Annotated in this window: 29 protein-coding genes and 1 pseudogene (1 of these 30 only partly in view); 2 read left to right on the forward strand and 28 right to left on the reverse strand. The window is 43.3% G+C overall.

What is annotated here, in order from left to right:
* Nucleotides 1-598: the end of a pitrilysin family protein gene (locus DWY79_RS13655; RefSeq protein ID WP_122369509.1), read on the forward strand. The gene continues 2225 nt to the left of window position 1, outside the view; only the last 598 of its 2823 coding nucleotides appear in the window; the start codon falls outside the window, past its left edge; its stop codon occupies nucleotides 596-598.
* Nucleotides 599-637: 39 nt separating this feature from the next.
* Here the strand turns inward: DWY79_RS13655 and DWY79_RS13660 are convergent, their stop codons facing one another.
* The 22 genes and pseudogenes from DWY79_RS13660 to DWY79_RS13780 all read right to left on the reverse strand — a co-directional run bounded on the left by DWY79_RS13660 (nucleotide 638) and on the right by DWY79_RS13780 (nucleotide 32295).
* Nucleotides 638-1540, reverse strand: a complete 903-nt coding sequence (locus DWY79_RS13660; RefSeq protein ID WP_005863632.1) for a YitT family protein — start codon at nucleotides 1538-1540, stop codon at nucleotides 638-640.
* A 699-nt stretch (nucleotides 1541-2239) separates the two neighbouring features.
* On the reverse strand, nucleotides 2240-2695 hold the full coding sequence (locus tag DWY79_RS13665) for a hypothetical protein (protein ID WP_048926970.1): 456 nt from the start codon (nucleotides 2693-2695) through the stop codon (nucleotides 2240-2242).
* Between the two features lie 293 nt (nucleotides 2696-2988).
* Nucleotides 2989-3786, reverse strand: coding sequence for a prolyl oligopeptidase family serine peptidase (locus DWY79_RS13670; protein ID WP_122369510.1), 798 nt, complete (start codon nucleotides 3784-3786; stop codon nucleotides 2989-2991).
* Nucleotides 3787-4057: 271 nt separating this feature from the next.
* Nucleotides 4058-5851 carry a family 43 glycosylhydrolase gene (locus DWY79_RS13680; RefSeq protein ID WP_122369511.1) on the reverse strand — a complete coding sequence of 598 codons (1794 nt, stop codon included), beginning with the start codon at nucleotides 5849-5851 and terminating at the stop codon, nucleotides 4058-4060.
* A gap of 18 nt (nucleotides 5852-5869) precedes the next feature.
* Nucleotides 5870-8146 carry a beta-glucosidase BglX gene (gene bglX, locus DWY79_RS13685; protein WP_122369512.1) on the reverse strand — a complete coding sequence of 759 codons (2277 nt, stop codon included), beginning with the start codon at nucleotides 8144-8146 and terminating at the stop codon, nucleotides 5870-5872.
* 20 nt (nucleotides 8147-8166) lie between these two features.
* Nucleotides 8167-10422, reverse strand: coding sequence for a beta-glucosidase BglX (bglX, locus tag DWY79_RS13690; RefSeq protein ID WP_122369513.1), 2256 nt, complete (start codon nucleotides 10420-10422; stop codon nucleotides 8167-8169).
* A gap of 12 nt (nucleotides 10423-10434) precedes the next feature.
* On the reverse strand, nucleotides 10435-11829 hold the full coding sequence (locus DWY79_RS13695; protein ID WP_122369514.1) for a glucoamylase family protein: 1395 nt from the start codon (nucleotides 11827-11829) through the stop codon (nucleotides 10435-10437).
* Nucleotides 11830-11838: 9 nt separating this feature from the next.
* Nucleotides 11839-13995, reverse strand: a complete 2157-nt coding sequence (locus DWY79_RS13700) for a family 43 glycosylhydrolase (protein WP_005860287.1) — start codon at nucleotides 13993-13995, stop codon at nucleotides 11839-11841.
* A gap of 140 nt (nucleotides 13996-14135) precedes the next feature.
* Complete coding sequence (locus tag DWY79_RS13705) at nucleotides 14136-16301, reverse strand: glucoamylase family protein (RefSeq protein WP_122369515.1); 2166 nt, start codon at nucleotides 16299-16301, stop codon at nucleotides 14136-14138.
* Nucleotides 16302-16415: 114 nt separating this feature from the next.
* Nucleotides 16416-17912, reverse strand: a complete 1497-nt coding sequence (locus DWY79_RS13710; protein WP_005860289.1) for a RagB/SusD family nutrient uptake outer membrane protein — start codon at nucleotides 17910-17912, stop codon at nucleotides 16416-16418.
* A gap of 24 nt (nucleotides 17913-17936) precedes the next feature.
* Nucleotides 17937-20978 (reverse strand): annotated as a pseudogene (locus DWY79_RS13715) (SusC/RagA family TonB-linked outer membrane protein).
* Nucleotides 20979-21312: 334 nt separating this feature from the next.
* Complete coding sequence (locus tag DWY79_RS13720) at nucleotides 21313-24171, reverse strand: triple tyrosine motif-containing protein (protein WP_039848528.1); 2859 nt, start codon at nucleotides 24169-24171, stop codon at nucleotides 21313-21315.
* 91 nt (nucleotides 24172-24262) lie between these two features.
* Nucleotides 24263-25093: a family 16 glycosylhydrolase gene (locus DWY79_RS13725; RefSeq protein ID WP_009275446.1), complete on the reverse strand. Its 831-nt coding sequence runs from the start codon at nucleotides 25091-25093 to the stop codon at nucleotides 24263-24265.
* Between the two features lie 413 nt (nucleotides 25094-25506).
* Nucleotides 25507-26799 (reverse strand): tyrosine--tRNA ligase, encoded by a 1293-nt coding sequence (tyrS, locus tag DWY79_RS13740; RefSeq protein WP_008778966.1) that lies wholly within the window; start codon nucleotides 26797-26799, stop codon nucleotides 25507-25509.
* 103 nt (nucleotides 26800-26902) lie between these two features.
* A complete protein-coding gene (locus tag DWY79_RS13745) occupies nucleotides 26903-27574 on the reverse strand; it encodes a TatD family hydrolase (RefSeq protein ID WP_122114989.1) in 672 nt (223 codons plus the stop codon).
* A complete protein-coding gene (gene yidD / locus DWY79_RS13750; RefSeq protein WP_005863660.1) occupies nucleotides 27558-27779 on the reverse strand; it encodes a membrane protein insertion efficiency factor YidD in 222 nt (73 codons plus the stop codon). Before yidD ends, DWY79_RS13745 begins: the two co-directional genes overlap by 17 nt.
* Entirely contained in the window at nucleotides 27779-28165 is a 387-nt protein-coding gene (gene rnpA / locus DWY79_RS13755; RefSeq protein WP_036630613.1) for a ribonuclease P protein component, read from the reverse strand. The genes yidD and rnpA overlap by 1 nt, the downstream gene beginning before the upstream one ends.
* On the reverse strand, nucleotides 28165-28920 hold the full coding sequence (locus DWY79_RS13760) for a uroporphyrinogen-III synthase (protein ID WP_029257164.1): 756 nt from the start codon (nucleotides 28918-28920) through the stop codon (nucleotides 28165-28167). Before DWY79_RS13760 ends, rnpA begins: the two co-directional genes overlap by 1 nt.
* Nucleotides 28917-29642, reverse strand: a complete 726-nt coding sequence (locus DWY79_RS13765; protein WP_008773164.1) for a DUF4271 domain-containing protein — start codon at nucleotides 29640-29642, stop codon at nucleotides 28917-28919. Before DWY79_RS13765 ends, DWY79_RS13760 begins: the two co-directional genes overlap by 4 nt.
* Nucleotides 29643-29678: 36 nt before the next feature.
* Nucleotides 29679-31025, reverse strand: a complete 1347-nt coding sequence (gene lpdA / locus DWY79_RS13770) for a dihydrolipoyl dehydrogenase (protein WP_122114988.1) — start codon at nucleotides 31023-31025, stop codon at nucleotides 29679-29681.
* A gap of 10 nt (nucleotides 31026-31035) precedes the next feature.
* On the reverse strand, nucleotides 31036-31440 hold the full coding sequence (locus DWY79_RS13775; RefSeq protein WP_057326764.1) for a PH domain-containing protein: 405 nt from the start codon (nucleotides 31438-31440) through the stop codon (nucleotides 31036-31038).
* A 150-nt stretch (nucleotides 31441-31590) separates the two neighbouring features.
* Entirely contained in the window at nucleotides 31591-32295 is a 705-nt protein-coding gene (locus tag DWY79_RS13780; protein WP_005860303.1) for a hypothetical protein, read from the reverse strand.
* Nucleotides 32296-32532: 237 nt separating this feature from the next.
* On the opposite strand from DWY79_RS13780, the gene DWY79_RS13785 reads away from it, so the two are divergent.
* A complete protein-coding gene (locus DWY79_RS13785; protein WP_008778963.1) occupies nucleotides 32533-33732 on the forward strand; it encodes a hypothetical protein in 1200 nt (399 codons plus the stop codon).
* 49 nt (nucleotides 33733-33781) lie between these two features.
* Here DWY79_RS13785 and DWY79_RS13790 read toward each other — a convergent pair whose 3' ends face one another.
* From DWY79_RS13790 to DWY79_RS13815, 6 genes are all read right to left on the reverse strand, one after another.
* Complete coding sequence (locus tag DWY79_RS13790; protein ID WP_233524016.1) at nucleotides 33782-35290, reverse strand: PQQ-binding-like beta-propeller repeat protein; 1509 nt, start codon at nucleotides 35288-35290, stop codon at nucleotides 33782-33784.
* A gap of 566 nt (nucleotides 35291-35856) precedes the next feature.
* Complete coding sequence (locus DWY79_RS13795; RefSeq protein ID WP_022193033.1) at nucleotides 35857-36372, reverse strand: hypothetical protein; 516 nt, start codon at nucleotides 36370-36372, stop codon at nucleotides 35857-35859.
* Between the two features lie 46 nt (nucleotides 36373-36418).
* Nucleotides 36419-42574 (reverse strand): RHS repeat-associated core domain-containing protein, encoded by a 6156-nt coding sequence (locus DWY79_RS13800; protein ID WP_121962021.1) that lies wholly within the window; start codon nucleotides 42572-42574, stop codon nucleotides 36419-36421.
* 28 nt (nucleotides 42575-42602) lie between these two features.
* Nucleotides 42603-42989 (reverse strand): hypothetical protein, encoded by a 387-nt coding sequence (locus DWY79_RS13805; protein ID WP_008778959.1) that lies wholly within the window; start codon nucleotides 42987-42989, stop codon nucleotides 42603-42605.
* A gap of 47 nt (nucleotides 42990-43036) precedes the next feature.
* Complete coding sequence (locus tag DWY79_RS13810; RefSeq protein ID WP_224201869.1) at nucleotides 43037-44074, reverse strand: tail fiber domain-containing protein; 1038 nt, start codon at nucleotides 44072-44074, stop codon at nucleotides 43037-43039.
* A gap of 177 nt (nucleotides 44075-44251) precedes the next feature.
* A partial coding sequence (locus tag DWY79_RS13815) for a glycosyltransferase family 2 protein (protein ID WP_305036508.1) occupies nucleotides 44252-44747 on the reverse strand: 496 nt, incomplete at its 5' end.

Raw genomic sequence — 44747 nt, forward strand, 5'->3', positions numbered from 1 at the left:
AAAAATTGAGAAGGGAAATCCGGCGGAGGTTCCATCGACGCGTAAGGGAGACTATATGAATCGATTCAACCGCTCCATGGAAATCCCGAAAGTAACGGTAGCCAACCTCTATACCGGACAGATGGAGTACAATCTGGAGAATATCATCACCGCTACCGCATTGAAACAAGTTATGGACTTGGTATATTACGAGAAGGTACGCGAGAAAGAAGGAGGAACGTATGGCGTCGGTGTATCCGCTAGAATCTCACCTTTCCCGGAAGGAAGAACGACATTACAGATATTCTTCGATACGGACCCGGCTAAGTGGGAGCAGATGAACACGATTGTCCGCAATGAGTTGAAACGGCTTTCCGAGGTAGGCCCTCGTCAAGAAGATTTCAAGAAAACACAGGATAACCTGCTGAAACGTCATGCGGAAGTCTTGCAGGAGAACAGCTATTGGTTGAACGTATTGGATGATTATTATTATAAAGGATTTGATACCGATACGGATTATGAGTCGATTGTTAAGGCGCTGACTCCCGAGAAGATAAAGGCATTCGCCCAAAAGCTTTTGGGACAGGGTAACCGGGTAGAAGTTATCATGCAACCCTAGTTACTATTTTGAGGGGATGAGACGGGGCACGCCCCGTCTCTACTTTGATTTCTTTAGTTTAAAATGATCGAATCCTTCCCCATAAACCCCGATTACGGCGCTTTGGGATACAAAGGCGGTCGGATCAATATCATTAATGATACGGAAAATCGTAGTGGATTGCCGTTTTTTAGCGAGCACGAACATCATCTTCTGTTCTTGCCCCGTATATAACCCGGTAGCATCGATCACCGTAACCCCTCGGTGCAACGCATTAATCTCCTTACCAATCTCTTGATACTTCTTCGAGATGATAAAGAATTGCACGGACTGGCGGGCACTGTTCACGATCTGATCCAGCACGAAACTACAAACATATAACGTTACGAAACCATATACCACTTTCTCCCAATCCTTTAGCACGAAATAACTGGAGGTGATAATAATCATATCGCAGATCATCATGACCCGTCCCAGCGTTATATCCCGGTATTTATTGATGATAGCGGCAATAATATCCGTTCCACCCGTACTACCGTTCGAGGAGAAAGCGATACCGATACCACTTCCGCAGAAAGAGGCTCCCAGCACACATGCCATAAACGGTTGGTCTTGTAATAAATGCATATCGGCCGTCAACTTCTGGATCAGCGACAGGAAGAAAGTAAGCGTAAACACGGCGAAGATCGTCTTGATACTGAACTTAAAACCTAATATTTTCAAGGCAAGCATCAGCAAGACGGCATTAATGAGGAAGTAAGTGTACTGAACAGGAAATCCCGTAGCCCAGAAAACAATGGAAGCGATACCCGGCACTCCACCTGTCGTAATGTCATTCGGCAAAAGGAAAACGGTCCATCCGATACCGTAAAGGATCATCCCAAGAGCGATCATTAAATAGTCCCGTGTCTCCCGAAGCAGGACTTGTCTGGATAAGGAAGAAATTGATAAAGTAGATTTCATCTCATTTGTTTATTTTTAGCGGGCGCAAAGGTAATGAAAGTTATTGATAGGAAATGCTTCACCTTATATTTAGCCGGAAATATAATGGTTCACTTTCCCCTATTTACAGAGACGTAAGCAAAAGCCAAGGAATGTTAACTATTTATTAGTAATAACCCCTTTTATATAACATCACCTTTATTTAGAAAAGCTCTATAAACGAGAACATGAAGGAGAAAGCAGGCATTTATACGCCTTTTCCACGCAAAAAGACCCGTTTTTTGATAAGAATACCCTCGTTAGATTACACATATAGTCCCGTTCACCCACGCCTGTACAGGCGTAACCCCACACATATAGTCACGATAGGCTACACATATGGGCATAATGGGCGACATGACTACCTTATAATGGGCATTGTTGCCCCCTAACGACTGGACCATAAGGCACATAAGATATGAGATAGGATGAATTAATTTCGCTAGAATAAAAGGCCGTTTTTCAACAAGTCACTAGCGGATAGACGATTGCTGTTTTTTTCTTTCGTTTTTAGGAGGCGAGACGTACTTTGGCCCGAAATAATCGATTCTCAAGGACTTCAGTTTACAAATTGTCACATTGATATTCTAACCGGAACACGCATAAGCCCTTTCATCCAATTGTAGAGACGGGGCACGCCCCGTCTCTACAACCAAGTATGTATGAGCTGCAAATATAGACTTACAATCTCACATTCTCCATTTCCTCACACTTCTCTTCCCGCAAGCGTTGAATATCCTTAAGCTGGCGGTCGAAAAACATGAGCAAATCATTGATGAGCCGTCCGTTCTGGGATAAAAGCAAAACCCCATCCATCAATTGCGTTGACAGGTAGCGAACTTTCATATTACTTACATGTTGATCGGGACGCTGCAGATAAACGGCCATACATCTGTACAAAATTGGTGCTATTTGTATCCACGGCAGTTTTAGACCTACCAATAGATTTTTCACGCTTTGCAACTGATGGTTCAGATAATCAAGGTCATCCGCATCTCTCTCAAAACAGAAAGCTTCTTTCAAGCGTCGTGCCTCTTCCTTAAAAAATACATCACTCAACATTTCCATGTTCGAAACCGGAGCTTCTTGCTCTGAACCGACAGGTTCAGTTACGGGATAAATGTTTTCCACTTCCATAATATATTAGCATTAAGCAGGCGGAAAAAAGAACGGTCCCGCCTGACCCGTTGCTAAACACTTTACCAGAAAGCTGGAGGCACATTAATGCACTCCACGGGGGTACGGAACCGTCATATCGGATCGGTTACAGGCAAAAAAATGCCTGCAACCGAATAGAAGCAGGTATTCTACTCTGCTTTCTGGTTTTAAAATGTTTAGCATTGCAAATATACTTCTTTTTCCGGATATCCAACCTATAAAGGATAAATAATGTCTAGTAAGTAAAAAATCTGGAGATGATACCTCTGTTTTTACAAGCTATGCTGGAACATCCAAGCCAGATAATCCGGTTCCGCGAAAGCGTTATCCCAACTGTTATGGTCTACACCGGGAAATTCCTTATAACGGACATCAGCTCCTGCTTTCTTCAATGCTTCATTAGCGTCACGGGAGAATTGTACATCGACTACGCTGTCGGAGCCGCCGTGATAAATACTGAAAGCCGTCTTGCCCTTAAAGTTCGCCAGACGTTGCAAGTTCGCTCCACCACAGATCGGGGCGGCAGCGGCAAACAGGTTCGGGTAACGCATCACGATATCGAACGTGCCCATACCTCCCATTGATAGGCCGGTTACGTAAATGCGTTTCGTATCGACCTTACCTTCCGCTATATAACTATCCAATAATTCCTTGACGGCGGCCATCGATTGTGTGGCCGGAGCATTCAACGGATAGAAACGCTTTCCTTCTTTTCCGGCGTTCAATCCCTTATATTCAGACCAAGTCTTCTCGGCCGGGCATTGAGGCGCTATAATGATAGCCGGATATTTGGTTTGATTCTCGAAAGAAGCGAACATATCGCCACCATGTATTAATTGGGCCTCATTATCCGACCCTCGTTCGCCCGCTCCGTGCAGGAACAGGATTACCGGGTATTTCTGCGCCGGATTATAATCTCGGGGATACAGAACCCGATAATTCAATTGATAACCATCACGAGCCGTAAACTGCTTTTTCAAAAAACTAGCCTTATCACCAGCATATCCAGCAACGGAGAGAAGAAGGCAAAGAGACAGAAAAAAAATACTTCTAAGTGTTTTCATAATCATATATTCAAATGTAAATACTATCTACTTAGATCGATAACTTCCGCAAATATAATTAAATAGTCTGTTAAGGCGTTGTATAATATCAAGATTAAACCAACTATTAGGACGTGAGCGGATTCGTTGGGATGCTTTAGATGTAGATTTGAGTTTGTCTATCATAGCAAATCCAGATAAATACCCGTTAGTAAGTAAATAATCGAATATTGTATGTATTTTGTAGAGACAGATTGTCTTATCTCTACAAAATACATTTGAAAATGATACCGAAAGATTATTGGGCTTCCTGTATTTTTGTCGCTTCTGATACACCGTTCTCGTTGAATGCCTCGATGGTGAAATAATAAGGCTGGTCGGTGGACAGACTCTTTAATAGTAATTCATTCTTTCCGTATAGGAGCCATGAATTGTATAGTTTATCGGGAGCGATACCCCAACGGATGTTGTAGCCTTGGCTGTTCTTGGCTGCGTCCCAAGTAATCATCGCGTCACGGCGGTCCGCTTGGCGAACGACCTTGAAGTTCTTCACCGTCGCAGGCTTCTTGCCCTCACCGATACCGAACACACGCAAGTCCGAGATCGCCAGATGAGGCGTCGGGACCTCTATATTCTTATAACGGACATAACGGACACGAGCCGGATTATCCACTTGTACGTAATCATTCGGGACATCCTTATAATTATTCCGGCGATCCACCAACGTTACCCAATCCTGCCCGTCCAAAGAGCCTTCCACCGCACAACGGTGGCGTAAACCGGGAATACGTCCATACATATTCGATTGATGATCGTGATAATTCACTTGCACGGCATATACCATAGCGGGAGCCTCCAGATCGATCTCTACCCATTCGGTATCTCCATTCGTGCGAGCCATCCAGAATGTCTTACATTCCTCATCCGTCAAGTTGGCCGGAAGGAAATTGGCGGAGGTCTTGGGACGGTTCGATTCCGTGAATCCTTGCGCGGCGGGAGCGGAACCCTCCGCATACGAGGAAGCTTTCACCGGCTTTTTATAAGAAAGCAACATCCACCCCGTAAACTCTCCTTTCTTTCCCGGCTCGGCGGGAGCGTAATGCGGATAATCACCGAAGTTATTATCACAATACATAATGCCCTCCTTATCGAAGAAAGTAGGATACATGCAGAGGCGACGCTCCCAATTCACCGTAGCCGAGAGAGACATAGAGGCGAAATGCCAATAATTACCTCCCGGCCCCACCAAGGTACTTCCGTGTCCGGCACCATTCATGAAACCACCGGGCTTATAGCTTACCGGGTTATGCGATTGATACTTATACGGACCTAATGGGGAGTCCGCCACATAAACACCATCGGCATATACGTTGAATTCCGTACCGGGGGCGGCATACTGCATATAATATTTACCGTCGTGCTTGGTCAGCCAAGCCCCTTCCATATAGCCTCCCAATACCGTATCGGTATGGTTCTCGCCAAAACGTTCCCAGCCATGCTTCGGCATATCCAAGCCGAAAAGCTCGACCGTCTCACCCTCGATCAAGAAACGGTCATCCTTATTCAGTTTCTTGCCCCGAAGCGGATAAACATTGGAAGAACCCCAGAATAAATAAGCTTGCCCGTCATCATCGATGAATAAATCCGGGTCTTGTAGGTCGTGGAGTATAGCAGGAGTAGCGTTCCAATTACCCGATTTCGGATCATCGGTATAAAGAACGCTCATGGAGTCGGACGGATCACCCATCACATAAAGCACGGAATCCTTATAATTATGAGCGGCGGGAGCGTTGGAACCCTGAGGATACCAGTTTTTACCGGGAGTGATAAAATCCCAGTTCAACAAATCTTTCGAATGCCAATAGCCATGCGAACGGGTTACGAACATATAATACTCGCCCCGGAATTCTACGACAGCGGGGTCCGCGCCCGAACGGTAAGACAGGTTGTTCGATGAGTTATAAATCATATACGTATAATCCACATTAAGCGGATTACAATACGTATTCGCCCGCATGGATTGAGCGGTGGCGGAACCTCCGGAAGCAGCCAAGAATAGAGCGGAAAAGATATATTTTGATAATAGTTTCATGTTGATATGTATTAATTTTTACCGCAGAGAGAAAGAAGACTGATTCGCCTCGTCGGTAGAATTCAAGCCTACCCAAACCGTGAAATCACCCGGCTCGGCTTTCTTCTGCATATCGATACCATAGAAAGCCAGCAAAGCTTCGTCAATCGTGAAAGAGACTTGCTTCTTCTCGCCCGCTTTCAAAGCCACCTTCTCGAAACCTTTCAGCTCTTTAACCGGACGGGTCACGCTACCCGCCAAGTCGCGGATATACATCTGGACGACCGTCTCGCCATCCACCTTACCCGTATTCTCTACCTCAGCCGTTACCGTGATCTTGCCCCCTTTCGTGAAAGAGTTCTGATCCAGCTTCATAGAGTTCACGGCGAAAGTCGTATAGCTCAAGCCATAACCGAACGGATACAACGGTGTGTTAGGCACATCCATATATCTGGATTTATAATCCGTATCCGGAGCTTCCGGAGGAACCGGGCGGCCTGTCGGTTTCTGATTGTAATACAGAGGCAATTGACCTACCGTACGAGGGAAAGACATCGTCAGGCGAGCGGACGGATTATAATCGCCACTGATCACATCGGCCATACCATGACCTGCCATCGTACCCAGATACCAAGCCTCCAAGATACCGTCGACATGCTGATCCTCCCAAGAAAGATCCAAAGGACGTCCGTTCACCAAGATCAAACCAAGAGGTTTACCCGTCTTTTTCAATTCTTTCAACAAGGCTTGTTGAGCGCCCGGCAATTTCAAGTCCGTACGGCAAGCCGCCTCACCACTCCAGTTGAAATCCTCGCCCATAGCCGCCAATACGATATCCGCACGGCGAGCCGTAGCGATCGCCTCAGCGAATTTAGATGAATCATCAGTCAAGAGATCACATCCCTCGGCATAAATGAACTTCACGTTCGTACCGGCATATTTCTCGGTCAGACCCTCGAACAAAGAGATACTCTCCTCACGCTCACCCCGGCCAGCCCACTCGCCATTCTGGTTGATCTTATCTTTTACCATCGGGCCGATCAAGGCTACCGTAATATTCTTATCCTTCGAGATCGGGAAGAAGTTATTATCATTCTTCAAAAGGACGATCGAGCGAGCGGAAGTCTCACGAGCCTCTTGCAAAAACTCCGGCTTCATGATCGTATTCTTCTCACGCTCATTGTCCAAGTAACGATATGGATCATCGAACAAGCCCAAGAGGAACTTCATCTCCAAGATGCTCGCCACGGCACGGTCGATATTCTCTTCCGAGACCTTGCCCTCTTTCACGGATTGTACAAGATATTGGCTGTAGATGCCACCTGTCATATCCATATCGATACCGGCGTTCGCGGCCAGTTCTCCCGCCTCCTTATCATTTCGCACGATACTATGGGCTACCATCTCATTGATACCGGTATAATCGGTAACCACGAAACCATTGAAGCCCCAGTCCTTACGTAACAAATCGGTCATCAACCATTTATTACCCGTGCTGGGCACTCCGTTGATCTCATTGAAGGAGGCCATGAACGTAGCGACTCCCGCTTCCTTAGCCGCTAAATAAGGCGGCATATAATAATTCATCAATGTATTTTGCGACAACTCAGACGTATTATAATCACGTCCGGCCTCAGCGGCCCCATAAGCGGCAAAGTGCTTACAACAAGCCAAGACCGTATTTACGTCGGCCAACGAACGCCAATCGTTTCCTCCTTGGAAACCCTCGACACGGGCCTTCGCAATCAGACTTCCCAAATACGGGTCCTCACCGGCACCTTCCATTACACGTCCCCAACGGGCATCCCGGGAGATATCCACCATCGGGGCGAACGTCCAAGCGATACCGGAAGCGCTCGCCTCATCCGCCGCGATCGCCGCACTTTTACGCATCCGCTCCAAATCCCAAGAGCAGGATTCCGCCAACGGCATCGGGAAAATCGTACGATAGCCGTGCACGACATCATAACCAAACAATACGGGTATCTTCAAACGGCTCTCGGACAGAGCCATCTCTTGCATTTTACGTACGCCATCTACCGTATATACATTAAACAAGCTTCCTACAAGACCTTGTTTCAGCAAAGTCTCATAATCCCCCGTCATAACCGGGCCGGTCACATCCCAGTTACAGGAGTATTGGGCCATCTGCCCCACCTTTTCCTCCAAGGTCATCAAAGAGAGCACAGAATCTACACGGCGTTCAATATTTTTGTCGCCGCTGAAGCTTTTCCAACCGCTTACAGCGGGCTGCTGGCATCCCCCCAAGGTAGCGGCAACGGCCGCACCAGCGATAAAAGTCGTTAACCTTTTCATTATTCGTATTCGTATATGTATTATTTGTTCCAAGTTACCTGCGCCGATTTCACGTCCCGGGAGTTCGTACCTACGTAGATATTGAATAAGCCCGGTTCCCAGATGTATTCCAACGCGCTGTTATAAAATTTCAAGTCTTCCGGCGTAATCGTAAAAGAGACTTTTCGGCTCTCACCCGGTTTCAAGGATATCTTCTGGAAGTTCTTCAACTCTTTCATCGGACGGGAGATGCTGGCAGCCGGATCGCCGATATATAACTGTACGACTTCCTCGCCCTCTAGCTTGCCCGTATTCGTCACCTGTACGCTGGCGGTCAATACACCGTTCTCTCCTTGCACACTCGTCTTATCCAGCTGAAGATCACCGTAAGAGAAAGTCGTATAACTCAAGCCATAGCCAAACGGATACAAAGGATCGTTCGTGATATCCAGATATTTAGAAGTGAAATGATCATCCGGATTCATTGGGCGGCCTGTTTTCTTAGCATTGTAATACAAAGGAATCTGGCCTACGCTACGAGGGAATGTAGTCGTCAATTTACCGGAAGGATTCACGTCGCCGAACAATACGTCCACCAATCCGCGAGCCGCGGCGGAACCTCCATGCCAAGCCTCAACGATCGCGGAGAATTGGCTATCCTCCCACTCCAAGGTCAACGGACGGCCATTCGCCAAGACCAACACCACCGGTTTACCGGTCTCCAACAAAGCTCTCAACAGCTCTTTCTGGCTCTCCGGCAAACTAATATCCGCACGGCTGCAAGCCTCTCCGGACCAGTTATTCGGCTCACCCATTACGGCGATGATACGATCCGCATCTTTCACTTGCTCAACCGCTTCCTTCACCAAACGGGTATTCTCCACCGGATCAACCTTCAAGCCACTGGCTTTCGCCAACATCGGCTCGTTCGTCAAATTACATCCCTTGGCGAAGATCACACGGGCCTTATTGCCAACCATTTCCTTCACAGCCTGCACTACGGAAGCCGACTTCGCCGTATCGATACCACACCATGTCCCGAACAACTCAACCTTCTTATCCGCCAACGGGCCTACCACGGCGATCGTCCCTGTCTTTCGCAAAGGCAACAAACCCTTGTCATTCTTCAACAAGACAATGGATTTACCGGCGATATGGCGAGCCGTATTCATATGCTCATCCGTGAACGTATTCTTTTTCGCACGATCCGCGTCCAAGTAGCGATAAGGGTCCTCGAACAAGCCTAATTTATATTTCGCCTCCAATACACGGCGGCAAGCCTGATCAATATCCGCTTGAGACACACGGCCCTCTTCCAACGACCTCTTCAAGGTCGTGATATAACCATTTGTCATCATATCCATATCCAAGCCGGCATGCAAAGCCAAGGCCGATACGGTCTGCGTATCACCCAAACCATGATTGGTCATCTCGCCGATCGAATTATAATCGGAAACGACAAACCCATTGAATCCCCATTGATCACGAAGCAAATCGGTCAATAACCAACGGTTACCCGTAGCCGGAATCGCCTCCACCAAATTAAAGGAAGACATGGCCGTGGCACAACCAGCCTCTACAGCCGCTTTATAAGGAGGGAAATACTCATTAAACATCTTGATACGGCTCATATCCACCGTATTATAATCACGACCGGCCTCGGAAGCGCCATACAAGGCAAAGTGCTTCAAGCAAGACAAGATCGTGTTCTCTTTCGTCAAGTCATCTCCTTGATAACCTCTCACCATGGCGGCGGCGATCTTTCCACCCCACCAAGGGTCCTCTCCACTACCCTCGGCGATACGTCCCCAACGAGCGTCACGGGCGATATCCACCATCGGGGAATACGTCCATGTCACACCGTTTGAGCTGGCCTCGATAGCGGCGATACGGGCACTTTGCTCGATCAACGTCGTATCCCAGCTACAAGACAAAGCCAATGGGATCGGGAAGATCGTATGATATCCATGAATTACATCCAGTCCGAACAAAAGCGGAATTCCTAAGCGAGATTCCTTAACCGCTATCTCCTGCAATTTACGGAACGTCTCCAGCTCCGAGCCTCCCGTAGCACCCAGCCAGCCCCGACGAATCGTCTCGTCCGCACCTTCCGAGCCACTCAAGATGCCGGGAACACCACCACCGGACAAGTTCAGCTGTCCGATCTTCTCATCTAAAGTCATTTTACCCATCAACTGATCGATAAACGTATCCATCGCTCTCGTATCTTGAACGGGCTTTTGTCCGTATGCCGCAAGTGCCAAACAAGCGGCGAATGATAATATAATCTTTCTCATGTTATTTAAATATTAAGATTCTCTCGCATTATGGATCGTGAAACCCAATTTCTTCAAACCGTCCTGGATTTCCGGACAGCTCATAAACAAACGCCACAGAAGGCCCGTACGGTAATTCTCGATCATCGGGGTGATCGTACATTGGTCTATCGCCAGATAACGATGCGGATACCAATTCTCGCCTTCACTGAAAGCGTCGTAAAAACCATACTTACCCCAGATGCTATCTCCCAGATTGAAATAGAAATGCTTCAATGCCTTCGAGGATTCCTCCGGTGTATACGGATAACTGCTCAAGGCGGCTGTCGGCGTAATTACCCCATGATCGTTGGAGGGCATATGCGCGTTATAGCCTTTCACGGAATAGCTGGCGGTCAATCCCCAGCAAGCGTCGCTATATCCCTTGAAGCCCTTCGGATTCTCCGCGCAATAACGGTAATCGATCAATACGTGATTCCGGTTCAAGTCCCAGTAGTTAGCGTATCGATCCGATAAGCCGACCGGACATAGGCCGATATAAGAATAATGTGCCCAGAACAACGGACCGCCGTACTCCTCGGCATAATTATGTTTCAAGATCAAAGGTAAATCGTAAGCGACCGCATCGCTCTTGATCCCTCCTTTACGAGCCCATCCGTTATGATAAGCGGAAGCCGGGATCGGATACGTAGGCGAAGACGCCGCCAAAATATAAGTAATCAGACATTCATTGTAACCTTCCAAAGGAAAATTCATCTCCCATGCGTAATTCGGGCTCCAATGCCAATACAATACATCCTGCCCGTTCAAATACCATGTCCATTCCATCTCACGCCATAGCTGGTCAATCTTCGCGGCCAACGCTTTCTCGCTCGCATTACCGTCCTTGAAATATTGGCGTACGCATAAGAGACCTTGCATTAAGAAAGCGCTCTCTACCAAATCGCCTCCGTCATCCTTCTGGCCGAAAGGCTTTACCTTACCCGTAGGTCCATGCATCCAGTGAGGCCAGACCCCATGGAAACGATCGGCCTTCGCCAAGTAATCAGCGATTTGATGAAAACGGGCCACACCTTCCTCACGGGTGATAAAACCACGCTCAATACCTACCAACAGCCCGGCGATGCCAAAACCACTACCTCCGGTGGTCACGATATCAGCGTCGTTCTCAGGATACACGCCATCCATATGGATACGCTCACAGGCCAGTCCGGAGGTAGGCTCCGCACCTTCCCACATATAATTAAAGTGAGCCTTTTGTATATAGGTCAAGAATTCATCATCCGACTGAAAATCCAACTTACGCTCACTGGCCGTAGACTCTGCGGATGTGTCACTTTTCTTGGCCTCATGACAAGCGGTCAACGAAAAGCCAAGCAACAGGGTAACAACGCCTGTACGGAAATAGGTATTCATAGATATATACATTTAAAATAGTTATCGTCTCAATACTTTACTCATCGGTGAACGACCGCTCTCTCCCAATGCCTCGATCGAGAAATAATAGTCCGTATCCTTATCCAAGCCCCTGAAATCGTACATCGTATCTCCCAGTACCGTGATACTGTTGTACAATTTATCCGGCGCTATACCATAATAGATATTGTAAGCGTACGCCTCTTTTACCGGCTCCCAAGTGATCATCGCATTCCGCTTATCCGCTTTTGAGCGTTCCACCTTTAAGTTCTTAACGGCGGCGGGAGCTTCTCCCAAACCATTTCCAAAAATACGAAATCCGGACATAGCGAAGTTGCCCGAAGGCACATGTTCGTTCACTATTTTCAAATAACGGGTTTTCAAAGGCTCACGCAACTCGATATAGTCGTGCGGAACGTCCTTGTCGTTATCGCTCTTATCGACTACCAATTCCCAATTTTGTCCATCTATAGAATGATAAATACGATATTGATGATACAAGTCCATCGCCTTATTATGCTGTACGGCTCTATGCTCGTAATAGTTCAACTGGATCGCACGTACCTCTTTCAATCCCTCTAAAGAGATCTGGAGCCATTCACCCGGTTCTCCCGAGCGGGCGGACCAGAAAGTACGCATGCTCTCATCCGTTACATTCTCTGGTACTAACGTACTATCCATGGAAGAGGCCATCACCGGTTTTCCATACGATAGCAACATCCAGCCGGAAAACGTATTCGCGATATCATCTACCTTCCCTTTCGGCGTAAGCAAAGGATAGTCCCCGAAAGCGGTGTTCGAATACATCACGCCATCCTTATCGAATGCCGTAGGGTACAAACCAATACGACGCTCAAACTTATATTTCAAAGAAAGCATGCAAGTAGCCACATGCCAGTAATTGCCATACGCATCCTCGAAAGTACCACCATGACCGGCACCTTGTACGAAACCTCCCGGCTTATAGCTCATCGGGTTATGTTTCTGGTAGGTGAACGGGCCCATCGGCTTGTCGGATACATAGACACCATCCGCATAGACCTTGAACTCCGTTCCCGGCGCACCGTATTGGAAATAATATTTACCGTTATGCTTGGTCACGAAAGCTCCTTCCGTAAAAGGCGCTAAAGTCGTACTATCGTCATTGTTCATCCCGAAACGTTCCCATCCGTGTTCTTCCGGGCGCAGCATCATGATCTCTTGGATCTTGCTGATCGGGTGGAAATCACGGCGATCCAATTCCACTCCCTTCAAAGCAAACTCATTACTTGAACCATAGTACATATACAAACGTCCGTCATCATCCAGCAAAAATGCCGGGTCCCAGCTAGGAAGAGCCGTTTTCTCCACATACCGCTTGAACTTTCCGCTTTTCGGGTTCGTACTATACCAAATAGGCAATCCCGCATAGGTAGAACCGGTATAGAACAAGGTATCTCCACTTACGAAAGCGGCCGGAGCGCACAAGTCGTCATCTTCCGGATAACGTTGGAAACCGGCGAATACAAACTCCCAATTGCTCAAATCCTTGGAATAATAGAATCCGGCTTGGTTCGTGGCGAAAAGGAAATATTCCCCTTTATACATGACCATCATCGGATCGGCCGTAGAGCGGAAAGAGCCATTCTTTACCAAATCCGGCAGATTCGCCCGGAAGCAGTAGCTCAAATTCATCGGGTTGCAATAGGTAGAGGGATGATCGGCCGTAGCGTCGAACCAGCGGGTGGCTTGCTGAGGAGCTTTTACCCGTACATCACGAGGATCCGCTTCCATCCGGATATCTATTTTCGTATCGTTATCGCCAAACGTGCGATAAGCGTACTTCATCCCCGGATAATACACGAATAACTCATGATCGTAGCGGCTTGCTTGTATCTTATAATAGCCTGTCGCATCGGTGGTATAATGAACCGGGCTAGCCGTGAACATCACTGTAGCGCCTTCCAAGGGCTTGCCGTCCGGTCCGGTAATCGTACCTTCCAGAAAATGCTCTGGGGATACGGTAATATAGTAATCGCTTACCTGCCCTTTGATCACGATCACGGAATCTCCCCGCTCGTTTACTTGAGCGTTTACGGTAGAGACCGCAAAGAAAGAGGCAAGGAGTGATACGAGCATACACTTATTGTAGGCTTTTAAGGAAGCGCTAGAAACTCCTACGTCTTTCCGGAAAAACATGTACGTGTTTTCCGAAAAAGACGTACATGTTTCCGAGAAAACACGTACATGTTTTTTCCAAGAAGCGATAGCCCTATTTATTCTATTACATGCCAGCATATTATGTTCAAGATAAGTTATTGTTGTTTTTTGTCGCATTATTATTTTATGGATTGAATCTTTTGGATACCTTTCTGGACATCCGGATGGCTCATGAAAAGGTTCCACAACAGATTCGTACGGTAATTCTCGATCATAACCGTTACAGGCGCTTGATTCAATCCCATAAATAAGGGAGACACCCAATTTACAGTCAAGTTGAAAGCATCCCGGAAACCGTACTCACCCCATAAGAAGCTGCCATGGTTACGATAATAATTCCGCAAGGCTTTCATGGAAGCGTCCGGCGTATAAGGGAAAGAAGCCAGAGCGCCCGTAGGTGCCATCGTTCCGTTATCCCTGTGCGGCATCGGCTCCTGAGCTTGATAGTTCCAAGCGAAATCGCTGGCGGTCAATCCCCAACAATCTTCTCCATAACCTACATACCCCCCTTGGTTCTCGATACAATACCGTTGATTGATCTTTGCCATTTTCTGGTTGTTCTCGAAATAATTCGTGTACTTATCCGTGAACTTATGTGGGTCCAGCCCGAGATAGGAGTAATGGATAAAGAAAAGAGGACCTCCATTAGAGACACCTACTTTCAAGTTCTCCCCATAATAAGTATTGCCATTCGTATACATCTTACCATCTTCTACACGCCCCCAATCGGCACGGTATTCTTGCGCATACTCCTCTTGGCTGGCCCAGCCGCTATAATACATCTCCGGAGAGATTCCGTATTTCGGCCCCATGATAGCCAACATATAGGTAATCATGGTCTCATTCCAGCCGATCAATTTATGATTGATCACCCACGCCTGATCTGGAGACCAGTGCCAATATAGATATGGGCTGTCCTTAAATTGCTTATACCAGCTCCATTCCACGTTCTTCCACAGAGAATCGATGCTCTTACGGATTTGTTTCTCCTTGTCATTCTCTTGGTTGAAATATTGACGAGCCGTTAACAGCCCTTGGAATAAGAAAGAGGTCTCCACCAAATCACCTCCATTATCTTTCGGGCCGAAGAAAGCGACCGTCTTCCCGGTTGTCCCATCAATAAAGTGAGAGACCGCCCCATGGAATTTATCCGCTTTCTCCAAGAAAGAAGTGATTTTCAAGAAACGCTGTACGCCCTCTTCCCGGGTGATAAATCCCCGTTCGATACCCGCCACGATCGCCATGATACCGAAGCCGGAAGCCCCGGTAGCGATCATATCATTCCGTCCGGGAATATTCTCACGGGCAAGACCGCTATTTGGCTCCGCTCCCTCCCAATAGTAACGGAAGTTCGCTTCCTGTACCATATCCAGCAATTGCTCGTCCGTCATTGGATAGGTAGTGGCCGAGACTGTCTGGGAATCATTGGATTCATTCAGCGCATAATCCACGACCGTCACCTTATAATAAGCCTTTTTACCAACCTCTCCCAAGAAATCGGTATAACGATTCATCCAAGGGCGGCGGACAGCGACCGGCTGGTAAGTGATCCCGTCGAAAGAACGGTAAATGCGATAGTATTTTATATCCTCCTTTGATTGAGGAACCCATTTAATATCGATATGACGCTCATAAGCCTTAGCTTCCTGCAAGACCGGAGCGTTTAAGGTACTTACCGACGGGAGGGAAGCCGGCAAAAGCTCTATATCGTCCAGATAAATCGTATATTCGTTTCCATCGGCCGTACCGGGACGAAGGGCTACAGCCGCTAATTTCTTGATGTTCGTATCGTTCACGGCGTTTAATCCGAAATCCTTCAAAGGAATGGATACGGAATGCCATACGCCGGGACGTGTATCTTTCAGATAATTTCTCAGGTTTAGGTATTGGGTATACGTGCTGTCCGCATAACGAATAGCGATATTGGGAAGAGCGGCAGCATTCATGCTCTCTCTCAACTGCACTTGCATAGAGAGCGTAGAAGGCTCACGAAAGAAGTCATTGCCACGGACCGGGCAATATTGTATCTCGCTATACCAATCTCCACCGGGAGCGGATACATAGGTAAGCTCCAAGGAATTGCCGGGCGTAAAAGCGACAGAGCCGGCAACCGGAAGATGATGTCTCGCATTTTTAATCCAAGAAGGTGAGGTATATTTCGCTTGAGAATAAAAGTAATCCCCTTTCATCAAGCTATTCTCGAAGAAAACATAGTCGTAAGGTTTCTCCACCGCTTGCAAGCTGGCGGATAATAAGAGAGTAGTTAGTAATGCGATGTGTTTCATGATGCTGATATTTATATAAATAAAGATATGATTTGAGATAAAATAGGCGGTGCCAAACGGGTTGACACCGCCTTGCCAAACTACAAAGGTCTAGTAAATAATGAGAATCTTATATTACTCTGTTACTTCCGGCTCAAAAGGCACAGGCTCAGCTTCTAAGTTAGGATTCAAGTCAATTTGATCCTGTGGTATCGGATAATATTCGCTTTCTCCTTTCACAAAACCCGGAAGTTCTTGAGTGGCTCTGTCCGTACGGACTAAATCGAAGAAACGTTCGCCCCATTCCAATGCCAACTCAACTTGACGCTCTTCCAGAATTTGATCCAAAGTCGCATTTGCAATCGGAGCTAAACCAGCACGTTCGCGAACCAAGTTTAATGGAGCGTCTCCATTTTGTCCCTTACGAACTTTAGCCTCAGCGTTCATTAACAACACATCAGCATAACGGAATACACGGATATTATTATTATCGCCATATCCAGTACGTCCCGGAGTCATTTGATTAGCCGGTGTATAAGCCTTTCCATTATAAGCAGTCGGTTCACCCGGTTGAGCGACAGGAATATAATCACCGTCACGAGTAGTGGCATCCGTCATGAGGAACGTTGTTTCCGCACGAACCGCTTCACCACGTTTAGAGAATAAATTACGGATTTTCTCAGTCGGCTCAATAAATGCCCATCCAGAGATAGGAGCCTCTCCACGAGGACCTTGGAACGCAAACCAGTTGTCAGAAGAAACGATATCACCACTTCCATTTCCAAAGTCAGTAAATTGATACTCTAGCAAAGACTCATTACACAATTTTCCCGGAATCTTAAACAACTCATAGAAATCATTATACAACTCAAACTTTCCGCTATTGACGATATCCTCGGTCAAGGCCAATACCTCATCCCATTCATTATCATACATCTTCTGTTTCGCTTTCAACATCTCAGCGGTATATTTTGTAACCGCTCCCGGATGCTCAGACTCATTCGGACGAATAGCCGGTAAGTTTGCTATACAATAATCCAACTCGTCATAAATGTACTTCTTTACATCCTCTTTCGTATTCTTGAATACATTCAGTTCTTGATTGTCTAACAAAAGAGGCACATCGCCAAATAAATTTACCAACTGGAAATAAGCATATGCTCGGAAAAAGCGAACTTCAGCAGCATATTGAGCGTTTAATTGCTTGTCTGACTCACTCGTCAAATGTTTAGCATAATTCTCTAAAGACTCCAATGCTGAATTAGAAGTAGAGACAACATAATAGCAGTTTCCCCAAAGGCCACTTAATGCCCAGAAAGTAGTCAAACGATCATACTGGAATTTACTAGCATACTCATACTCAATCTGGTCCGTAGGAGATCCTCCTTTATTCACATCGTCACCGCGAACTATGATACATCCATACGAGGACCAAGACCCCAGATAACCACGAGCGGTCGCATATACACCGGAAACAGGCATATACATATTCGATTTATTCGTATAATCAATACCCTCTACCTCTACAGTATTCTCTGGAAGCTTATCCAAGTAATCACTACAACTGGATGTCAGCAATGAAAAGGCTAAAGGGATAGCCCATAAAATCTGTTTTTTTAATATATTTTTCATATACTTCTGATTAGCATTTAAAGATTAATAAATAATACGAAGACCTAACGTATAAGAAGATGCTAAAGGATATACACGCTCATCAAATCCATAAGAAGAAGATGCTATCTCACCTTTCTCGTTCTTACTACCCAACTCTGGGCTGAAGCTGTTTGCCTTGAAAACAGTCAAAGGACGATCAGCAGTCAAGCTCAAACGAATGCTCGGCATCTTGAATTTTCCAAAGTCTTTCTTCGGGAATGTATAAGCAACTTGTACATTCTGAATACGGAAATAAGAACCATCTTCTACATAGAATGAGTTAAAGTTAGAGATATTCCAAGGTTTTACAGAACCTTTCGCAGACATATATTCGTTAGTAGAGCCCTCACCTGTCCAACGATTCTCGAACTGATCTAAGTCATAGTTCAATTCAGAGTGCCAACGGCGGTCACCACGTTTACGGTTTACGATCTGGTTTCCAGCTACACCTTGCATAACCATAGAGAAATCGAAATTCTTGTAAGAGAATCCTAAGTTGATACCGTAATTGAAGTTCGGGATATAAGAACCCAATGTTACACGGTCTTTATTATCAATCTTACCATCCTTATTTTGGTCAACATACTTGAAATCTCCGGGCTCCAAACCATTTGCTACAGCAATCGGATCAGCAGCGACCTCTGCGGCATTCTGATAAACACCCTCAATATCATATCCATAGTAAGCATTCAACTCACCACCAACTTGAGAAATCGTACGGAACTCCGCAGAACCACCATATAAATAAGATAAACCATTCAAATCTTTTACCTCATTGTGCAAGGTTGTCAAGTTTGCTCCAATGTAGTAAGAGAAATCTTTACCGATCTTATCAGCCCAGTTAAAAGACAACTCAACACCTGTATTCAAAATCTCACCTCTGTTACCTAATAAGTTACCGGCACCCATTGGCAGAGGAGCATCGATCACGGCATTTTGAGTCAAACGATAATACCAGTCTGCCTCTATTGTCAAACGGCTATTCAACGTACGAAAATCTAAACCGACGTTCGTCTCATTCACGACTTCCCAACCTAACCAACTAAAATAAACCAAGTTCGTATAACCAGGAACAGCGCTTCCTCCAAATATACCAGAGGTACCCATATCTTGCGTAATGGAAGCGAAACCATCACTAGCCGCAACCTTATCGTTACCTAACTTACCCCAGCTCGCACGTAATTTCAGATAATCAACCCATTTCTGATCTTTCATGAATCCTTCTTCTGAAATATTCCAAGCAGCACCTACAGAAGGGAAATAACCCCATTTCTCTTGGTATTTGGAAGAACCATCGGCACGCATTGTAGCAGACAATAAATATTTGCCTTTATAATCATAAGATACACGACCGAACCAAGAAACACCACGATAAGTCGTACCGTCATCGCCAGTTTTACGTCCATCCGCATTACCTTGATTCAAATAGTAATATTCCTCGTGTCCGCCCGGAACACCTGTAGCTTCTCCCCATAGGTTACGCCAGTTCTCTTCACGTACGGATTGACCCAACATCGCGGTTAAACCATGATCACCGAACGTATCTGTATAGGTCAATGTATTATCTAAAATCCAACTGTGATAAATATCATTCTTCTTATTCAAAAGGGGAGTCGAATTCAACTGAGTTCCACCAACCAAATATTCAGGAGTATAAGCTCTTGTCTGAATAACATTGATATCTTGGCTATAAGCCGTTTTAAAGAATAACTTATTCTCCGGCAAGAAGTCGAATTGCGCATAGAAAGAAGGCATTACGCGCAACATTGAATTTTTAGAATCATAATACTCCGCTTGAGCGACCGGATTGTAGTAATACTCACTCAAACCGATTTGGGCAGGAGAACCATATTTCGTAGGATACGGATTCAAGGAGCTATTTTCATCATATACAGGAATAATACCCGGTGTACGGAAAGCTGCTAACCAAACCTCGCCGTTTGGCAAGTTTTGCGTAGAGTTGCTCAAAACAACGTTAGCTCCTACTTTCAACCAATCAAAAGCCTTATAATCCGCTTTCGTACGCAAATTGAAACGAGAGTAATCATTTTTAGAATCCAAGATACCATCTTGATACAAATAAGAGGTACCCACAGAATAAGTAGCTTTTTCAGTACCTCCAGAAATGTCTAAAGAATGGTTGTGAGTTAAAGCTGTATGTAAGATCTCATCATACCAGTTTGTATTCGGAAGTGTTCCCCAAACATTTTTAGCGTTATTTACAACAGCCTGTAAGGTTTCATTACCCATCTCACTGATCATAGTCGCATATTGCTCACTATTAGCCATTTTCAATACATTCGTAGCCTTTTGAAAGCCAACATAACCATCATAAGTAACCGTAGCAGGACGATTCAACGCACCTTTCTTTGTCGTAACCAAGACTACGCCATTCGCCGCACGTACACCATAAATAGAAGCGGCAGAAGCATCTTTCAAAATAGACAAATCTTGAATATCACTATTATTCAAGAAATCAATATTATCAAAGAACATTCCATCTACAACATACAAAGGTTGGCTATCCGTATTCATAGAACCGATACCACGAATACGTACGGAAGGACCGGAACCTGGCTGGCCACTATTCGTAATCTACACACCCGGCACTTTTCCTTGCAAAGCACTCATCGGAGATGATGTCGCATGTTTCGTAATCTCATCAGCCTTGATCACGGCAATTGGAGCTGTCAAATCCTTAGCCTTACTCGTACCATAACCGATAACGACAACCTCTTCCAAGTTTTGCGTATCCTCACTCATAAGAACATTTACTACAGTCTGTCCGTTAACCGGAACTTCTTGTGTAGTCATACCTACATAACTAAATACTAAAGTCGCATTCTTGGGAACATTACTCAAAGTATAGTCTCCATCCATAGAGGTTATGGTACCGTTAGTCGTACCCTTAACCAAAACACTCACCCCGATAGCCGGGTATCCTGTGGCCTTTTCAGTTACCACACCAGTAACTGTCAGATTCTGCGCAAACATTGTTGTCGCGGCAAGTAACAGGCATAAACAAAGCATTAATTTAGCTTTCATTCATTCTAGTTTTAAAGTTGAACATTTGTTTTTACACTCATTATTAAATTTGAAGCAAATGAACACCCAAACCTAAAAAAGGGCAAATTTTTGTATACTTCAACACTACTGCAAGCCTTGCGCAAGCAGAAAATTACTACTTTTATACTACTGCAATACATATTAATTATCTTATTTTCAGTTATAATACATTTGTTAATTCAAAAGGAGAACATTATATGTTATTAAACACATCTCACTAAATATGGGAACACAAAAATGACAAGGAAAACTCATAGTTATGATTTTCTTATTTCATAGTTATGATATTTTTCATTCATAACTATGAAATTTCTTAGTGGAACTGGATCATGAAATCTACCAAGCTTTGCCCCTCCGGTAGATTTAGTTTTTTACGCAATCGATAGCGCGCCGCCTCGATACCACGTACGGAAAGATTTTGCATACGAGCCATATCCTTAGTTGGCATATTCAAACGTAATAAAGCGCATAATCGTAAATCGCCCGGAGTCAAATCGGGATACCGCTCTTTTAGATTCGTAAAGAACTTTTCGTGGATACGATCGAAATTAGTCTGGAAAATGGCCCATTCATCCTCGCCTGATATATTCTCTTCGATCATGCGGATGAGCTTATCGAAGAATCGTTTCGTATAACTTCCTGATAATTGTTGAGCTTGTATTTCCTTTTTTAGACCTTCAAGGAAATCATTATGAGAGATAACAGACAAAGTAGCACTGGCTAATTCCTTACTCTTATAAGTAAGGTCATTTTCTAATTTTTCATTCTCTAGCTTGACAATTAATTGCTCTTGCGCCCTCAATTGCTCTTCTTGCAATCTCTTTTGCTCCTCGTTAACTTTTTTCTCACGCATGACAATCCACATCGTATACATTCTCACTAATACGACCAGTATACATAAAAACAAAGCAAAATAGATGATCAGCGCCCACCAAGAGCTATAAAATGGACGTTCGATCTTGAATGGATAAGACAGAGAAGATAGCTCTTTTCCTCGATCGTCTTTCACAACCGCATGTAACACAAAATTACCATAGGGTAAATTAGAATAAGTCCGTTGAAAATTACTGGTGCCTTCTATCCATTCATTATCAAATCCGTCCAATTTATAATAGATCAGGAAACGGCGCCCCGTAAAATCCGGATACGAAAACTTGAAAAGGATTGTATTATAACTATAACTCAATGCGGACGCACCAGCTTCCGGTGCGTCCGCTCCCTTGCAAGGGAGCGGAGCGAACTCATTTTCGTGCCGATTATAAGCTCTTACTTGCGACAAACTCAATGGAACTCGAGTCGTATCCACATAATTCCGGTATCTGTCATAACGAGCGATCCCCCCGTTTAGACAAAAATAAGACGTCCCGTCGGAAGCCACATAAATATTTCCCCTATCCTCTATGGTCGGATTATCAAACAAAGTAAAAGGAATACGCTGTTTTAACTGGAATCGCCCGGACTCATATCCTAACAATACATATTCCGAATTCCGGATAAACCAATATAAATCATTATTCAAGGAAACAACCCGATAGGTATCGCTTAACTCGGGAAAATCCTCATTCAACAAATCATAAGGAACGATCTTTCCAGTCAAATCCTCATAAGTATAAAACTTACTCCCATCCGAGAAAACAATACGTCCGCGTAATTTCATTACATTAATCGTACCACTCTCATTACCTTCCTCCAGTTTTCCGATATACTCCATCTCTTTCACACTCCTCAAATCCTCATTCAAGCGAAGACGATAGATACCTTTATACATATGGCTAGCCCATATATTGCCGGTAGGGTCAACCTCAAACGATTTGATCAAATTAGAGAATCCTTCTACATTATGGCTAAATTTCCAACGATTAGTAACCATATCCCGGGTGAAAACACTGAGTGGACGGTAAGACATCTGGAGTAAAACTTCCTTTCCATGGATAATTGTCTTACGTAATGCGGTACCCCCTCCATTGGGCCCCGGTATCTGAGTAGCTTTTCGGCCCTCTAGCTGTAAGGTACCTGTATTATGTCCGGCAATCAGTTGATTTCCGACATCGGAGATATACCATGTCTGTTCTTGAGTACCGGGAATCAAGGTTGGATAACTATCATTCTCAGATAACGCATAAAGACCTTGGTTCGTAGCTAAATAAACAATACCCTTCTCTATCACCATATCATGCACCATACCAATCTGGGCCTCAAGCGGTTCATAAAAATAGATCGGAGAATTCACATGTATCTGCGCGATACCATTATCCAATGTAACCCATAAATTATCCGAATTATCAGCAAATACTCTCAATACCGTATTATTAATCAAGCCATTCTCCCGGTTGATATGCCACAAAGTTTCCCCCTGCTTATTAATCGCTACAACCCCATTAGAAATCGTACCCACAATAAAAGTAGAATCTTTCATCATGACTCCCCGGTTTGCGATCCCTTCCTTTAATATCTCATTGGCTGGTGTATTCCACACAGACAATTTTTTACGCACCTCATCATAGATAAAACATCCACTACGAGCCGAGACCAATAATAGCTGATGATCAAATGGCAAGACCGAAACCACATCATCCTCCAAAACCTTTTTCGAGAGTAACTCTGTAAACTGGCCGTCATCCATTCGACAAAAGCTTCCTCCCTCCATGAACTGAACGTATAGATGATCGTCCAATGTGAAAATATACAATGGGGACAGGTCAGATACACCTTTTCTTACTTTTTCCCCGTCATAAATAAAAAAGCTCCGGAATGATTGAAAATAAATCTCACCCTTATACTCATTAATCGTCCAGAACTCATCATTATTAAGATAGACGTTCATCTCAGACGAACTGAGTGAATGATAAATCAGATCATTCTCATCATCCATCTCAAAATACCCGAACTCCTCGAAAGAGCCGACATAAATACGTCCGTCCTTCGATATATACAAAGCACGGACACCTAGATTATTCGGTAATTTCACAAGATCCCAGTGAATACCGTCAAAAACCAAAAGCCCCCGGTTATTACCAATATACATCTTTCCTCCCGGGCCTTGGGAGACGGCCCAATTCTGGTTTCCCGCTTTGTAATCGCTTACGGAATAATTGATGATTTTAGGAATATAGGGTACCTTCGCATTCCCCGTTATACAAAATAACAAGGCAATAACGCAACAAATCAACATACGAACCAACGTCCTCTTAAGTATCTCCTTCACTATATAGTACAGAATGTTATGTACCACAAAAGTAAATAAAAAAACATCACGTTACACCCTACTTCTTATAAACTCTTACATAATCAATCTCGAACACATGTGGAAAAAGAGAATCATCAATACCCTTTTGGCCTCCCCAATTCCCACCGATCGCCAGATTCAGCAAGATATGAAAGCGTTTATCGTAAGGCCAAACCTCATAGCCTGTCCCCTCGTTCTTAAATGTAAAGTATAATTGATCATCTACATAAAGCCGGTACTCATCTTCCTCCCATTCCAAGGCGTACACGTGAAACGCTTTATAACAATCCGGACACGCAATTTTAGCATTTTTTTGAGTTCCGATCGCATGATTATATTTTTCCGTATGCGAAGAACCTACGATCGTGTCGGGATCATAGCCCACATTTTCCATAATATCTATTTCCCCGCTTTTTGGCCAATCCCCGTATTCCCAATCCGTTGGAAGCATCCAGATGGCCGGCCATGTCCCTCGTCCAGTCGGGAGTTTCGCCCGAATCTCAAAACGTCCGTACAACCAATCCCCTTTTCCTTTCGTAATCAGGCGAGCCGATGTATATGAACGACCTTCCATCGGTTCTTTCAAGGCCGTAATCCTCAACACCCCATCCGAGACCCAAGCGTTCTCCTTTCTGCCGGATGTATAATATTGAGCCTCGTTATTTCCCCATTGATATACATTACCTTCCGTATCATAAGACCATTTCGTAGAATCAGGAAATCCCGTATAGTCAAACTCCTCACTCCATATCAATTTCCACCCGCCTTTATCCATGGGTGCAGACAAATCGATATCACTAGCATTCGCCAGACTGCTCAAGAAAACACTATATAGGATAAAACCAAACAAAAGAAATGAACGTGACATAACAATATAGATTTAAATCAGAATTTCCACAAATATATGAAAAATAAATAAAAGTGTAGATGAAAAACACATCGCAAGGTTATCCCCACAATTATACTGCGAATACCACAGGAGATATACTTCAAGTGGCAGAGAAGATATACTTCATGGCCAAAGTAAGTACTACCCCATTTTCCCTAGGGATTTATCGGATAAGCTATCTATACGAGAAAATGTCACAAAATAAAAAAGGGATGCCACAATTGACATCCCTCTCTCTGGATTGTTGAGTTGTCTCACGAGGATTCGAACCTCGACAGACAGAACCAAAAACTGTAGTGCTACCATTACACCATGAGACAATCCGATTGCTTTACTAAAGCGATGCAAAGGTAAGAATAAAATCTTACCTTGCAAATTTTTTGATTATTTTTTTACTTTGCGATCAACAAATAATAATTTTTCTTACCTCTTTGAACCAATAAATACTTATCGTCAAGCAGTGAAGAACAGTCGATTACAGTATCAACCTCCGCTAATTTCTCTTTGTTAAAACTTACGCCACCACTTTGTACCAATTTACGCATCTCACCTTTTGAAGGGAAGATAGCGGCTTTTTCAGTACACAAATCAACAGCCTTGATTCCTGCGGCCAATTCATCACGGGAGATATCGAAATGAGGAACACCCTCGAATACGGCTAGTAATGTGTCCTCATCCAATTTCAACAAAGCCTCGTGCGTGGAGTTACCAAACAAGATATTGGAAGCCTCGACAGCGGCCTCATAATCTTCCAAAGAGTGAACCATAACAGTCACTTCTTTCGCCAAACGTTTCTGCAACGGACGCAAATGAGGAGCGGCCTCTTGCTCCGCCTCCAAAGCGGCGATCTCTTCTTGGCTCAAGTCCGTGAAGATCTTGATATACTTGGCGGCGTCAGCGTCGCTTACGTTCAACCAGAATTGATAGAATTTATACGGAGAAGTATAGCGACGATCCAACCAGATATTACCGGATTCCGTCTTTCCGAACTTACCACCGTCAGCCTTCGTGATTAACGGGCAAGTCAAGGCATAAGCCTCCCCTCCCAACGTACGGCGGATCAATTCCGTACCAGTCGTGATATTACCCCATTGATCAGTACCACCCATCTGTAGGCGGCAACCCTCATGCTCATACAAATACAAATAATCGTAGCCTTGTAGCAATTGATAAGAAAACTCGGTGAAAGACATACCTACACTGGATTCGCGGCTCAAACGTTTCTTCACTGAATCCTTAGCCATCATGTAGTTCACGGTAATATGCTTACCGATATCACGGATAAAATTCAAGAAAGAATAACCCTTCATCCAGTCATAGTTGTTCACCAACTTAGCGGCATTAGGAGCGTCGGAGTCAAAATCAAGGAACTTAGCCAATTGTTTCTTGATGCAATCCTGATTGTGACGAAGAGTAGCCTCGTCCAGCAAATTACGCTCGGCAGACTTCATAGACGGGTCACCGATCATACCGGTAGCGCCACCCACTAAAGCGATAGGACGATGACCGGCACGTTGGAAATGCTTCAGCATCATCACACTTACTAAGTGTCCGATATGCAAAGAGTCTGCCGTTGGGTCGATCCCCACATAGGCCGATGTCAACTCTTTCTGCAATTGCTCTTCCGTCCCGGGCATCATATCAGCGATCATGCCCCTCCATCTTAATTCTTCTACAAAATTCATCGTATTAATTTATATCGTATTACATTAATATATTTGTCACTTTATCTCATACGAGGCAAAGGTACGACTTTTTAATTGAGAATCGAAAATTGATAATTGATAATTATCCGTTTAGGTGGAAGATAGAAACGTTTTTAGCGATTTGAATCCGCAGCTTTTCTTCCGGAATATCCAACGCTTCCGCTACATTTTGGTAGACCCTGCGGATATCAATCGATTTATCATCGGTCTCCAAGAAAAGGAAATCAGGCCATGCGGCACGCAAAGCCGATGGATTAAAACGATCTCCAAAAGAGAGATAAAACCCCAAGCGAACCAATTGGGAGGCAAGTTCACCATTACCTCGAAAGCCATGGATAATCCAAGGCATCTCCGGTTTCACGGCCTTTTTACAGGCAATGAGATCCGCCCACGCTTTTACGCAATGGATGATTAATGGCTTATGTGTTTCCTCCGCTAAATTGGCTTGTGCCAGAAACACCTCTTTTTGCAAATCCATTGGAGATTCGGCCAGTGTATCAAGTCCAGCCTCTCCGATCGCCACGACTCCCGAACCAGACACCAATACCCTAAGTAGGTCCATCTGCTCCTTTACATTATATATATACCACGGATGGATACCATATGAGCGAATAACCGTATCAAGAAGTGGACCCGGCTGCATATCACCCATTGGACTCACGATCCTATTTATAATCGCGATATCCTCCTTATGGAAAGGCATCTGATGCGTATGTATATCATAATAACCCATGGCGTTACGGAACCGGATCATAACCGCTCCCACCCCAAGGATGGCAACGAAGTATTCGTTTAACCGCAAGATACAATCCTTTCACAGGGCCATATTTCTTCAAAGCTTGCACCGCATATTCGGAACAAGTGGGCGTATACCTGCACGAAGCCGGTGTCATAGGAGAGATACAATATTTGTAGAAATAAACCGGCAATAAGAGTAATGTGGTAAAAAAGCGTCTCATTATTCTTTATCCCGAAGGATATGGATCGCTTTCTTCATTGCCTTTTCCATCACAGCGTACGGATGGATCTCTTTATCGAGGTACAGGAAAGCGATTAACATGCCCTTATTCTTCGCTTCCAACGGTTCCAGTAAATCATATTTACGAACCCGGTAAGCCTCACGTACCTGTCGTTTGATCAAGTTACGCTTTACGGCTCTCTTAAATTTTTTCTTCGGTACACTCACTAAGAAGGAAGCACGGGCAGGCATCTCTTCCTCCATCGGTAAATAAACGACCCGCAGTGGAAACGCCACGAACGATTGTCCTTTTTCGAATAATAGGTCAATGTAACGTTTCCACGACAGGCGTTCTTCTTTTGAAAGGGTATACCTTTTTGTCGTCATTATTTTTTACCGTCTTGCTGTTTTTTCAGATATAAATCCAAAGCAGCAGTCATAGAAGGGGCTTCCACCGTGGGAGCCTCAACGTCCAAACGCAGACCCGCATCTTTAACAGCCTTTGCCGTAGTAGGGCCAAAGCAGCCGATCTTTATATCGTCTTGCTTGAAATCCGGGAAGTTCTTCAATAAGGAAGAGATACCCGACGGACTAAAGAAAACCAACATATCATAATCGAATTTCTCGTCCTTCGCGAAATCATTGCTCACCGTACGGAACATCACCGCTTTCGTATAGTTGATTTTCTTCGCGTCTAACAAAGCGAATAGATCATCTTTATGTACATCGGAAACAGGTACTAGGTATTTCTCCTTCGCATGTTTGGCGATAACAGTCACCAAATCATCTGCCTTACCGGTCTGACCATAAAAAATCTTACGTTTTCTATAAACGATATACTTCTGGAGATAAACAGCGATCGCCTCTGTCATACAGAAATACTTCATCGTTTCCGGGATAGCCACACGCAATTCCTCGCATAAATGAAAGAAATGATCGATAGCCGTACGAGCCGTAAAAATAACGGCGGTATGATCCAAAACCGAGATTCGTTGCTGCCTGAACTCCTTGGAAGATAAAGGTTCAACCTTGATGAACGGGCGGAAATCTATTTCCACACCGTATTTTTCTGCAATATCGAAATATGGTGATTTCTCCGATGCAGGCTTCGGTTGTGATACCAATAATTTTTTAATATTCAATGCCATAGAGTACTTGACTCGATAAAGTTATACAAATAAATAATGCCTTCATACAGAAAAACTAAAGGCAATATTTCTTGGCCGCAAAGGTACAAACTAATATATAAAAAACTGCTATTTTTCCTGTGAAATATCCGTATGGTCTTATAAATTATCACAAAACGACACAGAATATAGAAAAATACAAACAACAAAACAGGAATCTGTATACTGCTCCCCACGAATACCAACCAAAGTGCCGGAATGTATAAACAGATCCCCCACGCTCCTATAATAGCGTTATAATTAGTCTTCCAAAACTTGTATTTCGGAGCGTCCGTAAAAACAACCCCCAATAAATAATAGAAACAGCGCTTACACCAATAAAACAGCATCAATACCATCATTATCAACCCAATAGATATCAACACCGTATTTTCTAGCAAATGGTTGAAATACCCATATGCCCTAGCGATAGCAAAAAGGCAAACGCTACAAAGAAACAAGGCTTGAAACGTCATGAAATTCCGGAAGAGCCATTCGCTCCCCCTCGTTACCTCAAATAAATTTTGACGTTCTTTCACATATACCACATCACGCATCATCTTCAGGAATAAACGATAATTGGTACGGAACACCAACGCAAAACACATAAATAAGACGAACAAAAGGCTAAAGACCACATCGTCCACCAATTGTCCGTCCCACAAACGAATCCCTACATATCCTTCAAATGTACCCATGTGCCGCTATTATCGGCACAAAGGTACATAATTATTTCAATAAAGCGCTTCCTTAATAATCTCTCCTACCGTAGGATGCGGGAACACAAACGACTTTAACTCATCCGATTTCATCCCCTTCTCAATAGCGATTCCGGCGATCACGATCAACTCCGAGGCCGGATTACCCAACATATGGGCACCGATCAACGTCTCATCCTCCGACAAGATCAACTTACAAACACCATTCCCCATCTCATTCTCCGCGACAAAACGCCCAGAGAATGCCATCGGTATTTTTTTCACGGTATACGAAATACCTTCTGCCTGCAACTCCTCCTCTGTCTTCCCGACACCGGCGATCTCCGGATTCGTATAAACGACACCCGGAATAGCCTTATAACTCATCGGGCGCGATTTGCCCAAGAGATGATCCACGGCCACCTCCGCCTCGCTAACTGCCGTATGCGCCAGTAAGGAAAAAGCGGTAATATCACCGCAAGCATATACATTTGGCAGGGAAGTCTGCATGTACTCATTCACCTTCACCCCATTACGAAAAGTCTCCGGAGCCAGTATCTCCAAGCCAAAACCTTTCGTAACCGGACGACGCCCTACACTCAAAAGGACCTTATCGCCATGCAACGTGAATGTCTCCCCGTCTTTCTCTACAAAAACCTCGGTTCCATGCACCCCGGTCACTTTATGACTTAGATAAAACTTAATCCCCCGTTTAGCGTATTCCGCTTGCAACATTTCGGACAGCTCACGATCCATCGGGCCTAATATCTTATCCAACATCTCCACGACATGTACCTCTACCCCAAGGCTATTGAAGAAAGAAGCGAACTCCATACCGATCACGCCTCCACCGATTATCACCAAAGAGGCCGGAAGCTCCTTCGATTGCAACGCCTCCCGGCTCGTCCAATATTCCGTCTCCGCCAATCCGGGTATAGGAGGAATTACCGTTTCTGATCCCGTACAGATCAAAAGGTTCGCAGCCTCGTATAGCTCTTCTCCGGCGGCGATCGTAATCGTCCCGTCGGCCGCACGCCCTTGGATACAAGCTTCCGCCGTAACCATCACCACGCCATGCTCCGTCATTTTCATACGGATACCGGCTGTCAGCTTTTTCACGACCTTATTCTTACGGGCGATGATTTTCGGGAGATCAAAAGAAGGATTCTCCGCTTTCACCGCATACTTGGAAGCATGCTTGATATTATCATACGTCTTAGCGGAATAAAGAAGCGTCTTTGTCGGCACACATCCCTCATTCAAACAAACCCCGCCCAATGCGTTTTTCTCAAAAAGAATCGTGGAAAGCCCACCCTGCGCCGCTCTCTCCGCGGCAGTATAACCGGCAGGACCTCCACCGATTATAGCGACATCGTATTTCATACTATTAGATCTATTTAAGTTGTATATTAGGATTAATCTTTCTCAACTGTTTGATAAAATCAGCCCGGTTGGTCGGAGATATGAGCATCCAAGGTTTCCCATTGCTCCATATGATCAGCCGATCCAACGAAAGGGCGTAGCTAGACACCGGCATCACGGTAGATTCCAACGCCTCTATATCAGCGATAGCGATCTTCTTCTCCGGGAAAATACTACAATGCGCTATCAACATATCATCTTCCGTTATCCGGTAATACGTATTAAAGAAAACATGAAGCACCCCCAACGCAGCGACCATCATACCCACTATAACCGATATATTGGTACGCAAAAACGCAGCCACACAACCAATTACCACCATGATAATCACCAGATGATACCACCATCCCACTTTTGATTTATATTCTCTTTCCATTTTTCGAAATTTGCCGCAAGTTAACGAAAAACGTCAAACAAAAAGAAAATTGCCCAATCTTTCCCATAAAAGAAAATACGCTGTCACTTCTCAGCAACAGCGTATCCACTTAAACCGGTTAATACAAATCATAAGATTGTAGTCGCCTTTTTATTTTAATTCTTCCAATACCGTATAGGATTGTAATACGTTATTCTTATCATATTGTTCCGTACGCACTAAGCCTACATTCGGGCTGTACCACTCATAGCCATACCCAGTGATTGTCTCCTTTGATTTAGGGGAACGTGTAGCGATATTATATTTTACCTTAGCGCAATCGAACGTACCGGCAGGAGTTGTTATGCTTTCCGTTTTAATAAACTCACGATCCTTAATGGCCATATCCTTACGATTCTTCCGGTTCTTCTTATCGTAGATCTTTACGGAAGCCTCGTCGAAATACACGTTATTCTTATCGAAATTAGCCGCATACGGATTTGGGTAATTTATAAAGTTCTCCGTGATATCCACATTCGTATTCATTTCCGATACCACTCCCGGATAAGAGAGCGTCTCTTTCGAGTCGAGGAAAAATTCTCCATTCTGGCAGTATGCCTTGATATCTCCTTTGTTCACGATCGTACCGGAGGGATTAGTATATACGTAGTCCGCTTCCACCTCTTGGCCGGAAGGCAATGTTTCCACCTCATCCACTTGATAACTCATAACAGATTGTAAGTTTCCCTTCGCGTCATATCCTTTACGGACCCATACCGTTCCCTCTGTTTGCGGAAAGAAGAACGTACAATCTTGCGCCATCGCTCCTCCCGCGATCAATGAGATTAAAGCCGTGTATAATATTTTCACCTTCATAATTTTGACGTTTAATTAATTCACTACTAAATACATGCCGGATATCCAATGCTTTGTTAAAACAGAGTGAACCCCTAAATGTTCAGAAGGTAAAAATTAAAAATAGCCAAAATATCTTTCTTGACAATACATTTAACCATAACTATGAAGTAATCTATTACATATTTACATGAAATATACCAGTTTATAAAGGATATGTTGTAATTTTGTAATTAATATAGACATTAAACAAGCATAATGGAACTGGAAGAAAATAAGATATCAATCTCTACAATCAAACAATACCTACAATTAATAATACATGATTTGGGTAAATTTACTCATCTAGAGTTTCTGACCTTGAAAGGATGGTTACTATATTCACTTTCTTTAGTGACTATCCTTTGTATACCTTGTATGGCTATTCTAATTATTACAGGTCTCATATCCGGAAATATTCCATTGGACCTACTGATCGCAATCTCATTGATTCCCTTCATATTTATTTTACCTCTGACATTGACATTGACTTTTATCAACAATTATAAGAGACCAAAGACATTAAGAAAATACATACTTCAAGGATTGGGACTCTATCTTTGGGATAGTCCACCCAAAAAGGTCAGCCAAACAGCATTCGAATGCATAAAAGAGGGAAAACTTTTCAGAATTGAGGTTTGCCTTTTAAAGAATGAAGGAAAAGAAGATTGGTTCACTTGTATGATTATTCCTTATTATATACCTAAATCAATAAAAGACAAAGAACAGCATATCGAAAATGTGAATCGCTATCTGAGCGAGAAATGTATTTTTGAGATAAAGCAAGACATGGCTTTTTTCACCATACCAGTCAAAGTCTTTCCGAAGTTAGACCTAAATAAAAGTATTGAAGAACTTTTGTACGCTATGAGACGTTTTGATTTGCGTACATCCACATTCTATAATCCCACCGCAATATTAAATAAAGTACCAAACACCCTCGAGATACTTGCCATGACAGTATTTGATATGGAAATTGATGAAAAATGGATAACCTGGTCTAAAAATATGATAAAAGCAGACTTTGTCAACAAGAACATGCAAGACTTCGCTTCTCAGATACCTTGTATAGATAATCAAAAGGATCTAAGGAAAAGAATGGATATTCTTATATGTGAGTTCAATTTAGATATTAACAAAGAATACATACTTTTGAACTATCTTCGATTTCTCTTATTTGAAAATTATCACAAAAGAAGAACTGTCTTAGAAGTAATCCAATGCTTAAGTCAACTATATATACATTCCAAAATATCTTTACTGCGTGACTTCGATTTATTGTATAGGGCTAAAAAAGAAATTGATGAAACAGGAAAGCAAGTTTCTTGGACAAGGGATACCCTAGAACCTAAAAACATTGATAGTTATATAATAAACTATTTGGATACATTGTCAAAAACAGGGATTCTATCCATGTAAGCATTTGTATACGACTTACCAATCCAACCCGCCTTTGGATATCCCCTAATTATAAAGGAAATTCATATATCTTTTTACCATCCAAACTATAGATGAAAAACTTTTCACCTACCCTAAACATCTTGGATGAGGTATGTAAATAAGCTTTCTTTTCACCCTTTGAATTAACCCACAATGTTTTGTCTCCCAAGAATATCAAATTATCCCCATTTGGTAAATCCCTGAATGGACGTAACCTAGACAAAGGATAAGTTTGTAAAACATTCAGTTGTTGGTCTAGCTCAACCATTTCATTCTTATCTGTAACCAAACAATAAATCGAATCCGGGCGTTTATATCGCTGATAAGATGTACTATCCTCAAAATCCTGCAAGAAATAAGAAGAATTGGTAAGATATAATAACTTCCCGTTTACTTCGGTATTCCATGATACCTCACTCAATAAGGAATCCCCAGATAACGAGTATTTCCGGATATGATCGGAAAACAACACCATCAGAGCATCCTCTTCCCAATTTATATCAAACTCCTCCACCATCTCTTTCTTATCCGAGAGCTGGCGAAACCAAACCTTCTCCCCCTTTCGTTTATCGAAGCAGGCGATAAACGGCCAGCCAACCTTCAGTCTTAAGTATTCGTGAGCATAAGCCTCAGAAGTATCAAAAATAGTATTTCGATACCCTGTTCCCATATTAATCATATAAAGGCTATCTCCTCTCGCAAACAAATGAGAGCGAGATCCCATTCCATCAGGTATCGGATACCCCCATTTAGGTTGCAACTGCCGATCCAGACAAAACAAATTCTCCCGGCTTGCCACGTAAAAAACCGTGTCGTCCGATAAAACATTCGATACCAGTTCCATCACCTTCTTCGGCCCGGTAGGCACTGCTGCAAAACCGGTTAAGACACCCGTCACCACACCGAGCGCACCAAGAGCGACGGCCTCTTTATAATCACTTGCCCCAGTCGGCATGGCATAACTCGGCCCTTCCCCATTTCCCATGTGAACCAGATGAATCCCATCCGAGACAATCAATCGAGTAGAGTCATCCAGTAAACCACTCTCATTCCATCCATATACATGGCTCATTTTCCGGCTCCACATCTTTTCTCCCGTCGCAAGGCTATGGCCTTCCAACTCGTTAGACACCCCGTTCATATAACTGCCTTTATAAGCCAAAAACATCCGGTTCTTAGCGTCCACACAATAAGGAATCATTTTCTTTTTCTTCCAAACCTCATTACCTGTTTTCAAATCCAGCAACGATGTAGCCTTCCCCATTGTCACGAACAAAACTCCCTCTGAAGTCAACTTTGGATCTTGATTAAAATAATTGACAGGACGTTGCCATAGCATCCTCTGATCAGCCAAGGAGTAAACGGATATTCCCCCCTTATTTTTCAAGGAAGTCTCATTTTTCGACAAATTCCGATACCGGATAAAAAGCAAATTATCCGTCGAATCCACATCCACTCCAAGAATCCAGCCGGGTAAAGCCAAACTTTTAGCAATGATAACAGAGCCATCCTCATTGATACCCAATGTGTCCGACAAAAATGTTTGAGATTGTACATCTAATGAAATACAACAAACAAACAGCAAGAAAATTTTGATGACCCTCATATCTCCACAATAATTATTTGATACAATTTCACTTTTGATATTTTTCTAACGAAATACAAGTCACATTATTATAATTAGGTTGATCCATCATGACGAAACGTAAACAACTTTCCTGATCGTATTCTATCAATAGTGGGTTGTAAATCATGAGTTACCCGCACTTTGAACCGGCATCATCATCACCCTACTCGCCGAACCTGCGGCGGCTCCACCGATAAGCCTTCTATGATGATAGATATATCAACAGATTGTATAGTGTAACTACACTTATTAAAGTTCAGAAATAAGCTCGGCATCAGTACATATACAAAACTCAAACAAAAAAATAGGCTGTCTCATTTTCTATCACGAAACAGCCTATTTTTTAATATAGACTCAAAAACACCAAAATTTAATGTTACATTATTTTCTGGTATTACCTCGTTACGGCATAAATTCAAAAGCCATTCTACTATCTATTCTTTCATATTATTTATATTCACTGTTTCTTTTCATAACTATCCATTCCCTTGACATTTACGCATATACCTTCCATTTCTCAACCTATCAATTATAGAAACATAAGACATTACATCACCTTGTTCTAAATCCTTATACTTTTCCGTAAGTTTACCTACAAACAAAGGAGGTTCATTAATGTGCCATACATACCAATTCTCCGAAGGACTGACAAACTCAAGTTCTTTGTTTGGAAGAACTCGGACATCACTAGCTGTTCCAAATAGAACATCCTTATGACCTTCACCTATCTCTTTTGAGTTGCCAACTTTGTACCAAGCCCCATAAACTATCCCTGCACGTAAAACCGTATGGGCATAGAACTCTACCTCATCCATCACAATCTCCTCTATAATCGGCCTATAATCCATGGGATAATGGGTCTTGAAAACTCGTATTACAGAGCTATTCAAAGCTTCTATATCATTAATGATATATTGAAAAAATCTTTTATAACCATTATCTATTTCTACACAAAAAATATCTCCCATTTTTGTCACTATTCGTTTTGCCATATTATCACAAGTTTCTTTTTTGCAGTAAAGATAATATTTTTATAAATTAATACTTACCTATTCCATGCTTATCCCAAAACTTAGGTTTTATCTCATTTCTTAAATTATATAAAGAACCTCCATTCTTCTGCATTCCATATCGATTTATCAATTTCTGCTCCATTATTCTAGCATCTAACTTATTTAAGTTCCCAGTTCCTTGTATCGGTCTATAATCAAGTGTAGCCCTATTCGTCCCTGAATTCAAATGCTCTGAGAATCTAACTTCTGGCTTTCTGCTAGTAATCCCTATATAACGTACATCTCCATTTGCATCAACTCCTTGATAAACAGTATAAGTATTATGATCATTAGCCACAGATATTTTATCTCCTGTAGCAGTTAGATTTGGTCGCTCTACATTTACTGAAGGAGTAGATGCCTCCATCAACCTCATCTCCGGTGCCGGTCTTGTCGCCGTGTTCTTGAACGAGAAGATCGTCCGTCCGAATTTAACGTCCTTACCTGTCCAGAAGTTATTACCTTTCAAGGCGGCAACCATACCGTTTCCGATTCCACCTGTCAAGGCACCACCCAAAATACCCAAGCCATAATCCTTCAAGCTCATAAACTGGTCCCCGAAATACAACGAGTTACCCGCACTTTGGACAGGCATCATCACCGCCGTACTCGCCGAACCTGCGGCGGCTCCAGCCAAAAAGCCTCCGATTCCCCCGGCGGCACCTCCAGCAGCGGCAAAGGCCAACCCACCAGTCGCAGCCCCCAAACCTCCGGCGGCGGCTCCAATACCAAATGCGGCAAATCCATCCTTGAAACTATGAAGTTGACCCGATACAGCCTTATAGATCAAATTTGCTGTTCCTCCGATAACCGCACCTATTATAATATGGATAAACTCTCCATCCTCGTCCACATACCTCAACGGGTTGTTCATGGCATAGCTGTAACGATTGAAGTTCTGGGACAAGTCCGGCATCTGGACAAACGGATCAGGAGCGAGGAAACGACCCAGAGCCGGGTCATACAGGCGGGCGTTCATATTTACCAGACCAAACTCCTTAAGATGTTCATGGCCACTGTAGCCACGACCAAGGAACAACTCTACCTCCTGCCCCGAAGGGATGTAAACGTGACTGGATGAGTTACGTTGGCGACCCCATGCGTCAAAATTATAACTCGCGTATTTCGTCCCTGCCTCGGTGATGATATCCGTGATACTTCCCAGATAATCACGACCTATATAATAAAGTTTCCAGCTATTCGTATGATCCTTCACCAATACCGCCGAAGCGTCGTAGTAATTCTCTCCCGCCAAATACAGCTTCTCCTTATTACCCGAGGGAGTCTCATCGATCTCATAGCAATCCCCCAAATAATAGCGGGTCAACAAACGGCTACCCCCTTTAGCCACCTGCATCTTCACACGCTGCTGATTGCCGTTATAGGTAAACGAGGCCACGTTACCATCTTGCGTAATAGCGTTCGGACGCTTGAAAGAGGTATAGCTAATAACCTGTGTGGCGGAAGACATAATACCATTTGCCACGCTAGAGGAAGATATGGCGTAAGGCTTGCCACTTGTATTATATGCGAATGTACCACTGACATCCCCTTTGGTTAAGATATTTCCTTTCGCGTCATAAGTTGCCATAAGCCCTTTGTAGGAAGTCAGACGATTAAGATTATCATAAGAGAATTTCTCTTCTTGGGATACATTAATGTCTTTCCGGTAAGTCAAGTTCCGTTTAACAGGATCGAAAACATACTCCATATTCTGGAGGAATGTGGTCACCCCTGTTTTCTGTATCTTCCTGGAAGTAGGGAATCCATAACTGTCATATCCATAGGTACGAGATAAGGCACCGGAGCGTACCTCGGTAGGTAACCCCATGTCATTCTCTTTCGTGAGCTTAAATATGGATGTTTGGTTATTCAGCTTGGTCTCAACTAAATGACCATTCGCATAATTATAATTCTCGGTTGTCAAAACTCCGGATTGAGACGTATACTTAATAGAGCTTACATTTCCTCCGTTATAGGTATAATCCTTTCGTAAATATTTATTGTCTACCGCCGTCTCTGTCTGGCTCGACAGACGACCCAACGCATCATATACATAATCAATGGAAGTTCCGACAGAAGAAGAGACCTTCGTCAACTCATCGTAGCCATTATAAGTATATGTAGTCGTAAACTCTGGTAAAGTCGCCGTTTTAAGGCGATTATACGTATCATATGTGTAATTGATAACCTTATTATTTGCGTTCGTCTCTTTCAATAGGTTGCCGGATGCGTCATAAGCATAAGTTGTCGTACCAGAGCTAGGATCGCCCAAGCTAGTCCGACGGCCGAAACCATCATAACCAAATGAAGTAGTCACGTTACCCGGTGCGACGATAGAAGAAGGTTGTCCATCCGGACGCAGATTATAGGTAATCGTTCCTGCTGGGTCTACCACAGATATAAGATTGCCCAACGCATCATACGTCCGCTTGACAGAGATTCCATCCTCCACCGTTGTTATACTATTGCCGCTATAACCATGAGTCGTTTTTCTTCCGGAAGGTTCCGATATAGCGGTTAAGCGATCATACGTATCATAACTATAGATATTCCAAGCCGTAGCCGAACTACCGGCAAACGGACGAGAGACTTTTTGCACCCTTCCATAACTATCATAAATTTTATCCGTTTTTAGAAAACTGCCATTAAAACGAGTCTCGGCCGTTCTTACCTCTCTATTCAACGCATCATATACACTTTTAGTAGTAGGTTTACCCGTCACAGAACGGGTTATGGCATACAAAGCGTTTGTCCCTTCCTCCGACCATCCGTAAGATACAGTAGCGGTAGTATTATCAGGGAACGTGACACTTGTCTCCCGACCAAATGGATCATACGTATGCGCCGTAGACTTTCCCCGGTGGTCCTTCTCAGAAGACATACGCCCCTCCGTATTATAAGAAAACTCATTTGCAAGTCCTAATGGGTTTGTCACCTTTTTCAATCGACCGTTCGTATCATAAGCATATTCGGTCTTCAGCCCTTTATCCGAACCATACAAGAATAGCGTCTCTTTTGTGATATTACCCGGAGTATCATAAACATACTCGTAAGTTTTCGCTTTATTTCCATTCTTATAGAACACCTTGCTATTCGCATAGCCGTTCGTATGCGAAGGAATATTCATTCGCTCGGTATAAGTACTGCTATTACGAGTAGTAGTCACGCTCTGATCGGTCAAGAAACCAATAAGATATCCACTCTCTGCCGTATTGTTATAAAATGTGTTCGCCTTTTTTACCGTAATACCCCCAGTGTAAGTGATAGTCTCTTGCGTCGCATTTCCATAAGTATCATATACAAAAGCGGTAGTAGCAGTAATACCCTTAAGCAAGTCCTGCTCTGTCTTATTGCTTAAACGTATCTTGACCGTTTTATTGGCTTGAACATTAACGGCAAAATTATAGGTCGATTTCGCCTCAGGTGAAACCTCACTCTTCAATATGCCATATTTATAAGGATCAAAATATTGCTCCGTAAGCTGCCCTTTCAAATTCGTACGGAATATACTCTCAAATCCCCTAAACCCCAATCCTTGGCGGTGAATAACACCACCTCGGTACGTGAAAGTGAAATTATCAACCCGGTTACCTTTCATATAAGTACTGGAAAAGGCTATGACAGGAATAGACTCTTGAATGTCCACATACGGGAAAACAGCGTTCGCACCCTTAGCATAAGTACCGGAAGATATGGCCTCCTCATTCATCAACAGGTATGTGTTCTTTTCGACCACTCCCAAACTATTCGCCATACCCGTGGCCAAAACGCCTTTATTGTCATTCCTCTTGAATGAATATTTTGTAACCACTCCATTCTTCAAGCTGACCAATTGACTAAAATAATTATGACTGTTTATATTAGTCGGGATCAAGATTGATTTCGATGTATAATTTTGGGCACATTCAACCGAACCCACGTTATTTTTCTTAGCGAGGTAAGTGAAGAAACCGGAGCTATGATACCGGATCAAGTCTGTCATACCATCCCCGTTTACATCTTGTAGCAAAAAGCCATCCGTAGAAATCCCCGAGTTTTGAGTACCGGCAAACGTGGATTTATAAAATTGTCCATCTCCCATCGAGTTATAAGCGGCCCACGTATAGACTGGATCCTTTTTTTTCGGAGATACCAGCAAATCCATAAGCCCATCTCCGTTGATCTCCCCCAGCAACAGCGAGCGATCTTTTAGATCCACCTTTTTTAATCCGGTATAAGTAGAGACTTTTCGGCCCGTCCAAGTACTACCGGAAACATCAAAAGTATATATATTTACCCCGGAGTCATTAATAAGAGCGATGTCACTTTTCCCGTCTCCATCATAATCTAATACCAGAAGTCTATCTGTTTTCTGAAATGCGTCCTCAGGATCAGGCTGCTCCGTGCCTACAAAATTAACGTTATAGGGAAACAAGTAACTCTGATATAAGACCTTACCACTTTCCAAATCAAATATATAGCATTTAGAGGTCTTACTGGTCTCTCCAAAAGGATGATGGCAAGAGACCGCTAGTACTTCCTGTTTTCCATCCCCATTGAAATCCCCTGTATAATAAAACTTAGGATGTATGCTCTTTGCCCCATCCGCATCGGTCAATACGGTCGGGAAATTAAAAGTCCGTGTATATTTAGATACCAATCCCACAGTCAAACTGGCCCTATATACACGGAAAGTCACTTGATCATTATCACCGGAAACGCCATTGTTTACTTTTATGATATGCTCTTCTTGCTTTCCCTCCAAATCCGCACAAAAGATATCGATAAAATTAGCTCCGGTCGTAAGATTGGGCATGGGGGAAGCGTACTCGCTATTCAATCCGGCATAAAGATAGATTTTCTCTTCTCCGGTGAATTTATTGTCATATCTATTCTGGGAATGCTGAAAAGCCGTCGAATGTCTGTAATGCTCCCAATAGGGATTCTCATTAGGCAAAGAGATCAAACCATCTGCCCCCGACGCATAATCATACCTTCCTTTCACTACCTTGATACGAGCAGGATCCGTTGATTCATACCAATTATATAGCTGTGTGACAGAACCATTATCATAAGACCCATCTGTTATGCCTTCTCCATAGTAAAGCTTTATAGGGTTCAGAGATTGCCCGGAGGCGGAATAATCTATCTGGCTTAAAACTGAGCTATTGTTCTGGTTTTTATAGCTCAAGCTATACGTACAAAGCGCAGTAGAGCCTAATTTACTGATGATTTTAGCCAGCAAGTAGCTTTCCCCTGTCTTAAGCCCCCCTATAAAAGAGACCAAGGGGTCCGGTCGTGAGGCTTGATACTGAAATTCCACAGAGGCACCATTATAAGCAACTTTTGTCAATCTGTAATGGTTTTCTTGCTCGACATAAGTATATAGGATCTGATTATTTCGCAAGTCAGACAAAGAAACTATCGGATAAAAGATCTTATTGCTTGTATTTGAGGCATATCCAAATATGCCCTTGGTTCCATTAGGATAAAATACCTCAAAATATTTCACGACATCGCCGGACAAAAAAGCTTTTACTTTTATATTGCCTTGCTCGGACTCATAATTAATAGTTGTCGCATTCTCTGAGATCTTTATAAGACGCATCCCGTCTAACACGAACGCATCCGCTTTCGTACGTAAAGCTCCTTGGGGCTTACCATCATAATAAATATTCCTACTCGTACGCATGATCGATTGCACACCGCCAATACCCCATCCAATACCAACGATGCCATTTCCTTGCTGGCTATTATAAGCCAATGATAATTGGGGTTCAAATCCATTTATACCCGGATAAACCTGTATGGGAACCGTATAGGTTTTAGCTCCAGTCGGGGAAACACCTGTTTGTATCGGTATCTCTCCTACAGCTTTCGATTTATCTATTGTAACTGTAGTCGGAACGTAAGTATTATCAGATATGGCTTTAGGAACAAAAGCCTGAGGTTGCTGTGAAAACCTTTCCGGATTTTCTGCAGTTTTCGCTATAACCGGAGGATATAAAGCCTTCAATAAAGAATCCTCATAAGCCTTGTAATCACTTTCCTTCCAATCGAAAAATTGATTATTCTCAGCAACTCCTTGGGCACATAAATAAGAAGATGGGGACATAAACATGATAAATATCCCTATCGTATATAAATATATTAATTTCATCTATAAGTATACTTAAATTATATTTTGATCAATCCTCCTCTTGGTCTACGGGAACGGCCTCCAAAGATGAAGCCATCGCACTAAATTGCCGTGTTGTTCTATTTCCTGACGCATCATAAGTATAAGTAAATATCATTTGTTGGGATTGCCTAATATTCAAAATTCCGCCAGACTTTACCTCAAAAGGCCCATTAATCGTAATTTGCGCCGGAGCGGAAAGAGATAAATTACCATTACTTGCCACGGTTACATTTTGGACAGCCAACGTATTACAGCCCAAAACTGATACACTTGATGAAACTGTCTGATTTGTATAAGTACTCACACAGCTTCTCGTGTCAACCTCTTGTGATGATAACGGGGAAAATAAGCAAGTCAATACGATACATGTAAAAAAGACGATTCTCTCTTTCATATCAAAGAATTTATGATTCTGTTATTTCTATTTTTAATTCCTTGAGATTACAGACTTACATACTTCTTCAAAGTATCCGCTTTCTTCCCATCCACAAACAACGTATAAATAAACGTTCCATAACCAAGTTCCGAACGGCTTACTTCTACCACATTACTACTTCCATTATCCAACTTAATAACTTTCACGGGTTTACCTGTGACATCAAATATCTGTAGACTAGCAGACACAAACGTCGCCGGTAAGGTATAAGAGACAGATGCACCTTCCCTATTATATAATTTTGCGCCATCCACAGCACTTATATTACTTGTGGAAGTCGTGTTCGAACGTAATTGAGATTGTACCTCCGGCGATAGTAGAGCTTGCAAATTATCAATCACCTCATTCTGTTGTTGGATCGTTTGTTGCATCTCCTTGATACTTTCTACGATAAGCGGAATAAAACCTATATAATCTATAGACATCATCCCGTTTTCATCCGTTTGTACAAGTTCGGGTAATACCTTTTGTATGTCTTGAGCCAAAAAACCAATTCGTTTACGACTAGCCTCCGCTGCCTCTCTTCGATCTATCTCTGCTTGGATTTGTTTGTCTCTATTTATCTTTGCGATAGTAGCGGCATCCATAATCTCCTCTGAATCGGAGGAACTTCCCGATATCCCATTATCCAATGTGGCAGAGAACTTAGACTCATCCTGCTCCCTATTCTCCTCAAGTGTAGAGAGGTTGTATGAATAAGAGACCCCATTCACTTGCTCTAAAAGAGCTAATGGATTTTGCAGCGACTCTACATTTTCCTTCAAGCGAGCGTCTGAAGTTATATTCACTCCATTCACACGAAGATTCGTATTGAACACGAAATTAGTATTACTAGCCGGATTGTAATACGCCACGACATTGTTAGCATAACCATTTGTAGTCATATAAATACCCAATTTCCCATGCAACCAAAGTTGATCCGTATCCGTGGTTCCATATTCTCCAGCAAACACATTCCAACCTTGATTTGCATATTGTCCAAAATCACCAAATGTTAATTTCGAACCTGCGCGTGCATCCCCTATCCGACCATATATCTGCATTGAGGTTACATTTCCTAAGTCCTCATTATTGTCTTTTAAAAGGCCTGCTTGTACTCGTCCATTTGAAAGAACCCGGAGTTGAGCATTTGCGTTTGATACTAAACTAATTAAAATTAAGAAAGAAAAAAGTCTTGTTGTTTTCATATAAGTTGTTCTAAAATATAAATAGATAAACATTCAAATAATACTTCTAAGGAACCCAGTACCATATCCAAACAATTGCGTAAAAGAGGCTATTACGGATAGCGATCCTACACGTAAATCACATTTATTGCGGAACATTGCGTCTACAAACAATAAAAGGGCATAAATAATAAGAGGCACCAGAAACAAGCGGCAAAAGAATGAACTGATAACCAATAGACAGACTGAAAACGTGAATAATGCCGGTAAGCAATGTACCAGCTTCAATGAGCCGGGATGTTTCCGGTTCAACGCGATCCGGGCCTCCCCCGAATGACGCACCTGACGAAAGAACTGCATGAGATCCGTCCGCCTTTTATGATAAACCCATGCTGAAGGAAATAGCCGGGTCCGATAACCAGCCTCCATGATCCGTATGCTAAAATCAACGTCCTCACCATATCGCATGCCGGAAAAACCGCCCAGACACTCATATACATCCCGCCTTATTCCCATATTAAAACTACGGGGATAAAATTTATCCAACTTT

Origin of the sequence: Parabacteroides sp. AF27-14 (assembly GCF_003635425.1) — a bacterium.
GTDB classification, from domain to species: domain Bacteria; phylum Bacteroidota; class Bacteroidia; order Bacteroidales; family Tannerellaceae; genus Parabacteroides; species Parabacteroides distasonis.

Bases quoted from the DNA above. Each gene is read 5' to 3' on its own strand.
- DWY79_RS13660 (WP_005863632.1), bottom strand. From the start codon at position 1,540: ATGAAATCTACTTTATCAATTTCTTCCTTATCCAGACAAGTCCTGCTT.
- DWY79_RS13665 (WP_048926970.1), bottom strand. From the start codon at position 2,695: ATGGAAGTGGAAAACATTTATCCCGTAACTGAACCTGTCGGTTCAGAG.
- DWY79_RS13670 (WP_122369510.1), bottom strand. From the start codon at position 3,786: ATGATTATGAAAACACTTAGAAGTATTTTTTTTCTGTCTCTTTGCCTT.
- DWY79_RS13680 (WP_122369511.1), bottom strand. From the start codon at position 5,851: ATGAAACTATTATCAAAATATATCTTTTCCGCTCTATTCTTGGCTGCT.
- bglX (WP_122369512.1), bottom strand. From the start codon at position 8,146: ATGAAAAGGTTAACGACTTTTATCGCTGGTGCGGCCGTTGCCGCTACC.
- bglX (WP_122369513.1), bottom strand. From the start codon at position 10,422: ATGAGAAAGATTATATTATCATTCGCCGCTTGTTTGGCACTTGCGGCA.
- DWY79_RS13695 (WP_122369514.1), bottom strand. From the start codon at position 11,829: ATGTATATATCTATGAATACCTATTTCCGTACAGGCGTTGTTACCCTG.
- DWY79_RS13700 (WP_005860287.1), bottom strand. From the start codon at position 13,995: ATGTTTTTCCGGAAAGACGTAGGAGTTTCTAGCGCTTCCTTAAAAGCC.
- DWY79_RS13705 (WP_122369515.1), bottom strand. From the start codon at position 16,301: ATGAAACACATCGCATTACTAACTACTCTCTTATTATCCGCCAGCTTG.
- DWY79_RS13710 (WP_005860289.1), bottom strand. From the start codon at position 17,912: ATGAAAAATATATTAAAAAAACAGATTTTATGGGCTATCCCTTTAGCC.
- DWY79_RS13720 (WP_039848528.1), bottom strand. From the start codon at position 24,171: ATGTTGATTTGTTGCGTTATTGCCTTGTTATTTTGTATAACGGGGAAT.
- DWY79_RS13725 (WP_009275446.1), bottom strand. From the start codon at position 25,093: ATGTCACGTTCATTTCTTTTGTTTGGTTTTATCCTATATAGTGTTTTC.
- tyrS (WP_008778966.1), bottom strand. From the start codon at position 26,799: ATGAATTTTGTAGAAGAATTAAGATGGAGGGGCATGATCGCTGATATG.
- DWY79_RS13745 (WP_122114989.1), bottom strand. From the start codon at position 27,574: ATGATCCGGTTCCGTAACGCCATGGGTTATTATGATATACATACGCAT.
- yidD (WP_005863660.1), bottom strand. From the start codon at position 27,779: ATGAGACGCTTTTTTACCACATTACTCTTATTGCCGGTTTATTTCTAC.
- rnpA (WP_036630613.1), bottom strand. From the start codon at position 28,165: ATGACGACAAAAAGGTATACCCTTTCAAAAGAAGAACGCCTGTCGTGG.
- DWY79_RS13765 (WP_008773164.1), bottom strand. From the start codon at position 29,642: ATGGGTACATTTGAAGGATATGTAGGGATTCGTTTGTGGGACGGACAA.
- lpdA (WP_122114988.1), bottom strand. From the start codon at position 31,025: ATGAAATACGATGTCGCTATAATCGGTGGAGGTCCTGCCGGTTATACT.
- DWY79_RS13775 (WP_057326764.1), bottom strand. From the start codon at position 31,440: ATGGAAAGAGAATATAAATCAAAAGTGGGATGGTGGTATCATCTGGTG.
- DWY79_RS13780 (WP_005860303.1), bottom strand. From the start codon at position 32,295: ATGAAGGTGAAAATATTATACACGGCTTTAATCTCATTGATCGCGGGA.
- DWY79_RS13785 (WP_008778963.1), top strand. From the start codon at position 32,533: ATGGAACTGGAAGAAAATAAGATATCAATCTCTACAATCAAACAATAC.
- DWY79_RS13795 (WP_022193033.1), bottom strand. From the start codon at position 36,372: ATGGCAAAACGAATAGTGACAAAAATGGGAGATATTTTTTGTGTAGAA.
- DWY79_RS13800 (WP_121962021.1), bottom strand. From the start codon at position 42,574: ATGAAATTAATATATTTATATACGATAGGGATATTTATCATGTTTATG.
- DWY79_RS13805 (WP_008778959.1), bottom strand. From the start codon at position 42,989: ATGAAAGAGAGAATCGTCTTTTTTACATGTATCGTATTGACTTGCTTA.
- DWY79_RS13810 (WP_224201869.1), bottom strand. From the start codon at position 44,074: ATGCAGATATATGGTCGGATAGGGGATGCACGCGCAGGTTCGAAATTA.